General features: G+C 42.8%; 50 protein-coding genes and 5 tRNA genes (1 of these 55 running past the window's edge). 35 read left to right on the forward strand and 20 right to left on the reverse strand.

The window, feature by feature from the left end:
• A partial coding sequence (locus tag NH454_RS22350; protein WP_290442563.1) for a helix-turn-helix domain-containing protein occupies positions 1-171 on the reverse strand: 171 nt, incomplete at its 3' end.
• 529 nt (positions 172-700) lie between these two features.
• On the opposite strand from NH454_RS22350, the gene NH454_RS08980 reads away from it, so the two are divergent.
• Genes NH454_RS08980 through NH454_RS08990 form a run of 3 tightly spaced genes read left to right on the forward strand, consistent with a single transcriptional unit; the run spans position 701 to position 6609 of the window.
• Complete coding sequence (locus NH454_RS08980) at positions 701-1645, forward strand: thioredoxin family protein (protein ID WP_037071061.1); 945 nt, start codon at positions 701-703, stop codon at positions 1643-1645.
• A gap of 2 nt (positions 1646-1647) precedes the next feature.
• Positions 1648-3036, forward strand: coding sequence for a conjugal transfer protein TraH (locus NH454_RS08985; protein ID WP_028867971.1), 1389 nt, complete (start codon positions 1648-1650; stop codon positions 3034-3036).
• Positions 3037-3039: 3 nt separating this feature from the next.
• Positions 3040-6609, forward strand: a complete 3570-nt coding sequence (locus NH454_RS08990; RefSeq protein ID WP_253038816.1) for a conjugal transfer protein TraG N-terminal domain-containing protein — start codon at positions 3040-3042, stop codon at positions 6607-6609.
• 32 nt (positions 6610-6641) lie between these two features.
• Here NH454_RS08990 and eexS read toward each other — a convergent pair whose 3' ends face one another.
• The 7 genes from eexS to NH454_RS09025 are packed head-to-tail and all read right to left on the reverse strand — an operon-like array spanning position 6642 to position 10314.
• Positions 6642-7073: an entry exclusion protein EexS gene (gene eexS / locus NH454_RS08995; protein WP_253038817.1), complete on the reverse strand. Its 432-nt coding sequence runs from the start codon at positions 7071-7073 to the stop codon at positions 6642-6644.
• 54 nt (positions 7074-7127) lie between these two features.
• A complete protein-coding gene (locus NH454_RS09000; protein ID WP_000566755.1) occupies positions 7128-7661 on the reverse strand; it encodes a FlhC family transcriptional regulator in 534 nt (177 codons plus the stop codon).
• Complete coding sequence (locus tag NH454_RS09005; protein ID WP_000210563.1) at positions 7658-7957, reverse strand: flagellar transcriptional regulator FlhD; 300 nt, start codon at positions 7955-7957, stop codon at positions 7658-7660. The genes NH454_RS09000 and NH454_RS09005 overlap by 4 nt, the downstream gene beginning before the upstream one ends.
• Positions 7954-8502 carry a lytic transglycosylase domain-containing protein gene (locus NH454_RS09010; RefSeq protein ID WP_065274785.1) on the reverse strand — a complete coding sequence of 183 codons (549 nt, stop codon included), beginning with the start codon at positions 8500-8502 and terminating at the stop codon, positions 7954-7956. Before NH454_RS09010 ends, NH454_RS09005 begins: the two co-directional genes overlap by 4 nt.
• Entirely contained in the window at positions 8489-9151 is a 663-nt protein-coding gene (locus tag NH454_RS09015; RefSeq protein ID WP_007105460.1) for a DUF6475 domain-containing protein, read from the reverse strand. Before NH454_RS09015 ends, NH454_RS09010 begins: the two co-directional genes overlap by 14 nt.
• Positions 9138-10007, reverse strand: coding sequence for a hypothetical protein (locus tag NH454_RS09020; protein WP_052921238.1), 870 nt, complete (start codon positions 10005-10007; stop codon positions 9138-9140). The genes NH454_RS09015 and NH454_RS09020 overlap by 14 nt, the downstream gene beginning before the upstream one ends.
• A 55-nt stretch (positions 10008-10062) precedes the next feature.
• Positions 10063-10314, reverse strand: a complete 252-nt coding sequence (locus NH454_RS09025; protein ID WP_000451746.1) for a helix-turn-helix domain-containing protein — start codon at positions 10312-10314, stop codon at positions 10063-10065.
• Positions 10315-10431: 117 nt separating this feature from the next.
• Here NH454_RS09025 and NH454_RS09030 point away from each other — a divergent pair, with 117 nt between their 5' ends.
• The 5 genes from NH454_RS09030 (at position 10432) to NH454_RS09050 (ending at position 16506) form a co-directional block, all read left to right on the forward strand.
• A complete protein-coding gene (locus tag NH454_RS09030; RefSeq protein ID WP_000854920.1) occupies positions 10432-11079 on the forward strand; it encodes a LexA family transcriptional regulator in 648 nt (215 codons plus the stop codon).
• Positions 11080-11335: 256 nt separating this feature from the next.
• Positions 11336-12925: a peptide chain release factor 3 gene (gene prfC / locus NH454_RS09035; protein WP_135925889.1), complete on the forward strand. Its 1590-nt coding sequence runs from the start codon at positions 11336-11338 to the stop codon at positions 12923-12925.
• A 61-nt stretch (positions 12926-12986) separates the two neighbouring features.
• Entirely contained in the window at positions 12987-14729 is a 1743-nt protein-coding gene (gene argS, locus NH454_RS09040; RefSeq protein ID WP_199526274.1) for an arginine--tRNA ligase, read from the forward strand.
• 364 nt (positions 14730-15093) lie between these two features.
• A complete protein-coding gene (pdxH, locus tag NH454_RS09045) occupies positions 15094-15732 on the forward strand; it encodes a pyridoxamine 5'-phosphate oxidase (RefSeq protein WP_135925887.1) in 639 nt (212 codons plus the stop codon).
• Positions 15733-16506 (forward strand): TatD family hydrolase, encoded by a 774-nt coding sequence (locus tag NH454_RS09050; protein WP_199526273.1) that lies wholly within the window; start codon positions 15733-15735, stop codon positions 16504-16506.
• On the opposite strand, the gene NH454_RS09055 is transcribed toward NH454_RS09050, so the two are convergent.
• The gene (locus tag NH454_RS09055; RefSeq protein ID WP_135925885.1) at positions 16473-17093 is read right to left on the reverse strand and encodes an AhpA/YtjB family protein; all 621 of its coding nucleotides are present in this window, start codon (positions 17091-17093) and stop codon (positions 16473-16475) included. The genes NH454_RS09050 and NH454_RS09055 overlap by 34 nt on opposite strands.
• 134 nt (positions 17094-17227) lie before the next feature.
• On the opposite strand from NH454_RS09055, the gene serB reads away from it, so the two are divergent.
• Positions 17228-18247 carry a phosphoserine phosphatase SerB gene (gene serB / locus NH454_RS09060; RefSeq protein ID WP_138558609.1) on the forward strand — a complete coding sequence of 340 codons (1020 nt, stop codon included), beginning with the start codon at positions 17228-17230 and terminating at the stop codon, positions 18245-18247.
• On the opposite strand, the gene NH454_RS09065 is transcribed toward serB, so the two are convergent.
• Entirely contained in the window at positions 18230-20710 is a 2481-nt protein-coding gene (locus NH454_RS09065) for a PilZ domain-containing protein (RefSeq protein WP_138558610.1), read from the reverse strand. The genes serB and NH454_RS09065 overlap by 18 nt on opposite strands.
• 354 nt (positions 20711-21064) lie before the next feature.
• On the opposite strand from NH454_RS09065, the gene radA reads away from it, so the two are divergent.
• Both radA and NH454_RS09075 read left to right on the forward strand, forming a co-directional pair.
• Positions 21065-22450 (forward strand): DNA repair protein RadA, encoded by a 1386-nt coding sequence (gene radA / locus NH454_RS09070; RefSeq protein ID WP_199526271.1) that lies wholly within the window; start codon positions 21065-21067, stop codon positions 22448-22450.
• A 50-nt stretch (positions 22451-22500) separates the two neighbouring features.
• Positions 22501-23433 (forward strand): hypothetical protein, encoded by a 933-nt coding sequence (locus NH454_RS09075; RefSeq protein WP_253038818.1) that lies wholly within the window; start codon positions 22501-22503, stop codon positions 23431-23433.
• A gap of 19 nt (positions 23434-23452) precedes the next feature.
• Here the strand turns inward: NH454_RS09075 and NH454_RS09080 are convergent, their stop codons facing one another.
• Complete coding sequence (locus NH454_RS09080) at positions 23453-23839, reverse strand: BON domain-containing protein (RefSeq protein WP_235383292.1); 387 nt, start codon at positions 23837-23839, stop codon at positions 23453-23455.
• A 148-nt stretch (positions 23840-23987) separates the two neighbouring features.
• Positions 23988-25220 (reverse strand): ATP-dependent RNA helicase SrmB, encoded by a 1233-nt coding sequence (srmB, locus tag NH454_RS09085; protein ID WP_135925879.1) that lies wholly within the window; start codon positions 25218-25220, stop codon positions 23988-23990.
• 76 nt (positions 25221-25296) lie between these two features.
• Here srmB and NH454_RS09090 point away from each other — a divergent pair, with 76 nt between their 5' ends.
• Complete coding sequence (locus NH454_RS09090) at positions 25297-25995, forward strand: methyltransferase (RefSeq protein WP_235383294.1); 699 nt, start codon at positions 25297-25299, stop codon at positions 25993-25995.
• A 29-nt stretch (positions 25996-26024) separates the two neighbouring features.
• Here the strand turns inward: NH454_RS09090 and NH454_RS09095 are convergent, their stop codons facing one another.
• Positions 26025-26456, reverse strand: a complete 432-nt coding sequence (locus NH454_RS09095) for a hypothetical protein (protein WP_253038819.1) — start codon at positions 26454-26456, stop codon at positions 26025-26027.
• Positions 26457-26589: 133 nt separating this feature from the next.
• Between NH454_RS09095 and NH454_RS09100 the strand changes: the two genes are divergently transcribed.
• Positions 26590-26988: a DUF2147 domain-containing protein gene (locus NH454_RS09100; RefSeq protein ID WP_240704552.1), complete on the forward strand. Its 399-nt coding sequence runs from the start codon at positions 26590-26592 to the stop codon at positions 26986-26988.
• Between the two features lie 42 nt (positions 26989-27030).
• On the opposite strand, the gene fldB is transcribed toward NH454_RS09100, so the two are convergent.
• Positions 27031-27552 (reverse strand): flavodoxin FldB, encoded by a 522-nt coding sequence (gene fldB, locus NH454_RS09105; RefSeq protein ID WP_138558615.1) that lies wholly within the window; start codon positions 27550-27552, stop codon positions 27031-27033.
• A gap of 120 nt (positions 27553-27672) precedes the next feature.
• Here fldB and xerD point away from each other — a divergent pair, with 120 nt between their 5' ends.
• The 20 genes from xerD (at position 27673) to NH454_RS09205 (ending at position 45991) form a co-directional block, all read left to right on the forward strand.
• Entirely contained in the window at positions 27673-28608 is a 936-nt protein-coding gene (gene xerD, locus NH454_RS09110) for a site-specific tyrosine recombinase XerD (protein ID WP_135925874.1), read from the forward strand.
• Positions 28609-28667: 59 nt separating this feature from the next.
• Complete coding sequence (dsbC, locus tag NH454_RS09115; RefSeq protein WP_138558617.1) at positions 28668-29402, forward strand: bifunctional protein-disulfide isomerase/oxidoreductase DsbC; 735 nt, start codon at positions 28668-28670, stop codon at positions 29400-29402.
• Positions 29403-29477: 75 nt separating this feature from the next.
• A complete protein-coding gene (gene recJ, locus NH454_RS09120; protein ID WP_253038820.1) occupies positions 29478-31199 on the forward strand; it encodes a single-stranded-DNA-specific exonuclease RecJ in 1722 nt (573 codons plus the stop codon).
• Positions 31200-31342: 143 nt separating this feature from the next.
• Positions 31343-32441, forward strand: a protein-coding gene (prfB, locus tag NH454_RS09125) for a peptide chain release factor 2 (protein ID WP_135925871.1) whose coding sequence is annotated in 2 segments (ribosomal slippage) — positions 31343-31417 and positions 31419-32441 — 1098 coding nt in all. Because the reading frame shifts where the segments join, the coding sequence is not laid out codon by codon here.
• Between the two features lie 26 nt (positions 32442-32467).
• The gene (lysS, locus tag NH454_RS09130) at positions 32468-34003 is read left to right on the forward strand and encodes a lysine--tRNA ligase (protein WP_135925870.1); all 1536 of its coding nucleotides are present in this window, start codon (positions 32468-32470) and stop codon (positions 34001-34003) included.
• A gap of 254 nt (positions 34004-34257) precedes the next feature.
• Positions 34258-34455 (forward strand): hypothetical protein, encoded by a 198-nt coding sequence (locus NH454_RS09135; protein WP_253038821.1) that lies wholly within the window; start codon positions 34258-34260, stop codon positions 34453-34455.
• A gap of 112 nt (positions 34456-34567) precedes the next feature.
• Positions 34568-34660 (forward strand) — tRNA-Ser (locus NH454_RS09140).
• A gap of 38 nt (positions 34661-34698) precedes the next feature.
• Positions 34699-34775 (forward strand) — tRNA-Arg (locus NH454_RS09145).
• A gap of 167 nt (positions 34776-34942) precedes the next feature.
• A tRNA-Arg gene (locus NH454_RS09150) sits at positions 34943-35019 on the forward strand.
• Between the two features lie 120 nt (positions 35020-35139).
• A tRNA-Arg gene (locus NH454_RS09155) sits at positions 35140-35216 on the forward strand.
• 98 nt (positions 35217-35314) lie between these two features.
• Positions 35315-35391, forward strand: a tRNA-Arg gene (locus tag NH454_RS09160).
• Between the two features lie 826 nt (positions 35392-36217).
• Positions 36218-37528, forward strand: coding sequence for a hypothetical protein (locus NH454_RS09165; protein ID WP_253038822.1), 1311 nt, complete (start codon positions 36218-36220; stop codon positions 37526-37528).
• Positions 37529-37544: 16 nt separating this feature from the next.
• The gene (locus NH454_RS09170) at positions 37545-38921 is read left to right on the forward strand and encodes an SH3 domain-containing protein (protein ID WP_253038823.1); all 1377 of its coding nucleotides are present in this window, start codon (positions 37545-37547) and stop codon (positions 38919-38921) included.
• An 8-nt stretch (positions 38922-38929) separates the two neighbouring features.
• The gene (locus tag NH454_RS09175) at positions 38930-40042 is read left to right on the forward strand and encodes a dipeptide epimerase (RefSeq protein WP_253038825.1); all 1113 of its coding nucleotides are present in this window, start codon (positions 38930-38932) and stop codon (positions 40040-40042) included.
• A complete protein-coding gene (locus NH454_RS09180) occupies positions 40039-40788 on the forward strand; it encodes a L,D-transpeptidase family protein (protein WP_253038827.1) in 750 nt (249 codons plus the stop codon). The genes NH454_RS09175 and NH454_RS09180 overlap by 4 nt, the downstream gene beginning before the upstream one ends.
• Positions 40789-40868: 80 nt before the next feature.
• Positions 40869-42437 carry a sodium:solute symporter gene (locus NH454_RS09185; RefSeq protein ID WP_138558664.1) on the forward strand — a complete coding sequence of 523 codons (1569 nt, stop codon included), beginning with the start codon at positions 40869-40871 and terminating at the stop codon, positions 42435-42437.
• On the forward strand, positions 42438-43349 hold the full coding sequence (locus NH454_RS09190; RefSeq protein ID WP_253038828.1) for a BadF/BadG/BcrA/BcrD ATPase family protein: 912 nt from the start codon (positions 42438-42440) through the stop codon (positions 43347-43349).
• On the forward strand, positions 43339-44274 hold the full coding sequence (gene murQ / locus NH454_RS09195; RefSeq protein ID WP_253038829.1) for an N-acetylmuramic acid 6-phosphate etherase: 936 nt from the start codon (positions 43339-43341) through the stop codon (positions 44272-44274). The genes NH454_RS09190 and murQ overlap by 11 nt, the downstream gene beginning before the upstream one ends.
• Positions 44274-45452: a DUF1343 domain-containing protein gene (locus NH454_RS09200; RefSeq protein WP_249930256.1), complete on the forward strand. Its 1179-nt coding sequence runs from the start codon at positions 44274-44276 to the stop codon at positions 45450-45452. The genes murQ and NH454_RS09200 overlap by 1 nt, the downstream gene beginning before the upstream one ends.
• Positions 45453-45553: 101 nt before the next feature.
• Positions 45554-45991 carry an energy transducer TonB gene (locus NH454_RS09205; RefSeq protein WP_135925861.1) on the forward strand — a complete coding sequence of 146 codons (438 nt, stop codon included), beginning with the start codon at positions 45554-45556 and terminating at the stop codon, positions 45989-45991.
• 59 nt (positions 45992-46050) lie between these two features.
• Here the strand turns inward: NH454_RS09205 and NH454_RS09210 are convergent, their stop codons facing one another.
• Positions 46051-49071 carry a carboxypeptidase regulatory-like domain-containing protein gene (locus NH454_RS09210; protein ID WP_253038830.1) on the reverse strand — a complete coding sequence of 1007 codons (3021 nt, stop codon included), beginning with the start codon at positions 49069-49071 and terminating at the stop codon, positions 46051-46053.
• A gap of 376 nt (positions 49072-49447) precedes the next feature.
• A complete protein-coding gene (locus NH454_RS09215) occupies positions 49448-50293 on the reverse strand; it encodes a MurR/RpiR family transcriptional regulator (RefSeq protein WP_135925859.1) in 846 nt (281 codons plus the stop codon).
• 335 nt (positions 50294-50628) lie between these two features.
• On the opposite strand from NH454_RS09215, the gene pbp4b reads away from it, so the two are divergent.
• A complete protein-coding gene (gene pbp4b, locus NH454_RS09220) occupies positions 50629-53076 on the forward strand; it encodes a penicillin binding protein PBP4B (protein ID WP_253038831.1) in 2448 nt (815 codons plus the stop codon).
• Between the two features lie 94 nt (positions 53077-53170).
• Complete coding sequence (locus NH454_RS09225) at positions 53171-54547, forward strand: Na+/H+ antiporter NhaC family protein (RefSeq protein ID WP_235382769.1); 1377 nt, start codon at positions 53171-53173, stop codon at positions 54545-54547.
• Between the two features lie 247 nt (positions 54548-54794).
• On the opposite strand, the gene NH454_RS09230 is transcribed toward NH454_RS09225, so the two are convergent.
• The 4 genes from NH454_RS09230 to NH454_RS09245 all read right to left on the reverse strand — a co-directional run.
• A complete protein-coding gene (locus tag NH454_RS09230; protein ID WP_253038832.1) occupies positions 54795-55931 on the reverse strand; it encodes a PQQ-dependent sugar dehydrogenase in 1137 nt (378 codons plus the stop codon).
• 357 nt (positions 55932-56288) lie between these two features.
• On the reverse strand, positions 56289-56888 hold the full coding sequence (locus NH454_RS09235) for a hypothetical protein (RefSeq protein ID WP_253038833.1): 600 nt from the start codon (positions 56886-56888) through the stop codon (positions 56289-56291).
• Positions 56878-57429: a sigma-70 family RNA polymerase sigma factor gene (locus tag NH454_RS09240; RefSeq protein ID WP_199526251.1), complete on the reverse strand. Its 552-nt coding sequence runs from the start codon at positions 57427-57429 to the stop codon at positions 56878-56880. The genes NH454_RS09235 and NH454_RS09240 overlap by 11 nt, the downstream gene beginning before the upstream one ends.
• Before the next feature lie 6 nt (positions 57430-57435).
• A protein-coding gene (locus tag NH454_RS09245; protein WP_138558656.1) for an energy transducer TonB crosses the window boundary here: on the reverse strand, positions 57436-57671 show its 3' end. It continues 412 nt past the right edge of the window; only the last 236 of its 648 coding nucleotides appear in the window; its start codon lies off the right edge, out of view — the gene reads right to left on this strand; the stop codon is at positions 57436-57438.

The raw sequence follows: 57671 nt of genomic DNA on the forward strand, positions 1-57671 counted from the left end.
GGCGAAGTATTGATAGAGACTTGCCTGGCTGACTTTTGCAACACGAGAAATCTCCGCCATGCCAGCGCCATGAAAGCCTTTTTTAACAAAGCATTGCACAGCACCATCAAGAATAGCCTCGATTTTATCCTCTCGAGCTGCATAATTCACTGGACGACCTAAATTAGACATAAAAGTACCACTTACTTTAGTGAGTGGTCAATCATATAAATGACGGTGATTCTTGTCAACTGATATCGTTTGTCTTAGAAGCCAACTTTTCAAAGTATTACCAACCTTGTTATTTTTCTAAAACGTGAAAAGGCCTCACAAGTATCTCAATTGAACGAGCAACTGGAAAACTATATGGCCAAAGTATATTTGAATGAACCAATGCAATTGGTTGGATACTGATGATCTGACAGGTTAGCCCGATAAATTTTCACATTTTTATTGAAATCCTGAGCTCTTGAGGTTTTTCTTTTAAGCATCATGTTCACAGCGAAAACAAAGCGGACATTAGCAAGAACATTTTAGAACGGATGACATTTCCTCTTTTCGCTCAAAGCGGTCCAAGTATAAATTTGGCTCGTTAACGCTAGTTGTTGCTACTAGTCATAACAGCTAGTCAGAAACACACACAATTCCTTCATCTATCTGTCCAATCGCTCTAACGGGGATCTTTAGCATGTTAGCTCTATGAAATTTTCTGGAGCTGACAATGAGAACCCCTTTGTTACCTTGGTTTATCCTGTGGGTGACCATCCCAATCATTATTTTCTTTCTATTCATCTTGCCCGCCCATGCCAATGATGGTCCATTCTATCAGCGTGGTCAGGAAGGCTGGTTTTGGTATCAGGTCATTCCTGAACCAACGGAAGCTGAAGAGCTTATAATGCCGGAACTTGGTTCCGTTGAGTCCAGTCAGGACGAGCTAAAGCCCTTCAGTGCTGCTTGGTTTCGTGAGCACATGCAGTCGTTCATGGACAAGGCAATTGATGAGCCGACGAATGAGAACGTAAGAGCCTACCTGTATCTCCAGCGCGTCATGATGGATAAGGGCTCACAGTTTGCTGATGTTAGTCAGCAGGTGGTCATGGGCGATCCTGTCTTGGATGAAATCAGTCGCAGACCCTTGGCTACCTATGCTGCCAATCGGATGGATCGAGAGGCTGGCGCTCAACGAGATATTGCTTTAGGTGAAGTAGCAAAACGGGCTGGCTTGTTCTTCTTCTATCGTTCGGATTGCCCTTACTGCCATGCTCAAGCGCCTATCATCGAATCCATGGCTTTGAACTACGGTTTCGAGGTGTTTGCTATTGCTGTCGATGGCTTGCCTTTACCGGGTGGAGAGTTTCCAAACTACAAAGTCGATTCAGGACAAGCACGATCGTTGTCCGTTACGACTGTTCCAGCGGTCTTCTTAGTAGAGCCGCCTAATGTCATCACTCCGATTGGCCAGGGCGCAATGAGCCTTGATGAGCTCAATAATCGAATCATTCTTGCAGCCCATCAAGCCGGTTGGATTGACGATCAAACTTACTATGCCACCAGACCTGTTCAGCCCGGCGTTTCACTCGCGATGTCAGCCCAAGAGCTTAACGAAAAGATATTACAGGACCCTGAGTTCCTTGTTCGCTATCTGCGTGCACAAGGAGGGTTATAACGATGAAAAAAGTATTTCAAGTATCGCTAATCGCCTGTGCGATTGGTTTTTCGTCTATGACCCAAGCAAGTTTGCAACAGGAGATGAACCAGTTGTTTGGTTCAATGACCAACAGCACTGCGCCTGGTGTATTTGAAAGTCAGCGGCGTGGGGTTATATCTGGTGGAAGCGTTGTTGTCCGTAACAGGATCATGAACGAGAACCTCGTCTCTATGGTGCCACCGTCATTCCAAGCCGGTTGTGGCGGCATTGATATGTTCGCTGGAAGTTTGTCATTTGTTAATGCAGATCAGTTTGTTCAATTACTTCGCTCTGTAGCGGCAAATGCCAAGGGATACGCATTCCAATTGGCGCTCAGTGCTATGTGTGAGAAATGCTCCCAGCACATGGAGACACTGCAAAAGAAAATCCAGCAGTTGAACGAGTATTTTGGCAATTCCTGTCAAATGGCTCAGGGAGTCGTGAACGATACCCTAGCTGCTTTTGGTAAAAAGGGGCAAACAGAAGCCAGCATGTTGAGCTCACTTAAAGGGGCTGGAGACGTTTTTACCAGTTGGAGTGAGTCCAATGGTAAGAACCCATATGAGAACGCTTCGAGTGTCGCGGCATCTGATGTGAACAAAACGATTAAAGGCAACTTGGTCTGGCGAGCACTGAAACGTCATTCGGCATCAAGCTGGTTTGCATCGGGGGATGACCGTTTTCTTGAAGCGGTTATGTCAGTGACGGGTTCGATCATTGTTGGTGATTTGGCTAATGCCGCTGATGGCCAAGGTAAAGCCCCAAAACTGACCAGACTGAATGGCAATAAAGTGACTATTGAGCATCTAATTCATGGCGGTAACGTCGCTATGTACCTATGTGACACAGTGACACAAGACGGCTGTCTGAATCCGACAATCACTAACGTGACCCTAACCGGGTTATCAACCCAGGTAGAAAATTTACTTCTTGGTACAGGTTCTAGTAACGGCATTATTTTTAAGTTTGCTCGAAATACAGGAGCTGCTAGCACCACCGAAAAGGCTTTTATGACCTCGGCTCCTGCGAGCATTGGGGGCATGATTCGAACACTTTCTGCATTAAATGAAGGGGCTGCAAGGTCGTTTGCTTCAAGAGCTGCGCCATTTATTGCTGTTGAGATGGCCCGAGCATTGGTTGAAGACATGCTCAATGCTGCTAGAAGCACCTCTGGTGTGGAAGATCATGCCTATGCGAAGTTGTTAACTGAAGACCTTGAACGTGCACGTCGCCAAATCAATGAGGAATACGCCGCGTTACAGCGAAGATACGGTTCAGAGCAAGAATTGCTGGCGCATTTTAATCAGGTGATTCAGACCATTCGCAAACAGCGTTATTACACCGTTAAATCTACGGCGCTGGGGGAATAGATAATGTGGGAAATCTATTCCATCGGGGATTCGGCTTTTTTAGAGCAGGTCTTGAACGCTGTCGCGATGATCACTGGTACAGGCGACTTTACTTCAATGGTTCGTATTGGCTTGCTCATTGGGGTATTGATGGTCTCTGTTCAGGCATTGATGCAAGGTGGTCGTGGGATTAACTTTCAACACGTTTTAGTCTCATGGCTAGTCTTTGCAACCATGTTTGGACCCAGTACCCGAGTGAGCATTGAGGATGCGTACACGGGGCAAGTTCGAGTGGTTGATAATGTACCCATCGGTGTTGCTGCCGCAGGTAGTACGATTTCAACTGTTGGCTTTCAAATCACGCGATTGTTTGAAACGGCGTTCTCAACTCCCGCGATGACGGAATACGGCTTTGCATCCAGTTTACAGTCACTGATTAAAGTGAGAAAACAGGTGATGGATCGCTCTGGGTTGGGTGATGCAAATCGTGTCGGCGGCTCGGATATCGAGCAATCATGGTTTAACTACATTAAAGAGTGCACCTTGATTGGTATCGACATTGGCCAAAAGAACCTCGATCAGGTGCTGAGTGATCCTAACCCGATGACTGCGATTAGGTTTGATTCGCGCATTTATGGCACGCGCATCATGCTCAGTGGTAGCAGTAGCGATTTGGACTGCACCGATGCCTATAGCCAACTGAAACTCATGACAGAATCAACCTTCATTCCGAGGCTTAAACAGGTTCTGTCAGCCTCATTGGGGACTTCATCAGCCACTGACACTGATGACGTGATCCGAAATGCGCTGAATAACCTTGGTTTGGCTTCGGTTAACACCCAAGAGTACATGACCGCGTCAGTGCTTTTGCCTATTTATGAGCAAAGCGTGACGGGCAAGTATATGGATGATCAAGCTTTCACCGCAGCCGTTATGGTTAACCAAGCGATTGAGCAGCGCAATACACAATGGGCGGCGGAGCAGACCCTGTTCCAAAGTATCGTTCGTCCGATGATGACGTTTTTTGAGGGGTTCATTTACGCCATCACCCCTTTGATGGCCTTTGTGATTGCCCTTGGCCAAATCGGGATGCGAATGGCCGGGAAGTACTTGTTAATCCTGCTTTGGATTCAACTTTGGATGCCTGTCATGGCCATCATTAACCTGTATATTCATTTAACCGTTGCAGGGAAAATGTCGGCGCTTGATGCCTTTGCAGGTACAGAAGTGCCATCTTTTGCCGGGATGATGCAGATGGATTCAGTGCTGCAAACCTGGATAGCTACTGGCGGCATGTTGGCGTCGAGTGTTCCGGCAATTTCGCTCATGCTCGTGTATGGCTCAGCAATAACCGCAACCCACTTGGCTGGACGTCTTCAAAACGGCGATGCCATTGATGAAAAGCTGGCTAGTCCAGATGTCTCAAAAAATGCCCCGGTGATGCAATCACAGTCAATGTTCCAAAATTCAGCCCTCACTGGTTCTGCAATGACCGGTGCGTCAAACTTACTAAGCAGTTTCTCTGTCGGAAACGCAGTGGGTTCAATGGTCGGCTCTACAAAAGAATCCATGACTCAGGCAACTCAAGCCTTTAGTCGTCAGGTTGGCAATACCATGAGCCGAACCTTTGGTGAAAAGCTAAGTTACGACAACCTTTCTTCGGTTGGACGTCAAATCGGTTCTTCTAATTCCGCATCTAGCGCCGTTGTTAATCAGGTTACTGATGACCTACAAACTCGGTATGGTTTCGGAGACGATAAAAAAGATGCTGTACGTGGCTTGGTATCTGGCGTGTTATCGGGAGGCCTAAGGGTCGGCGGCGATGGAACTATTACTAATCCCGGTGAGAAAGAAGTTGCTGATAAGGGTTTTCTTGGAAGGCTTCTTGGTACGGGCGGCAATGATTCTCCACAGGGCAACTTGCCAGGAATGGATAAGCCAGATTCATCTCGTGTACCAAAACTATCAAGGGTACGAGCTGGGTTGGATTTAGGTGGTAACTTTAGTGGCCAAGTTGAGTCGTCAGAAGGCAGTTCTCGGTCTACGACCGCAAATACGCTCACTGGGGAGATGCAAAGCTTGGCATCGAGTGATTCACGACGTGCTGAGTTTCGCGATGCGATGGTTAAAGACCTTTCAGATTCAAGACGCTCTGGCGTTGAGATGTCGTTGTCTAATCAAGACTATCAGTCACTTCAGAGTTCAGCACAAGACGTTATCACGGCATCAAACCGCTTTAGTGAGCTTGATCAGGCCAGCTACAGTCTATCAGGACAAAGGAACACGGATGGTGCGACGTTAACTCGATTAGCAGCGGATAATCCTGAAGTCATGGATTATTTAGGTCGCTATATGAACCAGCATGTTGAAGCCGGTAACCGATTACGTGAAAACCTTCCAATGTATCAGCGCTTGTTACCTGATGATAATCAGGCGTATGTGGCCGCAGCTATGGAGTCTTTAACCTATAGCAATTCTTCAACGCCCGCTGAACGGGACAATGATTATCAAGCAGCAATGACTGTTATGGCCATGGCTACCGGAGCCGATTTACGATCAATTCAGCCGCGCTCAAATGAAGGCTTGTCATCAACTGCACCTACTTTTGGTGGTACTCAAAGCCAAGTTGAATCGGGTGTATTGGGCGGCTACGAGGATGCAGCAACAGTTCAAACTCAGTTCAACGCAGCTCAATCGGCTTACCAAACCAATCTGTCTGGTATAGATGGACAGTTGAATGCGCATCAGCAGCAAGCTCAGCAGGCCGTAGCTACTGACACAAGTACCTATCAATCTGGACTAAACAGTGAAGCTGGATCTCAGTGGCGATCACGCATTATGGCTGATGATAGCGGAGTTTCTGGTGCTGAAATGTTCTTCAACAGCGCCAGTGCAATTGGTGATTTCAGTGGCAAGCATACTGATGCAGCACTGCATACCTTGAATTACTTTGGCGAAGACTATGAGAGTTACAAAGAACAAGCGCTTGAAGATCCTGGCTCACGAGGTTTCTTGCACAACGCTACGGTGGCCAGCAAATCAACCTGGGATGGCTTAAAAGCCGCCGTTGATGCAGGAACCTCTTTGGAAAACCCATTGACGGCGTTTAATGATGCATACAGTGGATCGAGTTCGCAGTATGCTTCCGAAGTAAACTGGGGCACTAAGTCTGAAGCCATGTTGGCGGGGGCATTCGGTGCAGCAGTTAACAATCGATATGGTGAGTTCCTAGAGCAGTATGCTGATGATTTTAAAAAGGAAGCATACAGCGAAGGGCAGAGAATGGGATTGACCCCGATTCAAAGCCAAGTGTTCGCTCAAGCTTTCAATGAAGGTTTGGCGGGGCGCGTATTCAACTCTGAAGACTCATCGAGTTGGTCGCCTGAAATGCTAGGTCTAAGGGAGCAAATGCTAAATGAGTATCGTCAAAAGGATGAGAGTGGCGCTTACATCCCTGACAGTGTGTCTGAAGAAGATAAAGCATTTGTGGATAAGCAGATAGCGGTGATCTCAAATGCATCGCTTGCGGGAGATTATGCTCAGAACAACTTGATCGATATTAGGGCCTATAACCAAGCATCAGGAAGGAACTGAAAATAGAAGGTAGCCAGCTTGTGGTGGGCTGGCTATTTTTTTGGCTTTTTGGGATACCTTGGATAAAAGCCATCAAAAAACGAATGGAGCTTATACCAATACCATTTTTCTTCAATGCTTAAAGTTCTACCCGAATCTTTAACTTGGCTGCTCAAGAATCTAATTCCAGTACAAATAGCTAAGAAAAAGAGTCCCAATCCAACAATTGTCCAACTCGCTTGCCAATATGCGATTGCTACAAGCAGAGTGATGATGGCTATAAGTCCGATGGGATTACAGGTCGCTTTGAATCCCAAGTAGCTGAAAAAAACGACGGTGCAGAACAGAAATGGCAGAGCCGCTAACTTGGCAGATGCCGTTAATATTTCTGAGGGAAAAAAATGAGCCGCAGCCAAAGTCGCCAGAAAAAGCCCCAGTGATATAAACCAGCAGCGTGCTGGTAAAGATTTAAGTAATTTTATCATCTTAGTACTCTCAAAGTGCACGGGCGGTGCACAATCAAATCATGCATCAGCATTTTAGTTCTCAAAAAGTGCTCTAGTGGTTTGCTCGGCCATAATCTCGCACACAGGACATTTAAGCTGAATGCGCTGTTGAGATACCGTCAAATACAGACTGCCGCATCGACACCGGTGTAAGGATGCTAGCTGTGATCTTAAATCACGAGCTAGAACCCAACCTTCATTGATGGTCAGTTTTTTCCAGGGGATCTCAGCTGGAAGATCTGCTTCTTTTCTTGCAACCAAATACGCATCGTAAGCCTTCATCAAAGCATCGATATTTAATTGCTTGTAGACATTATCACCACCAATATTGACATAAAGCGCCATAAGCAGGGAGCCTTCAACTAATGCTCTTCTGCTTTTAACGATGGCATCAGATTCTGGCAATTGACCAGGACAAGGTGACTTGCCAGTCACTTCTTTGTGCAGCCTTCTGATAATGTGGATTGGCAAACCTGTATCGAGCGCGATAATGGTCGTTCGAAATCCGTATTTAATAAGCAGCGAGGCTCGGGTAAACAACTCACTTTTGGACAGGTTATCAATCATGCATCCCCCTTGTTGTTTAGGGTTGATAATAAATAAGCGATTCTTGGGATACCTGTGCCTTTGCTCTTCACCATCTCAATCAGTTGGCTTTGGTTACCCCTTGGTTGAAACAGCATGAATGATGAGGTCGCCACTCGTTGCAGGTCGTCAACACCGGCATTAATCAGTGCATCCACCACGTCGCGTGTAAGTCCAAAGCGCAAGACCGCCTCTTGCGGATCAATTCGCGCTAATTCACGTGCTGCGTGTAGGTACGCCAAATTTAATTGATAGAAGTCTTGTTGATTGGTTGTCATTGACGGACCTCCAGTTCATGTAAAATATTGCGATAGATAGAAAGCACTCTTTGCCCATACCAGCGTGCACGATCTTCGTTCCAACTGTGATAGCGGCCTATGCCAAGCTCTAAATCGTTTGGTGAAGACTTGATTGCTTCGGCCAAAATACTGGAGCCGACAGTAAGGTTGGTGATGGGGTCTAGCAGTTCGGCTGCTGAGCTCACTCGATGCCCATGCCAATGCAAATTGATTTGCATAAGGCCAATATCGAGCTGGTATTTTTCACTTTCTTGAAGTGCCTGGTTTAACAGTTGCTCCGCTTCTGTCTTAGATTTGGCGTAGGTTGCGTTTGAACCATTGCGAATTGCGTATGGCCATGGACTGGTCATGTTAAGACCTCGATGTGCGGCCGACTCAGCCAAGGCAACGGCGTAGAGCATGACTGGATCAATACCAACACTTTGTGCTGCTTTTTCCCACTGATAGCCCGGAAACGCATAGACTGAAGTGCTTGCGGACATGGCTATCACTAGGGCAATGGTTTTTGCTTTAATCGTTTTCATTTTTGTCCTCTAATTGATTTCCGAGAAGCGCCTGAATGGCTTTCGGGCTTATTCTTTTTAAAGGCACTGCGCTAAAGTCAGCGATGCCTCTCGTATAAACTTGTGCCGCTTTTGACCAGTCGCCCACGGCAACCGGCGCTTGCATATCAAATCCTTTTTGCTGGTTCTGATGGTCGGCAATACCCTGTAATAGCCTTGGGTATTCACCCACTTCGTCCCGCAGCAAGTAAGCCTGGTAGCGTGTTAAAAACTCTTTTTGCTTAAAGGGGTATTCCCTGTCATCAACCTTGCAGAGTTCAACCCATCCACCCATATCTGAAATCACGCGGTGGATAAGCGCATCGTCAAACATCACGGATGTCCAAGCGCCAACCTGACGAACAGCCTTGTCAACTTTGTTCCAAGCAACCATGGCTCTTGAACCCGAGTTGCCGTCGATATGCTTGATGACGTCAGCGGGCTTTGGAAAAAATTGCCCAGTATCCGGTGATTGAATATGCCGAGTCAGACCGATTCTCACTTCTTCAATGCTATAAGCACGAAGGGCTTCAAATGCGATGGATAGCAATTGCGGTGATACGCTTTTGCCATACATGGCCCAAGCTGCTCCCCAAACTTCAGCAAACTCGCGTTTATCAACCTCCTGCACTTGAACGAACCTCCCGAATACCTGGTCCGGCCCAGCTTTCAGCGATGCGACGATTGCTTTCTTCAATATTCAATTGGTGATTGCTGCCCTTTAGGCTCGTCGATGATTGCTGTACTTCATCAATGCGAACGTACTCGTCTTCCCATTGCCGGTTTAAAAGCCAGTTATGTGGCATAGGGGTCTTAGTCCGATCTTGATACTGTAATCGGTTGTCTCGTTGCTCTTTCCAGCGTGTTAGCACTTCCAAGGCGAGTTCATGGTCTTCATTGAGGCCCATGCGTAGCCATTCTTCTTTAGCTTTCGCTTTCTTTTCTTTGCGTATTTGTACATCCCAGAAGTCTTCAAACTGTATGTGGGCAACAGTTTTAACTGTTGATTTATTGCTTCTCTCAGAGTCATCCGACCGTTGAGAGTCCCTTACCGGGTTGCCATCAGGCATAAACAATGATGAAAATTCTTCTGGAAGCCGAGCTTGGAAAGCGGCAAGTGACTTCAAAAGCGATGCCATACCAACGAAGTCGGCAGGTACATCTTTAAGCAACCGAAAGGCAGCCTTACCTTGGTTTGGGTTTTCGATTGGATTGTGCTTCAGAAAGCTCCGAATCAAAGTCCAACCGGATTCCTCGCAACGAATCAGGAACTTATCTTGTTCTAACTCACTTAAAGCCTTAGCAACTTGTTGCTCATCCCAGTTCAAGTCAGAAGCAACGTAACCAATCGGCAATCGAAAGCAGCCAAGCAAATTACAGTGTGGGCATGTAAGCAAATACAGTCCTAGCAACTTCGCTGAGTCACTCCAGGACAAAACATTTTGCTTTAGCCAAAAGCGGGTATAGACCTTGCCATAATCACGCATGGAGGTACTCGCTTCTGTGTTTACGTAAAATGCTGACCATTACTTGCCCTTAATCCTACTGGTTACTGGCTTTCAGCTCGCTTGGGCATTCGGGATAGATGTCCGGTCTTAACTGGGATCGGGTTACCTGTCCTTGCGTAGCTTGTTCGATGGGTAAAACGAATTCAGCGGGAACACGCCCTGATTTATTCAACCAAAACCAGACGTTTTGCTGCTTTGAGTTGATGGCTCGTGCTAATGCTGATTGCCCGCCGACCAAGTCAATGGCACGGCGGAGATGTTTTTGTGTCGTGTTGAACACTTCCATACCGTCTCCTGTTACAATAAAAACTGTTACAAGATTGAATGTTACAGTTTAAACTGTAGATAAGTCAACAGTTAAAATTGTTGAAAGGCTACAGTTTTATTTGTAGAATACGGGCTTATGAAAACTTTATCCGAACGACTAAACCATGCCTTGCAGCTTACTGGGGTTACTCAGTCTGAGTTGGCTCGTCGCATTGGTATTAAACAGCAGTCGATCAGCCAGATTTGCTCTGGTAAATCGGCTAGGTCTCGTTACACCATGCAGATCGCGGAGGCGCTTCGCGTGAATGCTCATTGGCTCGCCACAGGTGATGGCGAGATTGGCTTGGGGGTCGGTAATGTAGAAGTCGGGCCTGATATTAAGGGAAGAATTCCTCTCATTAACTGGGTTCAGGCCGGTGATTGGACTGAAATAGCGGAGGGATTTGCCCATGAAGATGCTGAGGAGTGGCGTGAAGTCACTGGGAAAGCACATGAGGGTTGTTTCGCACTTCGCGTAAAAGGCGACAGTATGGAAAATCCAAGCGGAAAAAAATCCATACCTGAGGGAGCAGTGATCGTTGTTGATCCTGAGTTACCTTACTCTTCAGGTTCATTGGTTGTTGCGCGTTTGGATGATTCGAAAGAAGCAACCTTTAAGCAGTTGGTTATTGATGGTGAACAGAAGTATCTAAAACCTTTGAACCCGCAATACCCTGCAATACCGATCAACGGCAACTGCACCATCATTGGTGTAGTACGACAAGCTATCATCGATTTTTGGTAGCGAAGGAATTTGTGGTTTAGCCACAGTTGTTCATGAGCTGAAGAAGCAACGATTGCAAACAGCTACAACTGAGCATTGGCGCACGCTGAGAGTAAATGGTAACCGATTAGATAACCATTGATTGTTTATAAAGTCAAGATCAGCGAAAATAGCGGCCAATTACGATTAACACGACGGATTTGACAAGCGAAGAACTGAAAAGAGAGTACTTCCAAAAGTGTGTACAAATCCGTGTACAAACTAAAAGAATTTATACATGGCAAACCAAGATTTTCTCAATGAAATCAATAAGCGAAGGACCTTTGCTATCATCTCGCACCCGGATGCGGGTAAAACCACCATTACAGAAAAAGTTCTGTTATTCGGACAAGCGATTCAAAAAGCGGGTACCGTAAAAGGTCGTGGCTCAAACCAGCACGCAAAATCAGACTGGATGGAAATGGAAAAAGAACGTGGTATCTCGGTTACTACGTCAGTTATGCAATTTCCTTACAATGAGCGTCTGGTTAACTTACTTGATACTCCAGGACACGAAGACTTCTCTGAAGATACCTACCGTACATTGACAGCGGTTGACTCGTGTCTAATGGTAATCGACGCTGCGAAAGGTGTTGAGGATCGTACTCGTAAATTAATGGAAGTAACACGCTTACGTACTACACCTATCGTCACCTTTATGAATAAGTGTGACCGTGATATTCGTGACCCAATGGAGTTATTAGACGAAGTTGAAACCGAGCTTAATATCGCCTGTGCACCTATCACATGGCCGATTGGTTGCGGTAAAGAGTTTAAAGGTGTGTATCACATTCACCGTGAAGAAACGATTTTGTATAGCACAGGCCAAGGCCACACTATTCAAGAAGTTCGAACAATCAAAGGACTCGATAACCCAGAGCTTGACCAAGCTATTGGTAGTGAACTTGCAGAGCAGCTTCGTGAAGAGCTTGAGCTAGTTGTCGGTGCATCACACGAATTTGATTTAGATCTGTTTTTAGCGGGCGAACTATCACCTGTGTATTTTGGTACGGCATTAGGTAACTTTGGTGTTGACCATGTACTTGATGGCTTAACAGAGTGGGCGCCTGCACCACTACCACGCGAAACAGAAGACCGCCAAGTTGTTGCAACCGAAGAGAACTTCTCTGGCTTCGTATTTAAAATCCAAGCGAACATGGATCCTAAACACCGTGACCGTATTGCCTTTATGCGAATTGTATCAGGCAAATATAGCCAAGGTATGAAGATGAGCCACGTGCGTATTGGTAAACAAGTGAGTATCTCTGATGCGGTAACCTTTATGGCCGGTGACCGTGAGCGAGCGCAAGATGCTTACGCCGGTGACATCATAGGTTTACACAACCACGGCACGATTCAAATTGGTGACACCTTCACACAAGGTGAGAAAATGAAGTTTGGTGGTATTCCTAACTTCGCACCAGAATTATTCCGTCGTATTCGCTTAAAAGATCCACTTAAGCAAAAGCAATTATTAAAAGGCTTAGTTCAGCTATCTGAAGAAGGTGCTGTGCAAGTATTTAGACCACTTATTAACAACGACCTTATCGTTGGCGCGGTCGGTGTACTACAGTTTGATGTGGTTGTTGCGCGCTTGAAAGCAGAGTACAACGTTGACGCCATTTACGAAGGTGTCAGCGTAAACACTGCCCGTTGGGTAAGCTCTGACGATGTTAAAAAGTTTGAAGAATTTAAGCGTAAGTGCGAGAGCAATTTAGCATTAGATGGCGGCGATAATCTTACTTATATCGCACCAAGCCGTGTTAACTTGAACTTATCGATGGAACGCTATCCAGACATCAAGTTTAATCATACACGCGAAAACTAATACACTAAGCTTGCATCAAATTTAAGTGCCCGTACTGCGGGCCATAAAGGTAAAAATTACAATGAATATTCGTACTCTTTTAATCGAAAAAGCAATTGCAGCTATGGTTGCAGCTGGATTACCAGAAGACACAAATCCAGCGGTTACACAAAGTACACGCCCGCAGTTTGGTGATTACCAAATCAATGGCGCAATGGGCGCGGCTAAAAAATTAAAATCAAACCCGCGTGAACTAGCACAAAAAATTATCGATAACCTAGATCTTGCTGATATCGCAGAAAAAACAGAAATTGCAGGCCCTGGTTTTATCAACATTCACTTAAAGCCTGAGTTTTTATCAGCTAGCTTAAAAGCAGCAAACGAAGACGAAAAGCTGGCTGTTGCGCCACATGCAACAGCACAAAAAGTAGTTGTTGATTATTCATCACCTAACCTTGCTAAAGAAATGCACGTAGGTCACTTACGTTCAACTATCATTGGCGATGCGGTTGTTCGTGCCCTTGAGTTCCGTGGTGATGAAGTTGTTCGTCAAAACCACATGGGTGACTGGGGTACTCAGTTTGGTATGTTAATCGCGCACTTAGAAGATCAAATTAACCAAGGTGTTGATTTAGAATCTGTTGCACTTGCGGATTTAGAAACCTTCTATCGTGATGCGAAAAAACGCTTTGATGATGAAGAAGGCTTTGCCGATAAAGCGCGTAACTACGTGGTTAAATTGCAAAGCGGCGATGCACACTGTGAAAAACTTTGGAAGTTATTCATTGCCACTTCTGTAAAGCACTCTGAAGAAGTTTACAAACGCCTAAACGTAACGCTTACGCAAGATGACATCATGGCAGAAAGTGCTTACAACAGCGAACTTGCAAACATCATCGCGCTATTAAAAGACAAAAACATTGCTGTTGAATCTGATGGTGCACAAGTGGTGTTCTTAGATGAGCTTGCTAACAAAGACGGTGAGCCTTCAGTATTTATCGTACAGAAATCAGGTGGTGGCTTCTTATATGCAACAACCGACTTAGCTGCATGTGATTACCGCTCAAATAAACTCGGTGCTGATCGTATCTTAATCTTTGTAGATGCACGTCAAAGCTTACACTTCAATCAAGTTGAGCTAACAGCACGTAAAGCGGGTTTATTACGTGATGAAACAAGTTATGAATTCTGCCCATTCGGCACCATGATGGGTGAAGACGGCAAGCCATTCAAAACACGTACAGGCGGTACTGTTAAACTTGCAGACTTACTGGAAGAGTCAATCACTCGTGCAGCAGCTAAACTTGCTGAGCGTGAGTCAGATTTAAGCGACGAAGAGCGTAGCGAAATTGCCCGTAAAGTGGGTATTGGTGCAGTGAAATATGCGGATCTGTCTAAGCACCGTACTAGCGACTATATCTTCAACTGGGACACTATGCTGAGCTTTGAAGGTGCTACAGCCCCTTACTTACAATATGCATACACGCGTGTTCGCAGTATTTTCCGTAAATCAGGTATCGATGCTGCCTCATTAACAGCAGACGTTACAATCAACGAGCCACAAGAAAAAGCGCTGGCACTTAAACTTCTACAGTTAGAAGAAGTACTTGATCTAATGATCAGCGAAGCAACACCGCACGTATTATGTGGATACCTATACGAACTAGCAAGCCTATACATGACGTTCTACGAAGCATGCCCAGTTCTAAAAGAAGGCGTAGAGCCAAGCGTTCGTGACAGCCGTTTAGTACTGTGTAATTTGGTAGCGAAGACGCTGAAGTCAGGATTGGATCTTTTAGGTATCGAAGTAATGGAGCAAATGTAATCTGCTTCGTGTAGTTCGCTTTAGCTGCGTTAATGAGTTTATTTAGCCTAAGTCACATACAAAACACGTATGCTCCTTGGCATAAATAAACTCATTGCCTTGCTAGCACTCCTACACTTGCAGAAAGTTTAAGAACTCAAAGGGATAAGTCGGTTTTCCGCCTTGTCTTAGGCTAAACTACTTAGGTGAATTCTGCTTCGTGTAGTTCGCTTTGAAAGCACTCTTACACTTGCAGATGATGCGCTTTGTAGGTTGGGTAGAGCAAAGCGAAGCCCAACAAATTGACAGCTCAACAACCTTGATTAATCTTTAGCTGATAGCTGATAGCTGATAGCTGATAGCTGATAGCGATAGAGGGAATTTTATGAAACTTGAAGATATTCGCCGTGAATATTTACAGGATGGTTTATCTGAAGACATGCTTGATGCGTCTCCGATCAAGCAGTTTGAAAAATGGCTTGAGCAAGCTGTTGCCACTAATTTGCCTGATCCTACGGCGATGGTAGTCGCAACGGTTGATGAACATGGCCAGCCTTCGCAACGTATCGTGCTGTTAAAGCATCTTGATGAAAATGGCTTTGTGTTTTTTACCAATACCGGCTCGCGCAAGGCGCAGGAGCTTAAAGGTAATAACAAAATCTCTCTGCATTTCCCATGGCACCATATGGAGCGACAAGTCATTGTTTATGGTGAGGCTAAACCCTTACCAACAACTGCTGTTGCTAAGTACTTTTTATCGCGTCCTAAAGAAAGCCAATTAGCTGCATGGGCATCTCAGCAAAGTCGTCCTGTGTCATCACGTAAGGTGTTAATGGAAACATTTGCGAAAATGAAGCAAAAGTTTTCTGATGGTGAAATCCCATTGCCTGATTTTTGGGGTGGCTATTGTGTTGAGCCTACTAAAATTGAGTTTTGGCAAGGTGGTGCGCACCGCCTGCACGACCGCTTTATGTATCAACGCCAAGCCGACGGTAGTTGGCAGTTTGGTCGTTTAAATCCGTAAATGCGTTTTATCGATTCCCACTGCCATCTTGATTTTAGCGAATTTGATGAAACTCGCACAGAGCTCATCAAAGCATGCAAGCAAGTAGGAATTGAGCATTTTATTGTGCCAGGTGTGAGCTTGGCACAATCTACAGCACTTCTTTCTTTTGCCAAATCAGAGCCAAGTATTTCAGTTGCTTTAGGCTTACATCCTTATTTTTTATCTGACCACCAAGCTCATCACCTCGCAGAATTAGAGCAGTTAGCAAAAGCCAATTTAGGCCAGTTTATTGCCATCGGTGAGTGCGGTCTTGATCGCAGTATCGACAACCTCGATAAACAAGCGCAGCTTTTTGAAGGGCAGATAGAGCTTGCCAATCAACTTGCTTTGCCACTGATTGTGCATCACAGACAAAGCCATGATTTAATTGCCCGCTCATTTAAGCGCTGCAAACCCAAATATGGAGGGGTTATTCATGCTTTTTCAGGCTCAGAACAACAAGCCTCAAGTTATATAAAACAAGGTTTTAAGCTTGGAGTCGGTGGCGTGATAAGTTATCCACGCGCGGCGAAAACTCGTAAAGTCTTAAGCGCTATAGAGCCACAGCATTTAGTACTTGAAACCGACTCGCCGTCAATGCCACTTGCAGGCTTTCAAGGGCAGGTAAATACGCCGCTTAAGGTGCGTGATGTATTTGCACATTTATGTGAGCTTAAAGGCGTGATAGGTGATGCAAAGCAGCAGCTTGCTGCCGAACTTTACGATTCTTGCTCTGCGCTTTTTTTGATATAGCGATTAAATTGCCAGCGTTTTAGGCCACGGCCAAGTTGCCACGTAAAAATACAAGTAATTACGAGCATAAGTAATACTTGTCTGCCTAAGTCATGAAAGCTACTGTGGCTGGTGGCTATCGATGCTTGCGTAAGATACGTTATTGCCACAAACCCCAGTGGTCGCTCGTTATCACTAATAACGGGCTCAACAAATGGTGTTTTTAATTTACTAATGCCCGGCGTTGAATCCGGTAACAAACCAAAGGTATGGTGACTTTGCCAGTTATCACTGGCAGCTACTTGAATACCTTGTTGGTCGTAAATTATTGCAGCTAACACATACTCATCTGCAGCTATGTGGTTACATAGCGCTTTTAATTCTGGTTTGTTTTTTTCTAGTAGTGGAGTTTTAGCGTTTAGGGCCATAAACTTGGTTAAGCTTATCGCTGTGCTGTCAGCACTATCATAAAGTAACTGATGACTTTGAAAACTACTATTAACGGCAACCCAGCTCAGCAGCACAAAACAGGCTGCAGCTAGACTTAAACGCACCAAACGTTGGCGGTATGTAGCCGAAAATGGAGTTTTTAGTTGGTTATTTTTCATAGTCACCGTATACGCTGCTGACAGCTTTTCAATTTGATGGTACAACTAAACCAGTATAATAACCTTATTAGTTCATTGATTGCGAGTAGCTCATGCGCGCGCAAGGACAGACATAAGTCTAATGTGGAGCCACTATGTCACAGCTTAGCCTAGCTGCTACACCTTCAGCAAATTTAGCTGAACAAATCAGCCTAAATTGCTGGTATAAAATTGAAAACAAACACCTTATTACAACAGACTTTACGCCAAAAGCAAGTCAGGGCGTATTTAGCGTAGCATTCGGTAAAGTACTTGATGCTGAGCAAATACTGGCTATTAGTGAGTTTTTAGCGGCACAAGGGTTTAGCAACTTATCGCTATGTTGTTATCAGCCAATCGCAGACATGCCAGTGGCATGGAGCTTTCATAGCGATGCAACAACAACACTCAGCCCACTGGTATTAGTTGAGTTTGCCAAGCAAATTGGTATTCAACTGGTGCAGTTGACTAATCCACCAACGGTTGATGAGCCTGGTCTATTATTAATGGACATGGACTCTACCGCGATTACTATCGAGTGTATAGATGAAATAGCACGACTTGCTGATGTATATGATGAAGTGGCTGCTGTGACCGCCCAAGCAATGGCTGGGCAATTAGATTTTGCACAAAGCTTAAAACAGCGTGTTGCTAAGCTTGAAGGTATTGATGTTGATCTAATCGATGGCTTAAAAGCACGTTTACCACTTATGCCGGGTGTTAGTGAATTATGCCAATACTTAAAACAACATAATTGGCATTTAGCCATTGCATCAGGTGGTTTTGTACCATTTGCTGAGCATGTGCAAACACTAATAGGTTTAGATGAAGTGCACGCTAATACCCTTGAGTTCAAAGATAATCGTTTAACAGGTAAAGTGATTGGCACTATTGTTGATGCTGAAGAAAAAGCCCGTGTACTTAAACGAATCGAAGCAAAGCTTGCCTTAAATAATCGTCAAACTGTTGCCATGGGTGATGGAGCTAACGATTTAAAAATGATGGCTGCGGCAGGGCTTGGTGTGGCTGTTCACGGTAAACCTAAAGTGGTTGAGCAAGCACAAACGGCTATTAACGAAGGTTCGTTGCTGCAAGTTGCTTACTTGTTAGGCCTACCGTTAGATTACTCGCTTTAACCAGATAGCTTTGCGTTTACTCATTTCGTCGATCAGCCTTTGGTCAATATCAAAATGGGTAAGCGCTTCTTCGGTTATATCAATTAAATCTCCCACACCAGCAACAGCCCATAATGCTTCCTCTAAATCTTTTGCTTTGTGTAAAGCATATTGGCTGATGTACTTAAGCTCATTTGATAAGTAATCAATATCAGGCCGGCCTGTACGTGATACATATAAACGAAATACAAACACTAAGTCGTTTTTCAGTGCTTTTTTTACAAATAGTGTTTGTGATGTGTAATCCTCATCGCTAATGCAGCGGCTGGTAATTGAGTCAGCAATTGTGCCTAAACGTGGGTTAAAACAAACAAAAAGTGTAAATGGCAAAGGAGCATCTTGACGACTGCGATCTTTGATAAGTGGGGTGATCACTTCGGTTATTTGGTCTGTCGACAACAAGCCATCAATGCTGGTGCTTTCATTAAGTAGTGCAAAATTTTGTAAAAGCACATGTAATGGACTTGGGTATAAGCCTTGCCCAATAGCACCTATTTTAAAATGCGCTGATTCTTTATGGAGATAAAGCGGAAATTGGCAAACACTTTTTGTTACCATGTTTCTAAGTGCAGTAGAGAGCCCAGGAATCTTAGGGGTTTCTTCACACACTTTTAGCTTATCTTTATTATTATCAATCAACACCGTGAAAAAGGTTATTGCCATATGAGGCAAATCGGTTACTCGATGTACTTTTAAATTCACAGTTGTAAGCGACTTACTTATTGCCATAACTTCATAGCTAAGATCACTTAGGTCGTGTTTTTTGGTGATTTTCTGTAGTTCAGGCAAGCTTAACTTAATGATATCGCCCTTTTTAAAGTCTACAGGTTTCTCACATTCAATTTGTAACCCCATAACTGAAAGATCGCGTGTGTAGCCCTGCACAAGTTGCTCTTTATGCTTAACCGTGACAGATGTTTTATACAAGAATCGCTTATGCGCTCTTAAATTCACATACTCTAAGGCAACAGGCTCTAGATGAGGCGGTGTCTTGTGTTTACTGTGGCCAAATTGTTTTAATTGATTAACCGCAGTTTTATCAAATACACGTTGTTGGTATTTTTTCTGCTCATACTCACTACCCACTGAAGTCAAAATCAACAAGTATTTAACGTCTTTTAGCATGCCTTGCACACGCGGGGTCGGTGGCTTATTGAGCTTTTCGATGTTTTTACCTGCGCTACTTGGTAACGTCAATGGAATGTATGAATCTTCTGGATGGCTTGGCATTAGCTGAAGTTTAAAACACTGCCAGCTATCTTTTTGACTACCAAACCCTAAAAACAAATCTTTTAAATGAGGCTGATTATTTAACTCAGAGCGAGTTGCTGAATAGTAATATATTCTGCCAGATACTGTATGAGTAAAAGTGTAAATATAGTCTTCTTTTACGGCATCAGGGCTACTGAGTAAGTGAGCAATGCGCTGCTGATTAACAATACTGTATAAACATGACACTTTTCGCTCATCACAAAAGTAACGCTGAATAAATATATTGTTTTCTGTTGTTAAGGCGAGACTTGGGTAAAGCTTGTCACCCTGCAAACTTAAAAACGTATAGAGCGAAGTCACTCGAGGAATATAGTATTGCTCATATCCTTTAGAGACAACAGCATCTAAAGTATTGTCTAAATTAACTTTATAGCGTCGTTTATTGCCGTGGATAAAGCTATTTAAAAAGTCGTCAAACTGCTTGTTATTTTCTATAAAGGTACGTTTTAAGCGCACATGATTATATTCACGCGATACCTTTTCGACGGCAATGACTTCATATTGAATACCATTTTTCAGACCTAGCTCAAAGTCTTGCTCGAGACCAACCAAGCGTAAGCCAATTAATTGGCCTTTTTTTAATTTATATCGGGGGGCAAGTTTGATTTTTGCACCGCTTAACGAGATATCAGAAGTTGATGCTGAGACTTTCGTTTCTTTATCAATTTCAACCGAGATCTTTATGGAGTAATTCATGCGCTCTTCAGAGCGGCTTTCATAAGAAGCAAATTTGATAACTTTTGCGGTTAACTGATTACTACTGTCATCACTAATGAGGTCTTGCTCGGCGGCTTTTTTTTGCATCACTCGGTGATTGTTTTCGGTATTCATCACCGCTTCATAGACTGCAAGGGTATAGCCACCGTGGCGTTTAATCGCATCTTCAAACACTTCAATGGCGGTGTCATCCATAAAGTGCTGTTTGCCTTCATACTCGTAAGGTTTTACTTGTCCAGTGACTTGACCACGCAAATCGATAAAGCGTGCTACAGGCTGAGATAAACGCGACATCTCCATTTTGATCAAAAACTGCTCTGGCTTAGTTAAGCTGGCTGTTTTTGCTTTAAAAAGCTTGTCGAATTGAGGTGTGCCTAAATTCGCCTTTAGTTCTTCAACTAGACTTTCGTATTTAAGCAAGATATCTTCAGGCATTTATAAAACCATCACTGTCTATCAAATAACGTAGTATTACTCGGCGGTGTTTTGCAGCTCACTATGCGAGTAGTAATTACTTTGTTGTTTTATTAGTTATTGTTATAAGTACTAGCCAATAAAATGGCAAGTTCTCTGGTATTTATTATTAAGCAAAAACTGTGCCCTTAACTTGTTCTTTAGTCAACAGTTAACATATAAGAAGGTCGATAGGGAGCAAGTTACCATGTATTATCTTCGATGTTTTTAAATCTACTATACATCAATTACCTTAGTAGTCAGTTTTACTTTGTCTACTAGATGCTTGAAAATAGTGGTTCAGTAAATACCAGCTATCCAAACAGGTAAGGCCGAATGGCAAAATCAGCAAAAATCGAATTTGTCTGCACTGAGTGCGGCATGAATTATCAGCGCTGGCAAGGGCAGTGTAAATGTGGTGCATGGAATACCCTTGCAGAGTTTAAACCGTCAGCAGGGCAGTCAAAGCAAGCTGCAAGTCGAGCTGCAATTGCAGGCTATGCCGGTAATGTGGGCGGCGGTTCAAAAAAAATAAATGAAGTTGCAACCACTGAAGCTGAAAAGCGCCTCACAGAAATTGGTGAATTAGACAGGGTATTAAGTGGCGGCGTGACCACAGGCTCAGTGAATATTATTTCTGGGGATCCAGGGGCAGGTAAAACCACCTTGTTGTCAGATTTAGTTGCACGTATGTCAAAAGTAATGCCGTCTTTATACTGTACAGCAGAAGAGTCGTTATCACAGTTTAAAAATCGGGTTAACCGCTTACGCCTAGATTACAACGAAGATGAGCTGTACTTACTATCTGAAACCAGCGTTGAAGCAATCATTGAAGAACTTGATAAACATAAAATAAAGTTTGCTGTTATCGACTCAATTCAGGCTGTTGTAACAGAAACGGCAAATGGTACTCCAGGGTCACCTTCACAAGTGAAAAGTGCGGCTCAGGCGCTCACGCAATATTGTAAGCAAAATGATGTGACCATGTTTATTATCGCTCACGTAAACAAAAATAACGAAATTGCTGGGCCACAAACCTTAGTACACATTGTTGATGCGTTATTACACATTGACACCAATGATGGGCAAGTAAGGACATTACGTGCCAATAAAAACCGTTTTGGCGATATCGACACTGTGGGCATTTTTAGAATGTGTGAGCGAGGTATGCTGAGCGTTGATAACCCGAGCGAAATCTTCCTATCAGGCTCAACGACTGAGTCGCCGGGCTCTGCGATTACTTGTATTCGTAAAGGCAATCGTAACTTACTACTCGAAATTCAATGTCTAACCACAGAAACCGAAGCTGAATTCCCTCAACGAGTGTGTGTTGGTTTAAACATGAATCGTATCAAGATGCTTACTGGGATTTTACGAAAACACACTAAAACTAAAATCTTCCATGATACGTTTTTTAATATAGTTGGTGGTTTAAAAATTGATGAGTCAGAAACCTGCATTGATTTAGCGTTAGTTACAGCACTTTTAAGTAGTTTGAATGAGTTTGTGGTGCCACGGACTACTTGTATTATGGGCGAGTTGAGTTTAAATGGTGATGTAAGACCAATAGACAGTGGCGTACCTCGAGTTAAAGAAGCGGCGCAACATGGCTTTACTGAAATCTTTATTCCGTATCGTAATTACCATAAATCAATGGAAGGCTTAGGCGCAAAAATTACCCCAGTGAAAACTGTGCATGAATTACTGTCGTTAATTAACTAAACACAATTTGATACACTGATAAAAAATTTACACCAATTAAAGGAAATAAAATGAAAAAGTTAATTATTGCGGCGGTTGTTGCTGCGGCAGTCGGTGGCGTAGCTTACGCAAACTATGCTGTGACACAGGAAGTGAAAACAGTGGTTGATCAGCAGCTGAGTGCTTTATCAGCACAAAGTGGTGTAGATATTACTTATAGCGATATTTCAGCGAGTGTTTTTGATAGCAGCATGGAGCTTTCGGGTATCAAAGTACAAAGCCTTGATAGCAATGAAGCTATTGCAACTATAGATACGATTGAAGTATCAGGTTATGAGCAAGACAGTATTCCACCTCATACTGGGTTTGTGATGACAAACTTTCGATTCAGTGATGATTTCCTTGCTCAGTTACCGCAAAACGCCAACAACAAATTAGCGTCTACAAGCTATAACGTTAAGTCTTCGCTAGATTACAATAAAGACTCTGGTGATAGTGCGTTTGCAGTTAACGTGACTGCAAATGAAGTGGCCGATGTTCACTTTAATTTAGGATTGGCGAAATCAACTCCTTTAATGGAAGCGTCATTGGCTATCAGCAAGATGCAAAACTCAACACAAAATGGCCAGCTCACATTAGAGCAGCAACTGCAACAGCAATCAAAAATGATGGCGGCCATGAGCCAGTTAGAGCCACGAAGTATTTCACTGTCAGTTGCTGATGAAGGTGAGTTAAAAGCGGTTGTAGAGAGCTTCTTGCAAGCGCAAGGTATGACTCATGAGCAGTTCCAGCAGGTTGTTGCTATGCAGTTACAACAAGCGCCGGTTAGCACTGACTTAGAGACTGCTATTACTAATTTTGCTCAAGGCTTATCATCATTATCGGTTTCGGCAAACTTGCCAGAAGGTCAGTCTATGATGCAAATCAATCAGCAAATTATGGCGCTAATGGGACAACCTGAAGAACTTGCCAAATTTATTAACCTTCAAGCAAGCGGTAAATAAGGCTAAGGTGCAGACAACCTTAAAGTGTTGCTCCGTCTTGTGAGCTTACTTTAAGGTTGTTTTTAACTTTTCGGATGCCTCGGTTATGCTCCAAAAACTTTTGTGCTAAAGCACGTTGAAATCCTGTCTTGGTAGAGCCGATAAGCTCAACCGTATCACCCTCTACAATCACCTGTAGATTAGAAATAGTAAAGTTAGGGTTGCTGGTTAGTTTCTGCAAAGCATATTGTTGCAATCTAGGTTGTGCTGATGTGCTTGATGTTAAAACACTGGTATTTGCACTCACCTTTGTCGCACAAGCTAGTAAAAATAAACAACTTAATGAGATCAGTACTACGGTTAATTTAAAGCGGTTCATACGATTCCCTCGCGAAGACTCTGTTGCAGAACCCGTTACAATTATCATTCCAATCTTAAGTTTCTGATTATAAAGTGATTTTATGCTTGATAGGTTAAAAGGTATGAACTAATTACACGGTAATTAGTAAAAAAGTACATGCAGCAGAGAGCAAAATGCCGAGACGAGCTCGGCATTTTCAAGTAAAGATATTAAGCTATTTTTTCTTTTTTACTTTTGCTTTGGCTTTTTTCTTAGCCTTGATCTTTGCAGGATCTTTTTTCTTTTTAGATGGGATCTTTGCTTCTTTGTGTTGAGGCTCAATACCTTTAATTACGCGACGTTTAAGCTTTTGCTCAATGTAGCGTTCAACCTTGCCCAGAATAGCCACATCGTGAGCTTCAATAAATGAAATCGCAATCCCTTTTTTGCCAGCACGGCCAGTACGGCCAATGCGGTGTACATAGATATCTGCAGTACGCGGCATATCAAAGTTAATAACATGACTAATATCGGCGACATCAATGCCACGTGCAGCAACATCGGTTGCCACTAAGATATTATTGCGACCAGAGTGAAAGTTCTCCATCGCTTTCATGCGTTTGTCTTGTGGCATTTCACCACGTAGCCATGCAACGCGTAACCCTTCGTTGTTAAGCTCACCAATCAAGGTTTCTAAGCGTTCACGGGTTTTAACAAACACGATTGCTTTATGTATGTCTTCACCGTTTAGGATCTCAACCAACATTTTTAGTTTATGGTTATAGTCATCAGCTAGATGAACCCACTGATGAATTTTAGCTTTCTCTTTTCGGGTTGACTCTGCTTCAAGTAGTGCAGGGTCATTTAAAATTCGTTCTGCAAATAACTCAACGCTGTCGCCTTCAAGTGTTGCTGAGAATAAGAAACATTGGCGACGATTACGTGCTTCGTCACAAATTCGCAGCATTTCTTTACGAAAACCCATGTCTAGCATGCGATCAGCTTCATCAAGAATAAGCAGTTCAACATTCTCAGCATGGAAATTCTCAGTTTCGAGGTATTCCATTAAGCGCCCTGGCGTGGCAATTAAAATGTCGTTATTACTCTCGAAAATTTCTTTATGTGTCCCGTAGTTAATACCGCCGGTTACTACACCAATTTTGAGGTGTGTTTGCGCAGCAAGTAATTCACATTGTTCATGAATTTGATAAGCCAATTCACGAGTCGGTGTCATGATCAGCACGCGAGCAAAGCCAGGATCGCGACGAGGGAAATCAAGCAAGTATTGAATTGCAGGGATCAAAAAAGCGGCTGTTTTACCTGTACCAGTTGGCGCAGATGCTAAAATATCGCGGCCTCTTAGCGCTTCAGGGATCGCTTGTTGTTGAATACTGGTTGGTGTATCAAAACCCATTTTATTAATGGCATTTAACAGCTTGTTATCGATATCAAATTCAGAAAATTGCATAGAGTGACGTAAATAGAGGACAATTAGGCCTAATTATACGCGTTAACGCGGCTGTGGTGAATGAAAAGGTGAAAAAATGTCAGGCTTTGTGTTTAAACAATTTTCGGTGGAGCAAACTCGTGCTGCAATGAAGGTGTCAACGGATGGCATTCTGTTAGGCGCATGGGCCACTCTTACTAATGCCACACGTATATTAGACATAGGGACTGGAACAGGGCTGCTGGCCTTAATGGCAAAACAGCGAGCGCCACAAGCAACAGTGATGGCGATCGAGATTGATCATGATGCCTGTATTGACGCCCGCGCTAATTTTACCAATAGCCCGTGGTCAGATATCCGTCTTTATCAAGGTGCCGTGCAGTCATTTGATTCACCAGAGCCCGTTGATGTTATCATCACTAACCCGCCATATTTTAACGCCAGCCTCAAAGGAGAGAATGCGCCACGTAATGCTGCACGTCATACTGATGGCCTTAGTTTTAACGAATTAATAGCTGCATGTAGCAGGCTTAGTCATGACAAAACGTTGTTGAATGTTATTCTACCTTGTCCGGAAGCTGAGCAATTTATTGCTATTGCAAAGCAATTAGGTTGGCATTTAAATCAACAATGTTTAATACAAACAACGCCCAAAAAAGCGCCGAGCCGCTGCTTAATGTTATTTAGCCAACAGGCTATAGAGTGCAAAAAATCGCAGTTGGTTATTCATGCTCAGGATGGTAGTTACAGCGCCGATTATCAAAGGCTTTGCAAAGCCTTTTATTTGAAAATGTAACGCTAATATAAGATTTTTGGCGATTCTAATTACTGTTCGGGGATCGCAGGTGGACGTAACTGTATCACCTCATCAAGTTGAATTTGCTGAACATATTCAAGTTTAAGTAAAGCATCTAGTACTCTTTTACAATGTTGTTTATCAATATCAGCACTACAAAAGTTGATGATATTAAATTGTCGTTTGATGTTCAGTCCCGTTATGTCAGGCAGTGGTTGCGTGGTTTCAATTAATACACGAATGGTGGGATAGGGATCGGCATAACCAGAGTGTAATAATTTTTCGATGTTAAATAGGTTATCTTTAAGTTTGCCTAGTTCATTCGCTGTTTTCACGCTTTGTGGTATAAATACTTGTTCGTTAAGGCTATTTACTGTAATTTCGCCTTTGGCGTGAAGTGGGTTAATTTGATGATTGTCATATTGAATAACATCACCAGTCACTAAAGTGAATTGTTTCATTGTGTATCCTTTCAATTGGTTATCCATCCACCTCAAGCATAACAAAATGATGCGTCTAAAAAAATTAATTGTAGTAATAAATTCTTAATAAAGTAGGTGATCTATGTTCCGTTTAGCGTTTGTACTCGCTGCGATGTTATTTTCTCAACTATGCGCTGCAGCAATCAGCCCGGTAGGGCTTTGGAAAACAATTGATGAAGAAACGAATGAAGCGAAATCACTCGTGCGTATTAGTGAACAAAACGGCGTGCTGGTTGGCAATGTTGAAAAAATATTGAATCCAGCTAAGCAAGATGCACGTTGTGAAAAATGTAAAGGTGATAAGAAAAATCAGCCTATTTTGGGGTTGCAGATTATTGAAGGCGCAAAGGATGCCGGAGATGGAAGTTGGCAAGATGGTGAAATTCTTGACCCTAATAATGGCAAAACCTACACCTTAAAATTGACACCACAACAACAAGGTAAGGTGCTTGAAGTGCGTGGTTATATTGCTTTTTTCTATCGTAATCAATATTGGCAACGCGTTGAATAAAAAAAAGCCAAGCATTGCTTGGCTTTTCCTGACAAGCGACTTTTACAAACTTTCGCTGTATTCAGTCATTATTTGCTCAACCCAGTTGGCAATACGCTCATCGCTGAGTTCGTATTGACTGTCTTCATCAAGGGCTAAGCCAACAAATTGTTTGCCATCTTCAGTCAGCGCTTTTGATGCTTCAAACTCGTAACTGTCATCGTTTGGCCACTTTCCTAATAAGGTGATGCTTTGATCACAAATTTCATCGTGCAGCATGCCAAGAGCATCTTGGAACCATTGACCATAACCTTGTTGATCACCCATGCCAAACAGAGCCACTGTTTTGCCATTTAGATTAACATCTTTGATATCATCCCAGATAGACTCCCAGTCTTCTTGAAGCTCACCAAAATCCCATGTAGAAATGCCGAAGATAACGAAATCGAATTGTTCTGCATTTTTTAATGGTTCATCTTTGATGTTATGCAAGCTCACAACGTCTTGCCCAATAATATCGCGAATTTTCTCTGCCGCTATTTCTGTATAGCAGGTAGTCGAACCATAAAATAAACCAATCTGCATCGTATTTATCACCGTGTGTTTGCCTGATATGATAGCTACTCAAGCCGCTTGAAGTATCTACCTTCATGTAGTTTGGTAATATTTTACCGTAAGGCCTATTTAATTGATACCTTGATAAGGATGAGAGTAACCGTGGCGGATAATACTTCACAAGCACAAGCAGGTGTCATGACGGAACAAAATGCAGAGCATTTAGAGGTTTTTTTAGATACCTTGTATTTAGAACAAGGAGTCAGTGAGAATACTCTTGCCGCTTATCGAAGTGACCTCGATAAGTTTTGCCAATTTATTAAAGACACAGACTTACTTGCAGTAACAGCAGAAGATATAGAAGCTTATTTAGCATACCGTGTCGATTTAGGACTAAAGTCGCGCAGCACGGCTCGAAGTATCAGTGCGCTCAAGCGTTTTTATCAGTATTTTGTGCGCGAAAAAGCAATCCCCGACTCACCAATGGTTAATATTGCGCAACCTAAGGCGGGGCAATCGTTACCAAAAACTCTCTCTGAAGCCGAAGTAGAAGCATTGCTTGCAGCTCCTAATATTGAAGATCCAATGGGGCTTCGCGATAAAGCCATGCTTGAACTGTTGTATGCCACCGGGCTGCGTGTTACTGAGCTGGTAGGGCTAAGAATGGAGCAAATAAACCTGCGCCAAGCAGTCGTATTCGTAAAAGGTAAAGGTAATAAAGAACGATTAGTCCCTTTGGGTGAAGAAGCAATGTACTGGCTTGAACAGTTTTTAAAAGTAGGGCGCTCGCAGATGATTAAACACGCTACCGACTTTGTGTTTCCGTCTAAGCGGGGCATTGGCATGACCCGACAAACTTTTTGGCATCGCATCAAACACTATGCTATTTTGGCAGCAATAGAGTCACCATTATCACCGCATACGCTCAGACATGCTTTTGCGACGCACCTTTTGAATCATGGGGCAGACCTTCGTGTTGTGCAAATGATGTTAGGTCATAGTGACTTATCAACAACACAAATTTATACGCATGTAGCGAATGAAAGATTAAAGTCGGTACACGAGCAGCATCACCCTCGTGCATAGTGCAACTTTTTTTAAGATGTACCGGTCTATGTAAAAAATGTTCAGGATATAGGATAGTTATGAAAAAGTTAGTTTTAGCCACGGCACTATTTGGCACAAGCTTAAATGTTTTTGCAAATGGCGTATCGACGACAGAAGCCGCTGACGCACCAATTGTTTCAAAATTTGCCGAGTTAGGTGTAAAGGTTAAGCAAGTTAACCCAAGCCCTGTGGCTGGTCTTAAAGAGCTAATTACCGATAAAGGCGTGTTATACGCAAGCCCTGATGGCCAATTCTTAATGCAAGGTACGTTGATTGACCTAAACAACCGTGTAAATCTAACCGAGCATGCGTTAAGTGATGTGCGTAAACAAGGCGTTGCAGAGTACGAAGACTCGATGATTGTTTACAAAGCAAAAAACGAAAAGCATTCAATCACAGTATTTACAGATATCACTTGCGGGTATTGTCGTAAATTACACCGCGAATTAGACGACTTTTTAGAGGCGGGTATTACTGTTAAGTATTTAGCTTTTCCAAGAGGCGGTTTAGCGGGCAAAGGTTACCAAGACTTAATGAATGTGTGGTGTGCTAAAGACCCAGCAGAAGCGTTAACAGAAGCTAAAGCGGGCGCAGAAGTAGCTGCAGTCCCAGGTTGTAACGCCCCGATTGCAGAGCATTACCAACTTGGTCAAAGCTTTGGTATGTCAGGTACACCGGCAATTATTTTAGAAGATGGTACGATGATCCCAGGTTATCAATCAGCTGCGCAAATCAGCCAAGCACTTGATGCTCTACCAAAAACATCGTCATAACTATTTTTAAACGAAAAGGCCTATTTGTCGTAGGCCTTTTTTATTCGCCTTAAGTTAAGAAGTACACTTTCCAACATGGAAAAAATAATTCAAGTTCGTCCTCGCGTTGATGACTCACACCTGCCAAATCATTTACATCCAGTCATTAAACAAATTTACGCATCAAGACAGGTGCAAGACGCAATAGAGTTAGATAACAGTGCAGCAACGTTACATGACTTTCGGTTGTTTAAAGACATCGACAAAGCCGTGTTGTTGTTGCAAGACGCATTAAAAGCACAAAGCCGCGTATTAATCGTGGGAGATTTTGATGCTGACGGTGCAACCAGTACAGCAACCTTGATGCAAGGTCTTGCCATGTTTGGTTTGAAAAACCTTGATTACTTAGTGCCAGATAGATTCAGTTTAGGGTATGGCCTAAGTCCTGCGCTTGCAGAGCAAATTGTGGCTATGCAGCCTGAGCTTGTGATTACCGTTGATAACGGTATTTCATGCATAGATGGCATTGCAATTGTAAAGCATGCGGGTATTAAGGTGCTGGTGACTGATCACCACTTGCAGGGCGAGGCATTACCTAATGCCGATGCCATTGTGAACCCGAATCGTCATGACTGCCAATTTCCATCGAAATCAATAGCAGGCGTTGGGGTGGCTTTTTATCTGCTTATCGCTTTACGTAGTCACTTACGTGATCAAGGGTATTTTCAACATCAGCCAATGCCGAATTTGGCCGAATTACTTGATATTGTTGCCCTTGGTACCGTTGCCGATGTGGTCGCCCTTGATGCCAATAACCGTACCTTAGTACATCAAGGTTTAGCTCGTATTCGTAGCGGTAAAACACGTCCAGGTATTAGTGCTCTCATTGAAGTGGCAAATCGTAATGCAGCGCGCTTAAGTGCCAGTGACTTTGGCTTTTCATTGGCACCACGCTTAAATGCAGCAGGGCGCTTAGATGATATGAGTTTAGGTATAGCCTGTTTATTATCGAGCGATATAAATCAAGCCCGCCGCATTGCCAGTGAGCTCGACAGCCTCAATCATGAACGCCGTGAAATAGAGCAGGGCATGCAAACTGAAGCGCAAGCCGTGCTTGACCGTTTAGCCTTTAAAACAGATTCATTGCCTGATGCCATTTGTTTGTATCAAGCTGATTGGCACCAAGGTGTTATTGGCATTTTGGCTGGTCGCTTAAAAGAAAAGTATCACCGTCCTACGATTATTTTTGCAGCCGGCGATAACGGTGAAATTAAAGGCTCTTGTCGCTCCATTGAAGGGCTGCATATGCGTGATTTACTTGAGCGCATAAATACCTTACACCCTCATCTGATCAGCAAGTTTGGTGGTCATGCTATGGCGGCAGGTTTAAGTATTAACGAGCAATGTTTTAATGAATTTAAAACAGTGTTTGAACACATGGTGGCACAAACACTCAGTGAAGAGCATAAGCAAAGTATTTTACTTACCGATGGTGAACTGCCAAATGATTGCTTCTCGATGGAGTTTGCCAACCTGTTAAAAAATGCAGGGCCTTGGGGACAACAATTTCCAGAGCCAGTGTTTGAACATGTATTCGAAGTGGTGCAGCAGCGTATTGTTGGTGAAAAACACTTAAAACTAGTTTTAAAACATCAATCTGGAAGGTTAGTTGACGCAATAGCATTTGCTGTTGACGTGCGTGCCTGGCCCGACACCGAAGTACGCTATGTAAAAGCGGCATACCAACTCGATATAAATGAATTTCGTGGCAAATTCTCGTTACAACTAATTATCCGAGAGCTACAAAAAACCACATAAAAATATCGTTATAATCGACATAAAAGGCTAATAAAACGCTCGGTTTTTTGTTAAAATCGGGCGTTTTTAATATTTGTAGATAATTTACCGTAATTATTGTCGAAAGCGGTGCGCGGTAAATCAGCCATTTTGGAGTAATGTACATGTTTGAAGTGAATCCTGTGATTAATCAAATCAAGGAAATTCGCGAACGTACTGAACTGCTTCGGGGGTATCTTTGACTACCCTCTTAAGAAAGAGCGGTTAGAAGAAGTTAACGCAGAACTTGAAGATTCAGCAGTGTGGAATGAGCCAGAGCGAGCTCAAGCCCTAGGCCGTGAAAAGTCGGCACTCGAAGCTATCGTTGAGACCATTGATAATTTAGTGGCCGGTACCGAAGATGTTGAAGGCTTAGTTGAGCTTGCTGTTGAAGCAGAAGACGAAGAAACCTTTGCCGAAGCAGAAACTGAATTAGCCGATTTAAACGCACAGCTTGAAAAGCTAGAATTCCGTCGTATGTTCTCGGGTGACCATGACCAAAACGATGCGTACCTTGATTTACAATCAGGTTCTGGCGGTACTGAAGCGCAAGACTGGTGTAACATGTTGTTGCGCATGTACTTACGTTGGGGTGAAGCGAAAGGCTTTAAAGTTGAACTTGTTGAAGCAACTGATGGTGATGTGGCTGGTATCAAAGGCGCAACAGTGCGTTTTGTTGGCGAATATGCATACGGTTGGTTACGTACAGAAACCGGTGTTCACCGTTTAGTACGTAAGAGCCCGTTCGACTCAAGTGGTCGTCGTCATACCTCGTTTGCATCGGCATTCGTTTACCCAGAAATCGACGATAATATCGAAATTGATATTAATCCGGCAGACTTACGTATTGACGTTTACCGCGCATCTGGTGCGGGTGGTCAGCACGTAAATACAACAGAGTCGGCGGTTCGTATTACGCATATACCAACCAACACTGTTGTACAGTGCCAAAATGAGCGTTCACAGCATAAGAATAAAGACCAAGCAATGAAGCAGTTAAAAGCGAAGTTGTTTGAACTTGAAATTCAAAAGCAAAATGCCGAGAAGCAAAGCCAAGAAGATGCTAAATCTGATATTGGCTGGGGTAGTCAAATTCGTTCATACGTACTTGATGACTCGCGCATTAAAGATTTACGTACCGGCGTTGAAAACCGTAATACTCAAGCGGTTCTTGACGGCGACTTAGATAAATTTATTGAAGCCAGCCTTAAATCTGGCCTATAACCACCGAGCTAAAAAAGAGCTAAAAAATGACTGATCAAATCCAAGACGAAAATAAGTTAATCGCTGAGCGTCGTGGCAAATTAGACGCAATCCGCGAAAATTGCCCAGCCAACGGTCATCCAAACCAATTCCGTCGTGAACATTACACGGCTGATTTGCAAGCTGAGTTTGGTGATAAATCGAAAGACGAATTAGTTGCTGAGCAGCACGTTGTATCAGTAGCGGGTCGTATTCTTGCAAAACGTGGTCCTTTCCTTGCGTTACAAGATATGAAAGGCCAAATTCAAGCGTACGCGTCAAAAGACGTACAAAAAGAATTAAAAGCAAAATACGGTCAACTTGATATCGGTGACATCATCGGTGTTAAAGGTGCACTAAATAAATCAGGTAAAGGTGACCTATACGTAGAAATGACAGAGTACGAGTTACTAACTAAGTCATTACGTCCGCTACCAGAAAAATTCCACGGTTTATCTGACCAAGAAACTAAATACCGTCAACGTTATGTTGATTTAATTACCAATGAAGCGACGCGTGAAACCTTCCGTATTCGCTCAAAAGTTGTTGAAGGTATCCGTCGTTTCTTAGCTGATCGTGACTTCATGGAAGTTGAAACACCGATGCTACAAGTGATCCCTGGTGGTGCGTCTGCTCGTCCATTCGTAACACATCACAATGCACTTGATATCGATATGTACTTACGTATTGCACCTGAGCTTTACCTAAAACGTTTAGTGGTAGGTGGTTTTGAGCGTGTATTCGAAATCAACCGTAACTTCCGTAACGAAGGTTTATCAACACGTCATAACCCAGAATTCACAATGATCGAATTCTACCAAGCATACGCTGATTATATTGACCTGATGAACATCACTGAAGACATGTTACGTACTGTTGCTACAGATGTACTAGGTTCACCAATTGTTGTAAACACAACTAAAAATGAAAACGGTGAAGTGGTAGATTCAGTAGAGTACGATTTTGGTCAACCTTTTGCTCGTTTAACAATGAGCGAGGCTATCCTTAAGTACAACCCAGACTTTGATGCTGCGGTATTTAATGACCCTGAAAATCATTTTGAAGAGCTTAAAGCGTACGCTAAGCAAGTACACGTTAAGATCCCAGAAAACTGTGTATGGGGCCCAGGTAAGTTCTTATGTGAAATCTTCGAAGAGACTGCAGAGCATAAGTTAATTCAACCTACTTTCATCACAGCTTACCCATGGGAAGTGTCACCACTTGCACGTCGTAACGACGAAAACCCATTTGTGACTGACCGTTTCGAGTTCTTCGTAGGCGGCCGTGAATTAGCAAATGGTTTCTCTGAGCTTAATGATGCGCAAGACCAAGCAGAGCGTTTTTCTCGTCAAGTTGAAGAAAAAGACGCAGGTGATGATGAAGCAATGCACTACGATGAAGATTATATTCGCGCGTTAGAGTACGGCTTACCACCAACAGCAGGTGAGGGTATTGGTATCGACCGTCTTGTTATGTTATTCACTGACTCACCAACAATTAAAGACGTGATTTTATTCCCGCATATGCGTCCTCAAGCTGATTAATCAGTTTTTAGGATTAGAAAACGCCGCTTTTTTAGCGGCGTTTTTGTTATAGGAAATTTCTGATTTTTTCTTCGCTAGTGTTTTTATTTTTAATTTAAATTATTGATATATAGTGTATTTGTTGTTTTTGTTTGCTACGTAATTATTGCTTTGTTCGTTTTTAATACAAACTAAGGTTGATAAAGTCATTTTTCTAGTCAGAATGTTAATGTACTAAATAAAATCCGTTCACTGCTTAAATGGAATTAATTAAAATGACAACAAAACCAGCGCAGTTACCAACAGATGTAGCAAAAAGTGATGAACAACGTGAAAGCTTTTACCGAGCATGTATCTTTGAATTTCAAAAGTTAGGATATCAAGACCAATACCTAGCAGAATTAACTGATGAGCATATTCCTTTAACTGGTCTCGATTTATTGGCTGATGAAGAAAAAACGCCTAAAGCTTAAGCGATTTTAGGGAGTTTGAGTCAGTTGTGCACAATCTCTAACCATCTACTCGAAATTCCTTGAAAAGTGTTTGACTTATTTTCTGAAATCTTTATTATACGCCCCACAAGACGGAGAGGTGGCCGAGTGGCCGAAGGCGCTCCCCTGCTAAGGGAGTATAGGGTTTGTAGCTCTATCGAGGGTTCGAATCCCTCCTTCTCCACCATTTTTCCTAAAATGGCATGTCTTGAAAGTAATATGTGTGGACGCGTAGCTCAGCTGGATAGAGTACCTGGCTACGAACCAGGCGGTCGGAGGTTCGAATCCTCCCGCGTCCGCCACTTTTACTTTAACTCTGCATCGAGTATAAGATGTTAGTAAATTTGGTCGGAGGTTCACTCTTTCAAGAGACGTCCCGCAACCGCCACTTTTTACTTTAACTCTGCATCGAGTATAAACTTGAGTCTCTTGCTAAGAGAATAAATTAGCAATGTTCAAATGTGCGTGTGGACGCGTAGCTCAGCTGGATAGAGTACCTGGCTACGAACCAGGCGGTCGGAGGTTCGAATCCTCCCGCGTCCGCCATATTTGAAACTCAAATCGAGTATAAAGATACAAATTTGGTCGGAGGTTCTCTCTTTCAAGAGACGTCCCGCAACCGCCATATTTGAAAAATCATTGCAAGATTATAAAATGCAACTTTGCGGACGCGTAGCTCAGCTGGATAGAGTACCTGGCTACGAACCAGGCGGTCGGAGGTTCGAATCCTCCCGCGTCCGCCACTTCCTTCTAGGAAGTGACATAAGCCGACAAGCTGTCGGTTTTTTTGTGTCTTTAAGATACAGTCAATGCAAGACTTAAACATGCATAATCACACTGCGGACGCGTAGCTCAGCTGGATAGAGTACCTGGCTACGAACCAGGCGGTCGGAGGTTCGAATCCTCCCGCGTCCGCCACTTTCTTCTTGAAAGTGACATAAACCGACGAAAGTCGGTTTTTTTGTGCCTGCAATCCGCGTAGGTGTGGTTGTTGGAGCGACTTCAGTTGTGAATAAACATACCGTTTTATTGCACCTCATTATTCTTTGGACGACTTTGAACCACGCAGCCGGAGGTTCACTGTTTCAAAATACGTCCCGCGTCCGCCACTTTCTCTCAAGTAGAGCTAAGTGAATCAAACCGACGAAAGTCGGTTTTTTTGTGCCTGCAATTCGCATAGGATTGGTTTTAGGAGAGACTTCAGTTGCGAATAAACACAACGTTTTATTGCGTTCATTTCTCTTAGAACGACTTTGAACCACGCAGCCGGAGGTTCACTGTTTCAAAATACGTCCCGCGTCCGCCACTTCCTTCTTGAAAGTGACATAAACCGACGAAAGTCGGTTTTTTTGTGCCTGAAATTCGCGTAGAAGCTTGAATGCTCAATATAAACTTGATGCAATAATTTTATATCGCGTTCATTTCTCTTAGAGCAACTTTGAACCACGCAGCCTAAGGTTCACTGTTTCAAAATACGTCCCGCGTCCGCCATATTATTTTTTTATATCCCGCGTTTAATAGCAATTCACAACAATAGACCAGTTAATTAAGCGTATCGGTATAAGTAGCTTCAAATGACACTAGCAAAAAGTGCATGGTAAGTTTGCTCGTTTCACTTTGTACCTTTTTACTTTCATATTTTCTTGATATTTAGCAATAAATCCCAGTTAACTTGCTTCACGGTCAAATTGTGTTAGATTTAATAAAATATTCCAAAAATAATAACTAATGGGAATTTTAGTTTATGAATACTAAAGCTGCATTTCAAAAGCGGCTAGCTTTATCATGTGGTTTTTTATTGCTAGCGGGTTGCCAAACAAGTGCAAGTAAGGTTGTTTTGTCTGATGAAGAGTACTTTGATAGGGTCATGCTAGCCCCTGCAATTCTTCCTGCTGATTTAACAAATACTGGTTGTTTAAATTTAAATAATGATGATGATGCAAAAGACTATAAAACAGCATCGCAGGTGAATTATCAACAAGCAGATTGGCAATCTCGCGTGGCTGCTGACTGGCTGTACTTTGCAGATCCTCTGCAACCAGGCAAGTTGTTATTGATAGATTATCAGGTTAAGGGTGGGCAACTTGCTTACCGTTATTTAAGTGATGGTAGTCACAATGAGCTGTATGAACCTTGGAGCTCATCAAAAATTCAAGCATTTACTGGCGCGTTATCAAGAGTGAGGCAAGCTCACCCTGAGCTAGGTGCAACTGCCTTTGCAGGAGATACAGCACTGGCTGATTTGATCAGCAGTATTAATAGCTACGAAGCATTTGGTAAAGCCGATGGTAATTCAAATGCTATTGCCAGTTATTTTGTTAATGTGGCAGGGCGAGAATACTTACGTGGGCTTTTTAATGAGGGCTGGCTGAAACTGCAGGATCAACGTTTGTTGTTTAACGGTGCATATGGCTCAGAGCAGTTTGCCCCATCAGACGACTATTGGCATAACCCGATAAATAAAGAGTTTGCTGTAAAGATAGAGCGTTACACAGCAAGCAGTGATGATCCCGGTTATTTAGGGTATCGTTGTGATAGTTGTGGTTTAACGGGTAATAAAGCAATGACCACACTTGCTCAAGCTGAATGGTTAAAGCGACTAGTAAGTCATCAACGTGAGCCAATTACGCAAATGCCTAATTTACAAAGTAGTGATGTAGATGTGCTACTTAACGGCACAGGGCATACCGATCAACATGCTAGGGTTGGCGGTATGATGGTGGGTATAAGCCACATTGTTACAAATGCATTAGCAAATGTTATAGCCCCTAATGATAGTCGCTCTGCCAAAGAGGTGCTCGACACTGCAACTAATGGACAATGGCGTGTTTGGCAAAAAATAGGCTGGGGTCCAAGTGAAACGCGCTCAACCACAGAAACAGTGATGCTTGCACATGTGTGTTTAGGAAATTATCAAGGTGGTCGTGAATTTACTTTCAGCGTGCAGCAGTCAATAGGCGGAGCTGACGAAGCCAATTTGCCAAAAGTCGGTAAGCAAATGCAGCAAAAGTTGCAGCATGCGTTTACAAAATTATTAGATTCACGCATTCAATAAGAATTAAGGAACAGCTATGCGTCGTTCAATTATCGCGTTATCAATTAGCTTAGGTGTAGCCTTTTGTGCACCTATTCATGCTGAGGGCTGGCAATCAGATGTTATTGCGGTTACTCAGTCGCAACTTTCGCCCAATTACTGGTTAGCGAAAGGTGCATCGGCAAAAATGATCATGACAGAGGCGCAAATTACAGCCTTTAACGAAAAACTGATTAAAGAAAATAAATACATTGTTGATCCACTGTCATTTCAAACAACATTGAGTAAAGAGGAATTAACAAGCGCGATTCACTCTGCAAGCTCTATCCCTAAAAGCCCGCGTTTTTTTACTGATGGTAGACAGTTAACCGCCAAAGACTTCGCCAAATATCAAGCTAACCTAAACCTTAATAAAGTGGCCAGTAGTAACAAGGTTCGTTTTGGTATGGTTGTTAAGCGAACTGCTCTGCGCACTTTTCCAACCTGGGACCGAGTATTAAATAGTGGTCTTGATCAAGACTTAGATCGCTTTCAAGAAAGCGGCATGTTCCCGGGTGAAGCTGTTGCTGTATTGCATCAAAGTGCAGATAAAAAATGGCTCTTAGTTCGTGCTTACAACTATTTAGCATGGGCACCTAGTGAAGATATCGCTTTTGCTGACGCTGATGAAATTAAAGCTTATCGAGAGCAAGATAACTTTTTGATTGTAACCGGCGCAAAGGTAAATACCGCCTATGTGCCTAACGACACTGCAAGCTCAGAAGTCCAACTAGATATGGGTGTGCGTTTACCTTTACTTGATAACGAACAAGTACCTAATTTGCTCAATGGTCAAAACACGTATGCAAGTCATGTTGTTCAGCTGCCCACCCGTAATGAGCAAGGCCAGCTTGTTATAAAACCGGCGATGATCAGTAAAACCGCCGACGTAAATTTAGGTTACTTAGAATACAACGAGCAAAACCTAATAAAACAAGGTTTTAAGTTTTTAGGTGAACGTTATGGCTGGGGACATGATTACAATGGCCGTGACTGTACAGGTTTTGTAGGCGAAATTTATAAAAGTTTTGGCTTATTAATGCCACGTAATTCAGGCCAGCAAGGCAGTAGTGAATACGGACAAAATAATCGCTTTGATAAAAATACGACCGCAGACGCAAAATTACCGGTGGTTAAAAATATGGCGATTGGCGATCTTATTTATATCCCAGGTCACGTGATGATGTATTTAGGAGAGCACCAAGGCGAGCCGTATGTTATTCATGATGTGAAAGGCTTAGGCTATAACAAAGGCGATGGCAGCTTTTATAGTAGTGCGCTTAATGGAGTATCGGTTACCCCCTTGTTACCCCTGCGATTATCTCAAGAAACAAGTTACCTAGACCGTGTTTATAACATTAAGCGTATTCGATAGAGGCCTGTATGAAAATTAAAGCAGTTCGTTTTGCGAAACTCAAAGTGCCTTTGGTCACGCCATTTAAAACAGCGCTTAGAGAAGTGAGTTTTATTGAAGACCTAGTGGTTTTAATAGACACCGAATGTGGTCAAGTCGGTTATGGCTCGGCTGCTGCAACTCCCGTTATCACAGGTGATACACATCAAGGCATGATAGCGGTGATTCAGCAGTTTATTGCTCCTAAACTGATAGGGCATGAAATCGAAAACATCAACCAGCTTACTCACATTATTCAATCAACGGTGATTGGTAATAGCAGCGCAAAAGCGGCTTTAGAATTAGCGGTTTACGACTTGTGGGGCAAGCTCTACAGAGCGCCTTTATACAAATTACTCGGTGGTGGTAAGTCAGAGTTAAAGACTGATATTACCATCAGCGTAGATAACATAGATAAAATGCTTAGTGACTGTCAGCGAGCGGTTGAGCAAGGTTTTGATGTATTAAAAATAAAAATCGGCAATAACCTTAATCAAGATATTGAACGTGTAAAGGCAATTCACACAGGGTTTGCTGCTAAGGCGCAGTTACGTTTAGATGTAAACCAAGGGTGGAATGCCAAACAAACAGTGTTTGCACTGCAACAACTTGAGCAAGCAGGCGTGGTGTTAGAGTTGGTTGAGCAACCAGTAAAAAGCAGTGATATTCAAGGTCTCAAATATATTACTGAGCGAGTGAACACCCCGATCATGGCCGATGAAAGCGCCTTTTCACCTAAGCAAGTAATACAACTTTTAGAGCTTGGCGCAGTTGATATTATCAATATTAAATTAATGAAAACGGGCGGTTTAAGTCGAGCAATTGAGATTGCTAATATCACTGCCCAATACCAAGCAGAGTGTATGATTGGCTGTATGTTAGAGGGCAGTATTGCTGTAGCAGGTGCAGCGCATTTAGCTTCAGCCAAAGCGCAACAAATAAGCAAAATAGACCTCGACGGTCCAGCGCTTGGTCAATACGACCCAGTTCAAGGTGGGGTTGTATTTAACGGTCCACAAATTAACTTATCGGATGCCCCCGGCCTTGGTATTGAATCAATAAACGGTCTAGAACTAATAACAAACGGAGTATGGCCAGCATGAAAAAACTAGTCAGTCTTATTGCAGCTATGAGTTTAACCGCTTGTGCAAGCGTAGAATCACCTAAACCAGTCATTGATAACAGTCATCAGCAGCTCGTGGTGGTGGTCGCTAATGACAGTGATGCTATTGATGCCACGTTGTATCGCTTTGAAAAAAATGCTGGTAGCTGGCAACAACAAGGCCAGCAACATGCTGTGGTGCTTGGCCGCACAGGGCTTGCTTGGGGGGTAGGGCTACATCCGCCACAACCTGGACAGCAAAAACAAGAGGGTGATGGTAAAGCGCCTGCGGGCATTTTTGAGTTAGGTACTGCATTCGGTTATTTAGATTCACTGCAAACAAACCTTAACTATCAAGCAATGACCGCTAACGACTATTGTATCGATGTGAAAGGCTCACCTTTTTATAACCAACTAGTTGATAAGGCGGTTGTTGGTGAAGAGGCGGTTAAGGATTCTTCGGAGTGGATGCGCCGAGATATTTATAGCCAAGATAATCTTTATAAAAAAGGCATTGTTGTTAAGCATAACCCAAGCAATATTGATGGCGCGGGCAGCTGTATCTTCATGCATTTGTGGCGAGCACCTAGTAAACCAACTGCGGGTTGTACAGCGATGACTGAAAGCGATATGGACACATTACTAGCCTGGCTTGATGAGCGTAAAAAGCCATTACTGGTAAGCCTGACCAAAGCGCAATATCAGCAAAAACAAAGTCAGTGGCAATTACCTAGCCTAGGTAACTAAAAATAATAAAATAAAAGTATTTTAATTTTGTCATAATGATGGAATAATATATTCCATTAAGGTTTGGGTTAGGATAATAAATGAGTGCAAATTACGCTTTACTCGATTGGCTAGTATTCGCAGGCTACGCGGCAATTTTGTTGTTAAGTGGTTGGTGGTTTAATCGCAAACGTGCTAACTCAAGCCAAGATTTTTTTCTAGGCGGAAATAGCATGCCAACGTGGATGGTTGCGATATCTGTTCTGGCTACTTCGCAGTCAGCTGCCACTTTTATTGGTGGGCCAGATCAAGGCTATCAAGGAGACTTTTCTTATATTGCTACCAATATTGGTGCCTTTATTGCGGCGTTTATTGTTTCTGCATTCTTAATTCCAAAGTTTTATCAGCAAAAAGTTTATACGGTCTATGAGTTATTAGAAAAACGCATTGGTCCTAAAGCAAAGCGACGCAGCGGCTTGATGTACTTATTTGGCCGAGTGTTTGCAAGTGGTGCTCGTTTATATATGGCAGCGATTGCTGTTGCGATGATTTTATACGGAAATATCGATGCAGACAGTGTGGTTGTAGCCACTCTAGTGCTGGCACTAGCAGGTTTGTTGTATACCTTTTTGGGCGGGATCCGCAGTGTTATTTATTCTGATGTATTGCAAAGCATTGTCTATGTGAGTGCGGCTATTGCGGTTATTTGGAGCTTGCTGAGCGTTATTCCAGCCGATTTTTCAACCATTATTGCAACCTTAAATGAACCAAGCCCAGGGGCAGACTCAAAGCTGGCATTGTTTAAGTTTGATTTAGACTTTGGCCCGTCAGGGGTGTTCAACATGGCCTCTGTTCTAACTGGTTTTGTGTTATTAAATATTGCCGCGTTTGGTCTTGACCAAGATATGACACAACGTTTGTTAACCTGTAAAAGCCCTAAAGAGGGCAGTAAAGCTTTACTACTTTCAGTGGTCATGGTGATCCCGGTTATGGCTATTTTTATCTTTATTGGTTTACTGCTTTACATCGTTTATCAGCAACCAGCATTAATGAATAGCGAAGCTGGGCAAACGGTTGTTCAAGAGTTTAACGGTGAAAAAATCACTATCTTTATGTACTACGTATTAAACGAAGTACCAGCCGGAGTGAAAGGCTTAGTGAGTGTCGGTATTATTGCAGCCGCTATTTCTACTTTGAACTCTGGGCTTAGTTCGATGTCTTCAGTCATCGTGCAAGATTTATATCGCCCATATTTAGAGAAAGCCAATAAGCAAGTGAGCGATCAGCACTTTGTTAAAGCAGGTCGTGTGGGTATGGCGCTGGTAAGTCTTGCTTTAGCGCTAATGGCTATCCTTTGTTATTTCTGGCAGCAGTATAGCGATATGCCATTATTAAAATTTGCTCTAAGCGTAATGGTCTTTTCCTACAGTGGTTTATTAGGGGTGTACTTTACAACTTTATTTACCAAGCGTGGCAGTGAAGGGTCAGTATTAGCTGCCTTAATTACAGGATTTATGGTGACCCTATTCATGCAACCTTACATGATTGATTGGTTACTGCCTGAATCTATGCGCTTTTACTTAGGGTTTACGTGGCAATTATGTATTGGCACCTTGCTTGCCACATTAGTGTGCTGTATAGGAAAAGCAAGCAATGAGGCAACGGCATAAATGGCGCCAACATATATTTTAGCCATCGATGGCGGTGGCACTAAGGTGGTAGCTGAGCTTAAAGAGCTGGCAACGGGTAAGCAATTTCGTGCTCAGGCTGGCTCTGCATCACTGTCGAATGATCTTGATTTAGCAGTTGAAAACATTGTTAAAGTGACGCGCGAGGTGTGCGAACAAAGCAATGCTAAGCCTAGCGATATGGTTACCGTTATGGGGCTTGCTGGTGGTTCGTCAGTAAGCCTTGCTGAGCAAGTTAAAGTAATGCTCAAGCTTATTTATGAAATCGAATTTGCTTACTTAGAGATTACAAGTGATGCGACTACTTCACTGTATGGGGCAAATTTAGGTGCTCCTTGCGTTGTCGTAGCTCTTGGCACGGGAGCTGTCGGGGCACGATTAACGGCTCAAAATCAAATTAAATTGGTTGGGGGTTGGGGGTTCACTGTTGATGACTTTGGTGGTGGTGCCCGCATTGGCCTTATGGCTGTACAGCATTTATTAAACGATATAGATAGTTTTGATTTACCAAAAAGCCCTTTAACGATTCGCTTGAGTGAGCAGCTAGGATGTACTCGTCAAGCAATTAGTGATTGGCTTAAACTTGCTAAACCCGCAGATTACGCAGCATTTAGTCCGTTGGTGTTTAGCTTACAAGATGAATGTAAGGTGGCAAAAAGTGTTTTGGCAGAACACACACAGTCAGTGGTTGAGTTAATTAGCAAAAGCAGAGGCAACTCACCTTTACCGGTAATTTTAATAGGTGGTCTTGCGAAGGTGAGCCAACCATTATTACCACAGGCCTTACAAAATGAACTATCTCCTTGTAAGGGAGATTCTTTAACTGGCGCCTCAATTTTAGCGGCAAAGCATTATTATGACATTATTGAAGAAGGACAACCCAATGAGCCCTGAGCACGTATTTAAGCAACAACGTGAATTACTCGAAGAGTTAAATGGCATTGTCTCAGAAGGACAAAACCCTGACACTTTGGATATTGACTTGCTCAGCACTACTGAGATCCTCACTAAAATCAATAATGAAGATCATAAAGTGGCTGCGGCAGTAAAACTTGTTATTCCGCAAATAAGTGCTGCGGTAGATCACATTGTAGAAGCGTTTCAGCAAGGCGGTAGGTTGATTTACATTGGTGCTGGCACCAGCGGTCGCTTAGGTATTTTGGATGCGGTTGAATGTGCTCCTACTTACAGTGTGAATGATCAGCAAGTGCAAGGAATTATCGCAGGAGGTGATACGGCCTTTAAAAAGGCTGTTGAAGGCGCTGAAGATAGCACGACCTTAGCTATTGAAGATTTAAAAAGTGCCAACTTAACGAGCCGCGACGTTGTTGTCGGCATAGCTGCCAGTGGGCGCACACCTTATGTGTGCTCTGCAATTGAATATGCAAAATCAATAGGTTGTGTAACTGTAGGTGTGACTTGTAATCCTAATTCAGCGGTCATGTGTTTACCACAAATTGGCATTTGTCCGGTGGTCGGAGCTGAAGCTGTAACAGGCTCAACCCGAATGAAATCGGGCACAGCACAAAAGCTTGTATTAAACATGTTAAGTACCGCCAGCATGATACGTACAGGCAAAGTGTATAAAAATTTAATGGTCGATGTGAATGCCAGCAATGAAAAGTTGCATGCCCGCGCTATACGTATCGTGATGCAAGCGACTGATTGTACGCAGCAGCAAGCAGTTGATGCGTTAAAGCAAGCAGAGCAAAGTGCCAAACTAGCTATTTTAATTGTACTAACAGGAAAATCGGCAGTTGATGCTAAAGAGCTTCTATCGAAAGCTGATGGTTTTTTACGTAAAGCGGTGGAGGAATAATGCGCTTTTTAGTTGTTATGATTATCAGTTGTTTATCACTTTTAGGCTGTAAAGAGACTCCACAACAAGTCTCTGAAAACACCTTGCCATTGCAAGTTGGTGCTGCAAATTACGACGCTTATATACCAGCCCTTAAAGGTAAACGCGTTGGTTTAGTGGTTAATCAAACCTCAGAGATTAATGGTCAGCATTTAGTTGATTTATTGCTCGATAGAGGAGTTAAGGTAAGTAAAATATTTGCACCTGAGCATGGCTTTCGCGGCGATCATGATGCAGGCGCACATGTAAAAAGTACTGTTGATGCAAAAACAGGCATTGATGTTGTTTCTATTTATGGCAGCAATAAAAAGCCAACTCCTGAAGTACTTGCTGATCTCGATGTCATTATATTTGATATTCAAGATGTTGGTGTGCGCTTTTACACGTACATCAGCTCAATGCACTACATGATGGAAGCGGCAGCTGAGAATGATAAGTCATTTATCGTATTAGACAGACCTAACCCGAATATTGCTTATGTTGATGGGCCTATCCTTGATCCACAATTTCGTTCGTTTGTTGGTATGCATGAAATTCCTGTTTTACATGGTATGACAGTGGCTGAACTGGCTCAAATGATTAAAGGTGAGGGATGGATAAACAATGCAGATAAACTTAATTTAACAGTGGTTCCCGTTGCTAATTATGAGCGCACAATGAGCTATGAGTTACCGGTAAAACCAAGCCCTAACTTACCTAATGCTCAATCGATTCAGTTGTACCCATCACTTTGTTTCTTTGAGGCAACGCCTATTACCATTGGCCGTGGTACGGATTTTCCGTTTCAAGTTGTGGGCTATTCGCCAATAAAACTAGGGGAGTTTAGTTTTACCCCTCGTGCAATTGAAGGCGCATCAATGAACCCTAAATTCAAAGAGATTGAAGTTTTTGGTCAAGATTTACGAGATGCTGATATTCATGGTCTAGATTTAAGTTTATTTATTTCAGCATATCAAAAGCTAACTGCGAATAATCAAGAATTTTTTGAACGCGCTGGCTTCATGGATAAACTTGCGGGTACTGATAAATTGCGTTTAGCCATTGAAGCAGGTCAAACTGAGCAGCAAATTAAGCAAAGCTGGCAAGCTGACTTAAGTACTTTTAAACGAAAGCGAGCCCCGTATTTGCTTTATCAATAATAGCTAGGTAACTAGAAAATAAGAACGAGGCGCTTGCCTCGTTTTTTTATATCCATAAAAAGCTGTGTTATATTCAGGGGCTTGATTTATAAGGATATACCATGAAGACTTATTTCAGTTTAAGCATTGCTGCTTTCGCTTTACTAGCTGGCTGCTCACAACTCCCCAACACCTCAACAAGTAACTCAACCGATGCGCTTGATCTACGTGATAATAAAAACGCAGCAGAGCAGCTGTGGACACTAAAACATGCAACAAAGCCTATCTATCCCAAAGCTGCTTTAATTGCCAAACAGACGGGCTGTGCGCGCTTTGTTATAACTATTGATAATCAGGGCAATACGATTGATATCCGTTTTGTCGAGAGCTTCCCTGAAGGGCTGTTTGTCGATGTATCGCGAGAGTCGCTTAAAAGTTGGCAGTGGCAGGCAAGTACAAGTAACAGCGAGTCGCAAGCGATTATTCGCACTGTGCAGCTAGACTACTTTATGAAAGAAGCGGTTAATATAGATGCAGCAAAAGCATTTTGTACAATTTAAGTCTGTTCTTGAGGCATAAAAAAGGGCCGCAATAGCGGCCCCCAACAGGATTGATTAACTTAGAACTTGAAGTTAAACGACAGCTGCACACGACGTGGGCTGTAGTAATTACGATACTCACCAAAGGTTTCTGACGATACATATGGGTTATTGTTATAACCTGTTTGACGGTCAAATACGTTGAAGATATCAGCACGGAATTGTAGTTCCATGTCACCTGAGAACTTAAAGTCTTGGGTGTAGTTTAAATCAAGCTGCCAATGGCTAGGGCTACGACGGCTACCTGCAGGTTCTCCATAACGTGCTGTACCACTTGAGTAGCCATAGATTGAACCATCCCATGCTTCCCAAGGTTTACCCGACTGGAATACAAAGTATGCACCGATGTTTGCTTGCCATGGCACAGTATAGTAACCATACACTTTTACTTTATGCGGTTTATCACCTGATAGTGTGCCGTATTTGTAATCCCAAGGGTAGCGGCCACGGCCATCACCATAGTTCGAAGAACCAATGAAGGTATTAGCATCTGTTGTTGCGGTAGTGTTATCTTGGTCGAAGTTACCGTAGTAATGACTCCAAACATAAGAAGCATTGATATAGCTGTTTTCACCTAAGTATTCAGCTTCGATGCTCGCTTCCCAATATTTCGTTTCGCCACCATCTACTTCGGCAATAACATATGATGAACCGCCGATCTCATCACGGATCGCGTCAAGGTTATCTACGTATAAGCCTTTATCAGCGATATGTTGTGGCACACCTTCAGCATCAACGCCAGAGTAGTCAGTTAAGCGCGCGTTATTTGGCATATCTTCCCAGAAATGCGATGCCTTACGGTGACGAACATGAGCACGTAATACTAAATCAGAACCCACATATTTAGTGGTACCAAGAGTAAACTCTTTGATTTGACGAGGCGTTAAATCATCAGCAAATACTTTACCAGATGAACCTTGACGCGGCTCTGCGTAAATTACGTTACCCGCTTCATCAAATTCAACTTCGATTTCGGCACGGGTATTACGGTCCCAAGAGGCTGCACGCGCTAATGAGCTTGCTTCAGGGTTATACATTGAGAAGTTAGCAAATACAGAGTCTTGATCTGCATAATTCCAATTCACACCTAAACGAGGCTGGATCATGTCTGACCAATCTGTTTGGTACATTTTGTACTTTTCGCCAGGTGCTAATTCATAACCAGAGAGGGTACCAGATGCTGATTTAAGACCTTGACCATACCAAGTATCGCGGCTCACAAGCACACCCACATTGTAAGTCCAATCACCTACTTCAATGGTGTCGTTGATTTCGAAGTTCAGCGTTTCCATTTCTGAGTTAATAGCAGAAACCGCATCTCCACCTGCTACTAAGCTCATTTGTTGCACGCGAGCACGGTAAATAACCGGTGCTGAGCTGCCTTCTTCTAAGCTCTCGTCGAGGCCGCCAACATAAGAGATGCTACCCCAACCATTTGAAAGACGAGACAGTACTTCTTTACCTTCTTTCCATTCGCCACCTACATGTAACGTGTGGTAACTATCGCCCCAGCTAAATTCATGCTCTAGGTTTAACTCAAAGCTATCACGGTAGAAGTCGATATTATCGTATTGGTAATACGCACCAACACCGCCGCCACCTCGCATTTGTCCATCTTCGGTGTAACCATATTGCGCAATGAGTGGTGCAGCGCCTGCATTATATGCAGCAATTTGCTCTGCTGTGTAGTTATCATCAGCATCTAATAAGCTTGGTACACTGAAGTAACCCATTTCAGCGAGATTGCTGATGTCTAGTTGACCCGTTAACGATGGCACTACAGATAGCTCTGTATCAGGTGTGGTACCAGACTCAAGTTCAAATTTACTGTACTGGAATGAAAGAGTTGTTGCATCACCTAAAAGCCACGAACCATCTAAGGTAAAGATATCTTGATCGGCTTTATCACCTGCAGAAACACTGTCAGTTTCGTAAGCGCCAACAGAGCGACCTTCGATGGTTTTTTCTGAGGTACGCTGTGAAATATTAATTAAAATATCGTCTGTTGGTGCCCAAGTTAACTTACCAAAGTATTCATCTCGGACATTTTTATAGTCTTTTACTTCACCATAGGCTGTATCTTTATTAGTACGTGTTTCTTCAGGGCGATAATAAGAAGTGTAGAAGTATAAAGTGTCTTCAATAAGCGGGCCGCCTAAACTCGCTGTAAGCCAGCTTTTATCAAGCTCATAGCTTTCTTGACCTGTTGGAGTCGCCACTAAGCTCTTAGGTTGAACTTTGTATTCAACATTACCGTGGAATTCGTCAGTACCTGATTTTGATACGGTATTGATTGAGAAGCCACCTGAACGGTTAAAGCCAACGGCTTTTGCACCACCGCGATCCATAGTAACGTAGGCAACGTCATGGGTTGATGGCTCTGATGCTAAGTTACCAAACATAGGGAGTGAAACATCAACACCGTCAAAGCCGTACGAGTTATCAACACCCGAACCACCTGCTGATGGACCAAGGGTTGCGTTTTCAGATAGCTCAACACCCGGAACAAGTTTTAATAGGTCACGGTAATCTTGACCAACTGGCACGCTATTGATTGCTTCTTCACCTAATGAGTTAGTGAGTGCAGATTTACCTTCGCGGAATAACTTACTGCCGGTAACCGTGATAACCTCAACGTTTTCGTTAGCACCACCCATAGTGACGTTTAAGCTTGATGTTTGCTCAAGTAAAACGTCGACAGTCATGGTTTGCGTTACACCGTTTTTATCGGTGAAAGTCAGTTCATAAGTACCGGGCTTTAACTGCGGTAAGTCATAACTACCATCTTCACGCGTAACAACGGTACGAGGTTTTGGCATCACGTTACTCTTTGCAGTTACTGTGATCCCAGCCAGTGACTGCTGTGTCGCTGGTGATGATACTTTACCTTTAATACCACCGGTTAGATTTGCAAAGGCTGGTGCGCTGGCTAGAGCCGCGGCCATAACAACGCCGGTAAAGGCTGTTTTCTTTGCACGAAGTGCATTGCTTGTCGCTTTGGCTATATAGCTAATTGCGAGTGTGGATGCATGTTGTTTCATTGTTTCCCGTCCTTATATTTATATGCTTTGTTGGACTGCTTACCCAGTTGAGACTTATGAACTTTAATATTATGTTGCCCACATATTAAACAGGTGTTATTTACTATGGTCAAGAATATTTTTTTATTAACGTACCTTTTTTTAGGAATAAAATATATAACCTGTTTTAGGTAAAGTTCAGCAATCGCTCGCTTTAGCGGTGGCTCAATTATCAGAAAGTTATTTTTGTAAGAAATTATGACTGTATACTCAGTGGGTTAATCCCAAAGATAAAGAGTAAAAGATGTGATTTATGGTAAGAGGAAAAAGTCTGCTTCAATCATAAAAAAAGCAGCCTAGGCTGCTTTTTTGTTCTTAAATGTTATTTATTAAGAAATTAGTTATTCTTAAATTCACCGACAACTTCATTAGAATGTTCCAGTAGTTTACGGCCTTGGCGACTTGACTGGGTGAGAGCGATAAACAGAATATCAATAACAAAGTCTTGTGCTGTTCGCGCAAGAATTGACGATAAACGCACAGACTCACCTTCAGCCACTGAGTAAAGTTTTACATCGGCAGAGTCAGCAACAGGGCTACTGCCAAACTTTGTGACTGAGATCACTGAGCTGTCATTCTTTTTCGCTTGTTTAACTACTTCAGCAATTTCGCGGGTCATACCTGACTCACTTATCGCAATCACCAAGTCACCTTTTGAAAAGGTAGCAACGTATGCAAGCTGCGCGTGGCCATCTGGCTCGGCTATTGCAGGCATGCCGAGTTTTTGTAATTTATAAGAGAAGTCTTTTGCAACTAATGCTGAGCCACCTAAACCACAGATCAGTATGCGCTTTGCTGACTTTAAAAGCTCTACTGCTTTTTCGACTGCCACGGCCTCGTTGAGATTCTTTGTTTCAGTGAGTACAGCCAGTTTACTACTTAATAATTTTTCTGCGATTTGTTCAAGTGAGTCATTAAGGGTGATTTTACCATGTAGTTTTGGTTCACTTGTTTCGTCATTGAGCGCATCAATCACCGCAAGTTTAAAAGCAGGAAAGCCTTTGTAACCTAATTTTTGTGAAAACTTCACCACACTTGACTGGCTCACTCCAACCACTTTCGCAAGCTCAACGGATGATAAGTTACGAATAGCATTCGCCGAATTTAGTGTGAAATCAGCAAGCTTTGCTTCGCTGCTCGATAAAGACTGGCGTAAAGCTTTAATTTTTACAAAAGTAGACATAGGGCTCACTTTGTTTAATTAACTTAAGTCACATTGCATAGTAATGTACTACACACCTTAAGTTGCGATACGTAATTGCTTTGATACCACGACTTATTTTTTGTTTTACTTGACCTAAGTTTGGAATATTTTTCTTTAATTAGATGGAATAATATAGTTTTATTCCATAATAGATACAAGATTATTTGTTGAGATAGCTGCATTTTTAGAGACTTAGCGATAATGTATGCTGTTTATTCTTTATTTAGTAAATAAAATATTTTACATGTTAAGTGGGTGTTGCTACTGTATTGCTGAGAATCGTCAACGCTTAAATCATCAGGTATGAATCTGTTATGAGTTTTACCCCTTTAAAAAAATTTCTTAAACAGCTGTGTTATCTCAGTAGTGCTGCTTTTTTAGTAAGCTGTGCCAGTCATCAATATACCTTCACACAATCAGCTAATTACAGTCACCGTGTAAAGTTTTTAGTAATGCATTACACCGCCATTGATTACGAAAAGTCGATGCGTGCGTTAGTGGATGAAGGGGGCTTAAGTTCACATTATTTATTACCAGAATCAGGCGATCCAAGTTATCCAAAAGACGATTTAGAAATTATTCAGCTGGTTGATGAAAAAGACAGAGCATGGCACGCCGGCCGCAGCTTTTGGCAAGGCCGAGAAGATTTAAATGATCATTCAATTGGCATTGAAATCGTGAATGTACCAACCTGTCATATACCTGAGCAAAGTCAGCCAGCAATGGAAAACAATGCCAGCAAATTGTGTATTTTTCCAGACTATGATGCCAAACAAATTGAGTTGTTGATTGAGCTTAGCAAAGATATCTTGGCGCGAAACCCAGATATTGGCCCAACTCAAGTTATCGGCCATTCAGATATTGCGCCAAGCCGTAAGAACGACCCAGGCCCGCGTTTTCCTTGGTACCAACTTTATAAAGCGGGTATCGGTGCGTGGTACGACAGCGAGACTGTTGATAAATATTGGCAATTATTTAGTGCATCAAAACCCTCTGTTGAGTTAATGCAAAAAGCACTGCGTAGCTACGGCTATGAGGTGATTGCTACGGGACAGCTTGATTCGCAAACTTTAGATGCCTTAAGTGCTTTTCAAATGCACTTTTTGCCTTGGCATGTAAGTGGGAATAGTGATGCCAGAAGTGCCGCTGTGTTGTTTGCTTTATTAGATAAATACTTCCCTAAAAAGCTTGAGCTGTTATTTAAAGAATATCAGCAGCAACAGCAAGCGGTTGAGCCAGAGCCAAAAACACTGGCTAATGCACAAGTGATAGCGCGTATTCCTGCTCTTGAGCCGAGTAGTCGCGCGCTTGTTAATGACAGAGGCACCTTTGTCGCCTATAAAGGTCGCGGTGAGATCATCATTGAAAACCAAGACGCAACCAGCGCCGACATTTATATTAATGGTGAAAAAATCAATATAGCTTCGCCTTTAACTGCCGAAAAAATATATCAATACAGTTTGGCTAAACGTACTCACAATGGCATCAACACCTATAAAGTTGGGAATGTATTGCCTGAAGGGGCAAGCTTAACCCTACGCTTTCCTTATCCAACGCTTGATAAAAACAGCAGTCAAAAGCGCTTTAGTGCCGTTGATGAATTAATTAATCAAGAAATTAAAGAGGGCTTTCCGGGCGCGGTACTTGCCGTTGTTAAAGATGGCAAACTGATTAAATTAAGCCATTATGGCGCAGCTAAAAAGTACCACGCTGATGGCAGTGAGCTCAAAAGCCCACAAGCTATGCAAAACGATACCTTGTTTGATATAGCCTCAAACTCAAAAATGTTTGCCACTAACTTTGCGCTGATGAAGCTTGCCAGCGAAGGAAAGCTCGACGTAGAAAAACCGCTGTTTTATTACCTACCAGAATTTAGGGGCAGCGGCCGTGAGCAGCGTTTAGTAAAAGACTTACTTACCCATAGTGCTGGTTACCCTGCCGTTGTTGATTTTCATCGTAAAGACAATAAATTTGGTGAGCGCTTTTTTTCACAAAACAGTCTGCGTACTAAAAACCTGTTATTAACTGGCGTTCCCTTCGTGGCTGGGCGCAACGTAAAACACTTATATTCTGATATCGATTATATGTTGTTAGGTGTACTGGTTGAACGCATCAGTGGTATGGCGCTTGATACTTATGTTGAGAGCCAAATTTATCAACCGCTTGGTTTAACACATACGGTTTATAATCCATTGCAAAAAGGCTTTTTAACCTCACAAATTGCGGCCACAGAGATTAATGGCAATACCCGAGGTGGACGCATTGAATTTGAAAATGTTCGAACCGATGTTCTGCAAGGTGAAGTACATGATGAAAAAGCCTTTTATGCCTTAGGTGGCGTAGCGGGGCATGCAGGGCTTTTTAGTACTGCAGGTGATTTATCAGTGCTTATGCAGGTATTACTCAATGGCGGTGGTTATGACAATAAGCAAATTTTTACGCCACAAGTACTTGAGCAATTCACAAACTCTCAAGCAAGTGATGAAACCTATGGGTTAGGGTGGCGACGGGCGGGGCATCAAGCGCGAACTTGGCATTTTGGTCCTTACGCCAGCCCGCGAGCTTTTGGTCATACTGGTTGGACTGGAACTGTGACCGTCATTGACCCCGAGTACGACCTTGCTATTGTGCTATTAACTAATGCGCGTCATACACCTATTGAAGGTTCGCAAGAAAATTACGAGTTTGTCGGTAAACGTTTCGAAACGGGTAAGTATGGCTCTATTATCTCACTGATTTATGAGAGTATATTAAATCACTAGTCGAATTAAGTTGAGTTTAATGGTAAAGCCATTAAGCTTAGCGAGTTTTCGTATAATAAAAATAAAATGCTGTTCTTAATTTAAAAGGGTTTTTATGTCTTGGTATTCAATTTTACCACCCTTGATTGCTATCTTAATTGTGTTTTGGCGCAAAGAAGTGATCATGGCGTTATTGGTCGCGGTTGCGTCGTCTGAGTTTTTACTTGCTATCAATGGTGAAGGTAATAGCTTATTTTACACCTTCATTAATACCATTGAGCGTGTTGTTGAAGTCGCCAGTTCCCCTGGTAATAGCCGTATCCTTATTTTTAGTATCTTAATAGGTGCATTACTTGCCTACATTCGTGAATCTGGCGGTGTCGCTGCTACCGTTAATTTACTAATGAACAAAGGGGTTGCTAAAAGTAAGCGTCAAGTTGGTTATTTAACCATGTTCTCAGGTATTGCAGTATTTATTGAATCTAACTTAAGTGTATTAACCTCGGGTATTTTATCGCGTGGTTTATTCGATAAATTTAAAATGAGCCGAGCACGCCTTGCTTACATTATCGATAGTACCAGCGCACCTGTGTGTATCTTAATCTTGTTAAATGGTTGGGGCGCATACGTGCTTGGTCTACTTGGCAACTACGAAATGGAAGAGTCTGCGGTATCAGTACTTTGGGGCAGTATAGGTTATAACTTTTACGCCATTATCACTTTACTTATCGTGTTCTATACCATTACTTTTGATAAGGTACATGGGCCATTAAAGCAAGCAGAAGATAATTTTGAACAACAAGAAACCGAGCTGGCTGAAGAAGTAAAGGGCTCTAAAGCGCGTTATATGCTTGTGCCACTTATTACCTTAATAGCTAGTATGGTTGGCTTTATGTTCTGGACTGGCGATGGCGATATTGCCAGTGGCAGTGGTTCTAAATCAGTGCTGTATGCAACTATTTTAGCCTGTGTTGTGGCTTACTTTTTAATGATTAGCTCTCGTGACTTTACCCATCATAAGCTTGTTGATATTGGCTTTAAAGGTATGGGTGAGTTGCTACCACTGGTAGCAATTGTATTGCTGTCACTTACCTTAGGGGCAAGCTTAAAAGACCTAGGTACGGGTGTGTTTGTAGCTGGTCTTGTGGGTGATTTCTTACCTATTTACTTGGTTGTGCCAGTGCTATTCTTAACCGGTGCGGTAATTTCATTTACCACAGGTACCTCATGGGGCACTTTCGCGATTCTTATTCCAATTGGTGTACCGCTCATTCAAGCTTTAGGTTTACCACCTTCATTAGTAATTGCTGCTATTTTAGGCGGTGGCGTGTTTGGCGATCACTGCTCGCCAATCTCAGATACCAGTGCGGTATCGGCTATTGCATCAGGGTGTGATCTATTAACTCACGTAAAAACCCAAATGCCATACGCCTTATTTGGCGGCGCGTTAACCTTCATCGCTTACCTAGTGACGAGTATTATTGTTTTATAAGTAATAGCTGTAAGCTTTAAGTTATATGCAAAAAACCACAGAGAAGTCTGTGGTTTTTTATTGCTTGAAACATAGGTCGTTATTTATGGCGACACATTTAATTCTTAAACAGTGACGGACCAAAGTCCGACCTACAAGAGTGTGGACAGAAACCATCGCGCGAAATAAATTTCACGCCTACGGTACTCCTTTACTCTTTCTCCTTGTAACTCGCTAACTTGTTGGGTTTCGCTTCGCTCTACCCAACCTACGATTTAGGTACAACTTTATAAACACCGACACCATCAACACCAAGGTATAGATCACCATTAGGGTGGGTGGCGAGGCTACGTACACGACCTACACCTTCAAATACTTTGCTGTGGCCTGTTACTTTGTCACCATCAAGTTTCACTAACACAAGGTGGCCAAACTTCATCGAACCTACGGCAATTTGACCTTGCCACTGTGGGTATTTATCGCTGGTGATAAACTCCATCCCAGAAGGGGCGATTGATGGCACCCAATACCAATCAGGTTGTTCCATTCCTTCGCGGCTGGTTTCGTCGGTAATTTTTGTACCAATATAGTTGATCCCATAGGTGATCTCAGGCCAACCATAATTCGCGCCTGCTTTAACTATGTTGATTTCATCACCGCCACGAGGGCCGTGTTCATGGCTCCATATAACTCCCGTTTCAGGATGCATCGCCATACCTTGTGGGTTACGGTGTCCATACGAATAGATGCTTTTGTGAGTTGTTTTATGGTTATAAAACGGGTTTGATTTAGGGATAGAACCATCGCTATTGATACGGTGAATTTTGCCCGCATCATAGTCTAGACTTTGTGGGTGAACGTCTCTTTTGCCACGGTCGCCAATAGAGAAATACAAGTAACCTTCTTTGTCGAACTCAATACGCGAACCATAGTGTTTCGTTGTTTTAATATTTGGCTCGCCATCAAACAATAATTGCTGATCGACAAGAGTCATATCTTTAAAGCGAGCGCGCATAATTGAGGTATTGTAACCCTCACCATCACCTTCATAGCCCGAGTACGAAAAGTAAATCCAGCCATTGTCGGCAAAGTTCGGATCAAGCTCTATATCTAATAAGCCCCCTTGACCTTCATCATGTACTTTAGGTGTGCCTTTAACTGCTTGCTCAACGAGTTTACCATCACGAATTAACCTCAGCTCGCCACGTCTGTCGGTAACGAGTAAATCTCGCTCGTTAAGCCAAGCCATACCCCAAGGAATTTGAATTCCTTCGCTTACTAATTCTAGTTTGTAGTTATTCGCACTGGCATCCAGTGGAATTTTTTGCTCTGGCTGAGCACAAGCTTGCAAGCTACATAAGCTAATTGAGGCAATGATTAAATTGTTAAACAAAGACCTTTTCATGGTAACTCCATAATATTTAAACACGATGTTACTAGCCTAGCTGGTTCAGCATTAAATTGTTATTAACATTAGAGTAATGTGCGATTATTGGTAGGAAAATCGGGGTAAGGAGCGGGGAAGTCGTCAGCCGTCTGATTTGACCCCGATAAAGTAAACTCGGGGTTTAATTAACTTGTTTGTTTTCACTCCGTTCTACCGAACGTCACGTAGGTCGTCATTTATGGCGACAAATTATCTTTTCATTAACGGGCTAAAGCCCGACCTACAAGAGTATGGATTGAGGCCATCGCGCGAAATAAATTTCACGCCTACGTACTCCTTTACTCTTTCCCCTTGCTAACTGGCGAACTCGTTTTATTAAGATGCACACTTTTTCGTTTCGTGGGTTAGCTGTTTGAGTGCGATGATTTGGCCTTGCTTGTTTTGGTCAAGTGCCAGTAGGTCACCTTGGTGAATATGGGTATCTAGGGTGCCGTGCTTTTGTAATTCTTCAAGTAGCGATTGTTTAATTTGTACGAGTACATTTTGCTCGCAGTCGGCGATATACCAGTCGTTATCAACACTGACTAGACGGCCGGTGAAGTTGGTGCGGGCTTGGTGATTGGCTAATGCTTGTTGGTAGTTAGTATCTAGCGTTTGCTTTTGCTGCTTTAGATTGCTTATATAACTGCCTTTAGAGTCGAGCTCGTGAACTTCTACCCACTGATAATCAGAAAGATCAACAGCATAAATGTTTGTTAGTTCTCGATAATTATATTCAAGCATAACAAAGCCAAATAACGCTAGGGCAACAAATAAACTGGCCATTTGTATTTTCAAAAAACGTTGTTTTTTAGGCCGTGTTACTTGTGGCGTTTGCATTTGTGCAAGTTGTTCGGTGCTTAAGTTATGCTGTGTTTTACGCTTTTGAAAATGTGCTTTTAAATCAGCATCGAGTTGCTCGTCGTTACGCTTCATGATGGCCTCCTAGTTGTTGTTTCAGGTTTTGACGGGCATATCGCAGCCGAGTTTTAATGGTCTCTGGGTTACTTTGTGTAATAGCAACAATATCTTCGAGACTAAAGCCTTCTTGCTGTAGGGTCAGTGCTTCTCGCTGTACAAAGCTAAGCGCCATGAGTGCTTTATCAAAGGCTTCATAGTCGTAGTGATATTCTGCACCTTTTGGTTCAGAAAAAACTTGGCTGTCTTCTAATTCAATGAACTTTTGCTGCTTACGAAACTCATCAATCAACAAATTACGTGCTAAACGAAATAGCCATGCTTTTGGATTGTTCTGTTCATTGTAAAAGTCGCGTTTATCAATAACTTTTAACCAAGTTTGCTGGCATATATCGAGAGCAAGATCTCTATCACTTTGGGTGACTAGGTAGTGATAAAGATCGTTCCCGTACTGAGCAACGAGTTGGTTAAGATAACGGTTGTCGCCTGTTTTGGCATACTGCGCCAAACAATCAGTGTTTGGCTTGTCAAATAACCATGTCTTGATGCTCATTAGCATAGGCCGTTATCCATCTATTTTAAAATCAAGTTGAACGCTTTGGTTTGTTTGTAATTGTGCCACACCTTCAACAACTTTAGGGCGATATTTCCAACGTTTAATAGCGCGAATTGCTTCGCGGTCAAATACCCGTTTAGGTTCGGCATCAATAATAACTGGGTCGATAACTTCGCCAGTCGGTGAAATGCTAAAGCTAATTTGCACCCAGCCTTCAATCCCCTCACGGGCTGCAACCGGTGGGT

This window comes from Pseudoalteromonas sp. Ps84H-4, assembly GCF_024124645.1.
GTDB lineage: Bacteria > Pseudomonadota > Gammaproteobacteria > Enterobacterales > Alteromonadaceae > Pseudoalteromonas > Pseudoalteromonas lipolytica_C.

Coding starts and splice junctions, on each gene's coding strand:
- NH454_RS09050 (WP_199526273.1), top strand. CDS start 15,733: ATGCGTTTTATCGATTCCCACTGCCATCTTGATTTTAGCGAATTTGAT.
- NH454_RS09175 (WP_253038825.1), top strand. CDS start 38,930: ATGAAAATTAAAGCAGTTCGTTTTGCGAAACTCAAAGTGCCTTTGGTC.
- NH454_RS09180 (WP_253038827.1), top strand. CDS start 40,039: ATGAAAAAACTAGTCAGTCTTATTGCAGCTATGAGTTTAACCGCTTGT.
- NH454_RS09165 (WP_253038822.1), top strand. CDS start 36,218: ATGAATACTAAAGCTGCATTTCAAAAGCGGCTAGCTTTATCATGTGGT.
- NH454_RS09005 (WP_000210563.1), bottom strand. CDS start 7,957: ATGACAACCAATCAACAAGACTTCTATCAATTAAATTTGGCGTACCTA.
- pbp4b (WP_253038831.1), top strand. CDS start 50,629: ATGAGTTTTACCCCTTTAAAAAAATTTCTTAAACAGCTGTGTTATCTC.
- NH454_RS09090 (WP_235383294.1), top strand. CDS start 25,297: ATGTCAGGCTTTGTGTTTAAACAATTTTCGGTGGAGCAAACTCGTGCT.
- recJ (WP_253038820.1), top strand. CDS start 29,478: ATGGAAAAAATAATTCAAGTTCGTCCTCGCGTTGATGACTCACACCTG.
- NH454_RS09095 (WP_253038819.1), bottom strand. CDS start 26,456: ATGAAACAATTCACTTTAGTGACTGGTGATGTTATTCAATATGACAAT.
- NH454_RS09170 (WP_253038823.1), top strand. CDS start 37,545: ATGCGTCGTTCAATTATCGCGTTATCAATTAGCTTAGGTGTAGCCTTT.
- radA (WP_199526271.1), top strand. CDS start 21,065: ATGGCAAAATCAGCAAAAATCGAATTTGTCTGCACTGAGTGCGGCATG.
- eexS (WP_253038817.1), bottom strand. CDS start 7,073: ATGATAAAATTACTTAAATCTTTACCAGCACGCTGCTGGTTTATATCA.
- NH454_RS09215 (WP_135925859.1), bottom strand. CDS start 50,293: ATGTCTACTTTTGTAAAAATTAAAGCTTTACGCCAGTCTTTATCGAGC.
- argS (WP_199526274.1), top strand. CDS start 12,987: ATGAATATTCGTACTCTTTTAATCGAAAAAGCAATTGCAGCTATGGTT.
- NH454_RS09000 (WP_000566755.1), bottom strand. CDS start 7,661: ATGATTGATAACCTGTCCAAAAGTGAGTTGTTTACCCGAGCCTCGCTG.
- prfC (WP_135925889.1), top strand. CDS start 11,336: ATGGCAAACCAAGATTTTCTCAATGAAATCAATAAGCGAAGGACCTTT.
- NH454_RS08985 (WP_028867971.1), top strand. CDS start 1,648: ATGAAAAAAGTATTTCAAGTATCGCTAATCGCCTGTGCGATTGGTTTT.
- NH454_RS09230 (WP_253038832.1), bottom strand. CDS start 55,931: ATGAAAAGGTCTTTGTTTAACAATTTAATCATTGCCTCAATTAGCTTA.
- NH454_RS09200 (WP_249930256.1), top strand. CDS start 44,274: ATGCGCTTTTTAGTTGTTATGATTATCAGTTGTTTATCACTTTTAGGC.
- pdxH (WP_135925887.1), top strand. CDS start 15,094: ATGAAACTTGAAGATATTCGCCGTGAATATTTACAGGATGGTTTATCT.
- NH454_RS09135 (WP_253038821.1), top strand. CDS start 34,258: ATGACAACAAAACCAGCGCAGTTACCAACAGATGTAGCAAAAAGTGAT.
- NH454_RS09075 (WP_253038818.1), top strand. CDS start 22,501: ATGAAAAAGTTAATTATTGCGGCGGTTGTTGCTGCGGCAGTCGGTGGC.
- NH454_RS08980 (WP_037071061.1), top strand. CDS start 701: ATGAGAACCCCTTTGTTACCTTGGTTTATCCTGTGGGTGACCATCCCA.
- NH454_RS09235 (WP_253038833.1), bottom strand. CDS start 56,888: ATGAAGCGTAACGACGAGCAACTCGATGCTGATTTAAAAGCACATTTT.
- lysS (WP_135925870.1), top strand. CDS start 32,468: ATGACTGATCAAATCCAAGACGAAAATAAGTTAATCGCTGAGCGTCGT.
- NH454_RS09025 (WP_000451746.1), bottom strand. CDS start 10,314: ATGGAAGTGTTCAACACGACACAAAAACATCTCCGCCGTGCCATTGAC.
- NH454_RS09225 (WP_235382769.1), top strand. CDS start 53,171: ATGTCTTGGTATTCAATTTTACCACCCTTGATTGCTATCTTAATTGTG.
- NH454_RS09205 (WP_135925861.1), top strand. CDS start 45,554: ATGAAGACTTATTTCAGTTTAAGCATTGCTGCTTTCGCTTTACTAGCT.
- NH454_RS08990 (WP_253038816.1), top strand. CDS start 3,040: ATGTGGGAAATCTATTCCATCGGGGATTCGGCTTTTTTAGAGCAGGTC.
- dsbC (WP_138558617.1), top strand. CDS start 28,668: ATGAAAAAGTTAGTTTTAGCCACGGCACTATTTGGCACAAGCTTAAAT.
- NH454_RS09100 (WP_240704552.1), top strand. CDS start 26,590: ATGTTATTTTCTCAACTATGCGCTGCAGCAATCAGCCCGGTAGGGCTT.
- NH454_RS09010 (WP_065274785.1), bottom strand. CDS start 8,502: ATGAAAACGATTAAAGCAAAAACCATTGCCCTAGTGATAGCCATGTCC.
- NH454_RS09030 (WP_000854920.1), top strand. CDS start 10,432: ATGAAAACTTTATCCGAACGACTAAACCATGCCTTGCAGCTTACTGGG.
- NH454_RS09020 (WP_052921238.1), bottom strand. CDS start 10,007: ATGCGTGATTATGGCAAGGTCTATACCCGCTTTTGGCTAAAGCAAAAT.
- NH454_RS09190 (WP_253038828.1), top strand. CDS start 42,438: ATGGCGCCAACATATATTTTAGCCATCGATGGCGGTGGCACTAAGGTG.
- srmB (WP_135925879.1), bottom strand. CDS start 25,220: ATGCAATTTTCTGAATTTGATATCGATAACAAGCTGTTAAATGCCATT.
- xerD (WP_135925874.1), top strand. CDS start 27,673: ATGAGAGTAACCGTGGCGGATAATACTTCACAAGCACAAGCAGGTGTC.
- NH454_RS09065 (WP_138558610.1), bottom strand. CDS start 20,710: ATGCCTGAAGATATCTTGCTTAAATACGAAAGTCTAGTTGAAGAACTA.
- fldB (WP_138558615.1), bottom strand. CDS start 27,552: ATGCAGATTGGTTTATTTTATGGTTCGACTACCTGCTATACAGAAATA.
- NH454_RS09185 (WP_138558664.1), top strand. CDS start 40,869: ATGAGTGCAAATTACGCTTTACTCGATTGGCTAGTATTCGCAGGCTAC.
- murQ (WP_253038829.1), top strand. CDS start 43,339: ATGAGCCCTGAGCACGTATTTAAGCAACAACGTGAATTACTCGAAGAG.
- NH454_RS09055 (WP_135925885.1), bottom strand. CDS start 17,093: ATGAAAAATAACCAACTAAAAACTCCATTTTCGGCTACATACCGCCAA.
- serB (WP_138558609.1), top strand. CDS start 17,228: ATGTCACAGCTTAGCCTAGCTGCTACACCTTCAGCAAATTTAGCTGAA.
- NH454_RS09080 (WP_235383292.1), bottom strand. CDS start 23,839: ATGATAATTGTAACGGGTTCTGCAACAGAGTCTTCGCGAGGGAATCGT.
- NH454_RS09210 (WP_253038830.1), bottom strand. CDS start 49,071: ATGAAACAACATGCATCCACACTCGCAATTAGCTATATAGCCAAAGCG.
- NH454_RS09240 (WP_199526251.1), bottom strand. CDS start 57,429: ATGCTAATGAGCATCAAGACATGGTTATTTGACAAGCCAAACACTGAT.